Annotated in this window: 49 protein-coding genes and 1 pseudogene; 42 read left to right on the forward strand and 8 right to left on the reverse strand. The window is 73.6% G+C overall.

All coding sequences use genetic code 11. The features are described 5' to 3' along the window. Positions 1-249: pseudogene (locus MLV88_RS19260) on the reverse strand (lytic transglycosylase domain-containing protein); the annotation flags it as partial. 184 nt (positions 250-433) lie between these two features. On the opposite strand from MLV88_RS19260, the gene MLV88_RS19265 reads away from it, so the two are divergent. Beyond that, positions 434-658 carry a hypothetical protein gene (locus MLV88_RS19265; RefSeq protein WP_242339112.1) on the forward strand — a complete coding sequence of 75 codons (225 nt, stop codon included), beginning with the start codon at positions 434-436 and terminating at the stop codon, positions 656-658. Positions 659-725: 67 nt separating this feature from the next. Here MLV88_RS19265 and MLV88_RS19270 read toward each other — a convergent pair whose 3' ends face one another. Both MLV88_RS19270 and MLV88_RS24705 read right to left on the reverse strand, forming a co-directional pair. Continuing rightward, positions 726-2330: a CAP domain-containing protein gene (locus tag MLV88_RS19270; protein ID WP_242339110.1), complete on the reverse strand. Its 1605-nt coding sequence runs from the start codon at positions 2328-2330 to the stop codon at positions 726-728. After that, complete coding sequence (locus tag MLV88_RS24705; RefSeq protein ID WP_242339108.1) at positions 2330-2626, reverse strand: DciA family protein; 297 nt, start codon at positions 2624-2626, stop codon at positions 2330-2332. Before MLV88_RS24705 ends, MLV88_RS19270 begins: the two co-directional genes overlap by 1 nt. Before the next feature lie 131 nt (positions 2627-2757). On the opposite strand from MLV88_RS24705, the gene MLV88_RS19280 reads away from it, so the two are divergent. The 3 genes from MLV88_RS19280 to MLV88_RS19290 all read left to right on the forward strand — a co-directional run bounded on the left by MLV88_RS19280 (position 2758) and on the right by MLV88_RS19290 (position 5275). Further along, complete coding sequence (locus MLV88_RS19280) at positions 2758-4134, forward strand: ATP-binding protein (protein ID WP_242339106.1); 1377 nt, start codon at positions 2758-2760, stop codon at positions 4132-4134. Continuing rightward, positions 4131-4682, forward strand: coding sequence for a response regulator transcription factor (locus MLV88_RS19285; protein WP_242339104.1), 552 nt, complete (start codon positions 4131-4133; stop codon positions 4680-4682). Before MLV88_RS19280 ends, MLV88_RS19285 begins: the two co-directional genes overlap by 4 nt. Before the next feature lie 197 nt (positions 4683-4879). Then, positions 4880-5275 carry a thioredoxin family protein gene (locus MLV88_RS19290; RefSeq protein WP_242339102.1) on the forward strand — a complete coding sequence of 132 codons (396 nt, stop codon included), beginning with the start codon at positions 4880-4882 and terminating at the stop codon, positions 5273-5275. Between the two features lie 202 nt (positions 5276-5477). On the opposite strand, the gene MLV88_RS19295 is transcribed toward MLV88_RS19290, so the two are convergent. Beyond that, on the reverse strand, positions 5478-5927 hold the full coding sequence (locus MLV88_RS19295; protein WP_242339099.1) for a hypothetical protein: 450 nt from the start codon (positions 5925-5927) through the stop codon (positions 5478-5480). Here MLV88_RS19295 and MLV88_RS19300 point away from each other — a divergent pair. From MLV88_RS19300 to MLV88_RS19315, 4 genes are all read left to right on the forward strand, one after another. Further along, complete coding sequence (locus MLV88_RS19300) at positions 5908-6072, forward strand: hypothetical protein (RefSeq protein WP_242339098.1); 165 nt, start codon at positions 5908-5910, stop codon at positions 6070-6072. The genes MLV88_RS19295 and MLV88_RS19300 overlap by 20 nt on opposite strands. Positions 6073-6388: 316 nt before the next feature. Continuing rightward, complete coding sequence (locus MLV88_RS19305; protein ID WP_242339094.1) at positions 6389-7126, forward strand: DNA recombination/repair protein RecA; 738 nt, start codon at positions 6389-6391, stop codon at positions 7124-7126. Beyond that, positions 7116-8687: a Y-family DNA polymerase gene (locus MLV88_RS19310; RefSeq protein ID WP_242339090.1), complete on the forward strand. Its 1572-nt coding sequence runs from the start codon at positions 7116-7118 to the stop codon at positions 8685-8687. The genes MLV88_RS19305 and MLV88_RS19310 overlap by 11 nt, the downstream gene beginning before the upstream one ends. A 22-nt stretch (positions 8688-8709) precedes the next feature. Next, positions 8710-12138 carry an error-prone DNA polymerase gene (locus tag MLV88_RS19315; protein ID WP_374110808.1) on the forward strand — a complete coding sequence of 1143 codons (3429 nt, stop codon included), beginning with the start codon at positions 8710-8712 and terminating at the stop codon, positions 12136-12138. A gap of 39 nt (positions 12139-12177) precedes the next feature. On the opposite strand, the gene MLV88_RS19320 is transcribed toward MLV88_RS19315, so the two are convergent. Then, positions 12178-12609, reverse strand: a complete 432-nt coding sequence (locus MLV88_RS19320) for a hypothetical protein (protein WP_242339085.1) — start codon at positions 12607-12609, stop codon at positions 12178-12180. A gap of 392 nt (positions 12610-13001) precedes the next feature. Next, the gene (locus MLV88_RS19325) at positions 13002-15785 is read right to left on the reverse strand and encodes a vitamin B12-dependent ribonucleotide reductase (RefSeq protein ID WP_242339082.1); all 2784 of its coding nucleotides are present in this window, start codon (positions 15783-15785) and stop codon (positions 13002-13004) included. A gap of 591 nt (positions 15786-16376) precedes the next feature. Here MLV88_RS19325 and lepA point away from each other — a divergent pair. From lepA to MLV88_RS19365, 8 genes are read left to right on the forward strand one after another with little or no spacing between them, the layout of a single operon-like run. Further along, entirely contained in the window at positions 16377-18182 is a 1806-nt protein-coding gene (gene lepA, locus MLV88_RS19330) for a translation elongation factor 4 (RefSeq protein ID WP_242339079.1), read from the forward strand. 7 nt (positions 18183-18189) lie between these two features. After that, a complete protein-coding gene (lepB, locus tag MLV88_RS19335) occupies positions 18190-19212 on the forward strand; it encodes a signal peptidase I (RefSeq protein WP_242339076.1) in 1023 nt (340 codons plus the stop codon). A 20-nt stretch (positions 19213-19232) separates the two neighbouring features. Continuing rightward, positions 19233-19751: a hypothetical protein gene (locus MLV88_RS19340; RefSeq protein WP_242339073.1), complete on the forward strand. Its 519-nt coding sequence runs from the start codon at positions 19233-19235 to the stop codon at positions 19749-19751. A gap of 11 nt (positions 19752-19762) precedes the next feature. Further along, positions 19763-20299: a bifunctional pyr operon transcriptional regulator/uracil phosphoribosyltransferase PyrR gene (gene pyrR, locus MLV88_RS19345; RefSeq protein ID WP_242339069.1), complete on the forward strand. Its 537-nt coding sequence runs from the start codon at positions 19763-19765 to the stop codon at positions 20297-20299. Beyond that, on the forward strand, positions 20296-21246 hold the full coding sequence (locus tag MLV88_RS19350) for an aspartate carbamoyltransferase catalytic subunit (protein WP_242339067.1): 951 nt from the start codon (positions 20296-20298) through the stop codon (positions 21244-21246). Before pyrR ends, MLV88_RS19350 begins: the two co-directional genes overlap by 4 nt. A gap of 36 nt (positions 21247-21282) precedes the next feature. After that, the gene (locus MLV88_RS19355; protein WP_242339064.1) at positions 21283-22584 is read left to right on the forward strand and encodes a dihydroorotase; all 1302 of its coding nucleotides are present in this window, start codon (positions 21283-21285) and stop codon (positions 22582-22584) included. After that, positions 22581-23699 (forward strand): glutamine-hydrolyzing carbamoyl-phosphate synthase small subunit, encoded by a 1119-nt coding sequence (gene carA, locus MLV88_RS19360; RefSeq protein ID WP_242339062.1) that lies wholly within the window; start codon positions 22581-22583, stop codon positions 23697-23699. Before MLV88_RS19355 ends, carA begins: the two co-directional genes overlap by 4 nt. Continuing rightward, positions 23696-24385 (forward strand): hypothetical protein, encoded by a 690-nt coding sequence (locus tag MLV88_RS19365; RefSeq protein ID WP_242339059.1) that lies wholly within the window; start codon positions 23696-23698, stop codon positions 24383-24385. The genes carA and MLV88_RS19365 overlap by 4 nt, the downstream gene beginning before the upstream one ends. Before the next feature lie 54 nt (positions 24386-24439). Here MLV88_RS19365 and MLV88_RS19370 read toward each other — a convergent pair whose 3' ends face one another. Then, a complete protein-coding gene (locus MLV88_RS19370; protein ID WP_242339057.1) occupies positions 24440-24988 on the reverse strand; it encodes a bifunctional nuclease family protein in 549 nt (182 codons plus the stop codon). A gap of 163 nt (positions 24989-25151) precedes the next feature. Between MLV88_RS19370 and MLV88_RS19375 the strand changes: the two genes are divergently transcribed. The 11 genes from MLV88_RS19375 (at position 25152) to MLV88_RS19425 (ending at position 37241) form a co-directional block, all read left to right on the forward strand. Then, a complete protein-coding gene (locus MLV88_RS19375) occupies positions 25152-26288 on the forward strand; it encodes a PAS domain-containing sensor histidine kinase (protein ID WP_242339054.1) in 1137 nt (378 codons plus the stop codon). 380 nt (positions 26289-26668) lie between these two features. Beyond that, on the forward strand, positions 26669-27376 hold the full coding sequence (locus MLV88_RS19380; RefSeq protein WP_242339052.1) for a carbohydrate deacetylase: 708 nt from the start codon (positions 26669-26671) through the stop codon (positions 27374-27376). Positions 27377-27488: 112 nt separating this feature from the next. Beyond that, entirely contained in the window at positions 27489-28802 is a 1314-nt protein-coding gene (gene icd / locus MLV88_RS19385; RefSeq protein WP_242339049.1) for an NADP-dependent isocitrate dehydrogenase, read from the forward strand. A 36-nt stretch (positions 28803-28838) separates the two neighbouring features. Beyond that, positions 28839-29777, forward strand: a complete 939-nt coding sequence (mdh, locus tag MLV88_RS19390; protein WP_242339047.1) for a malate dehydrogenase — start codon at positions 28839-28841, stop codon at positions 29775-29777. Positions 29778-30099: 322 nt separating this feature from the next. Further along, a complete protein-coding gene (sucC, locus tag MLV88_RS19395; protein WP_242339046.1) occupies positions 30100-31263 on the forward strand; it encodes an ADP-forming succinate--CoA ligase subunit beta in 1164 nt (387 codons plus the stop codon). 42 nt (positions 31264-31305) lie between these two features. After that, positions 31306-32325: a succinate--CoA ligase subunit alpha gene (gene sucD, locus MLV88_RS19400; protein ID WP_242339045.1), complete on the forward strand. Its 1020-nt coding sequence runs from the start codon at positions 31306-31308 to the stop codon at positions 32323-32325. Positions 32326-32369: 44 nt separating this feature from the next. Beyond that, positions 32370-32810: a nucleoside-diphosphate kinase gene (gene ndk / locus MLV88_RS19405; RefSeq protein WP_242339044.1), complete on the forward strand. Its 441-nt coding sequence runs from the start codon at positions 32370-32372 to the stop codon at positions 32808-32810. Positions 32811-32960: 150 nt separating this feature from the next. Next, positions 32961-34325 carry a hemolysin family protein gene (locus tag MLV88_RS19410; protein ID WP_242339043.1) on the forward strand — a complete coding sequence of 455 codons (1365 nt, stop codon included), beginning with the start codon at positions 32961-32963 and terminating at the stop codon, positions 34323-34325. Between the two features lie 12 nt (positions 34326-34337). Beyond that, positions 34338-35465 (forward strand): 23S rRNA (adenine(2503)-C(2))-methyltransferase RlmN, encoded by a 1128-nt coding sequence (gene rlmN / locus MLV88_RS19415; RefSeq protein WP_242339042.1) that lies wholly within the window; start codon positions 34338-34340, stop codon positions 35463-35465. A gap of 43 nt (positions 35466-35508) precedes the next feature. After that, the gene (locus MLV88_RS19420; protein ID WP_242339041.1) at positions 35509-36450 is read left to right on the forward strand and encodes a PfkB family carbohydrate kinase; all 942 of its coding nucleotides are present in this window, start codon (positions 35509-35511) and stop codon (positions 36448-36450) included. Positions 36451-36506: 56 nt separating this feature from the next. After that, positions 36507-37241, forward strand: a complete 735-nt coding sequence (locus MLV88_RS19425; RefSeq protein WP_242339039.1) for a metallophosphoesterase family protein — start codon at positions 36507-36509, stop codon at positions 37239-37241. 45 nt (positions 37242-37286) lie between these two features. Here MLV88_RS19425 and MLV88_RS19430 read toward each other — a convergent pair whose 3' ends face one another. Then, positions 37287-39539 (reverse strand): outer membrane protein assembly factor BamB family protein, encoded by a 2253-nt coding sequence (locus MLV88_RS19430; protein WP_243338407.1) that lies wholly within the window; start codon positions 39537-39539, stop codon positions 37287-37289. A gap of 136 nt (positions 39540-39675) precedes the next feature. Here MLV88_RS19430 and MLV88_RS19435 point away from each other — a divergent pair, with 136 nt between their 5' ends. From MLV88_RS19435 to rnc, 15 genes are all read left to right on the forward strand, one after another. After that, positions 39676-41508 (forward strand): HTH domain-containing protein, encoded by a 1833-nt coding sequence (locus tag MLV88_RS19435; RefSeq protein ID WP_242340751.1) that lies wholly within the window; start codon positions 39676-39678, stop codon positions 41506-41508. A 32-nt stretch (positions 41509-41540) separates the two neighbouring features. Beyond that, a complete protein-coding gene (locus tag MLV88_RS19440) occupies positions 41541-42425 on the forward strand; it encodes a HEAT repeat domain-containing protein (protein ID WP_242340750.1) in 885 nt (294 codons plus the stop codon). Beyond that, positions 42422-43012 carry a hypothetical protein gene (locus MLV88_RS19445; protein WP_242340749.1) on the forward strand — a complete coding sequence of 197 codons (591 nt, stop codon included), beginning with the start codon at positions 42422-42424 and terminating at the stop codon, positions 43010-43012. The genes MLV88_RS19440 and MLV88_RS19445 overlap by 4 nt, the downstream gene beginning before the upstream one ends. Then, the gene (locus MLV88_RS19450) at positions 43012-44337 is read left to right on the forward strand and encodes a homoserine dehydrogenase (protein WP_242340748.1); all 1326 of its coding nucleotides are present in this window, start codon (positions 43012-43014) and stop codon (positions 44335-44337) included. Before MLV88_RS19445 ends, MLV88_RS19450 begins: the two co-directional genes overlap by 1 nt. Before the next feature lie 92 nt (positions 44338-44429). Then, entirely contained in the window at positions 44430-44843 is a 414-nt protein-coding gene (locus tag MLV88_RS19455; RefSeq protein WP_242340747.1) for an acyl-CoA thioesterase, read from the forward strand. Between the two features lie 14 nt (positions 44844-44857). Continuing rightward, on the forward strand, positions 44858-45823 hold the full coding sequence (gene glpX, locus MLV88_RS19460) for a class II fructose-bisphosphatase (RefSeq protein WP_242340746.1): 966 nt from the start codon (positions 44858-44860) through the stop codon (positions 45821-45823). A gap of 74 nt (positions 45824-45897) precedes the next feature. Then, positions 45898-46338, forward strand: coding sequence for a type II toxin-antitoxin system RatA family toxin (locus tag MLV88_RS19465; protein ID WP_242340745.1), 441 nt, complete (start codon positions 45898-45900; stop codon positions 46336-46338). Positions 46339-46626: 288 nt separating this feature from the next. Continuing rightward, positions 46627-46806 (forward strand): hypothetical protein, encoded by a 180-nt coding sequence (locus MLV88_RS19470; RefSeq protein ID WP_242340744.1) that lies wholly within the window; start codon positions 46627-46629, stop codon positions 46804-46806. 217 nt (positions 46807-47023) lie between these two features. Beyond that, a complete protein-coding gene (gene eno / locus MLV88_RS19475) occupies positions 47024-48313 on the forward strand; it encodes a phosphopyruvate hydratase (RefSeq protein ID WP_242340743.1) in 1290 nt (429 codons plus the stop codon). 250 nt (positions 48314-48563) lie between these two features. Further along, positions 48564-49970, forward strand: coding sequence for a phosphomethylpyrimidine synthase ThiC (gene thiC / locus MLV88_RS19480; RefSeq protein WP_242340742.1), 1407 nt, complete (start codon positions 48564-48566; stop codon positions 49968-49970). A 155-nt stretch (positions 49971-50125) separates the two neighbouring features. Continuing rightward, the gene (locus MLV88_RS19485; protein WP_242340741.1) at positions 50126-51058 is read left to right on the forward strand and encodes a hydroxymethylglutaryl-CoA lyase; all 933 of its coding nucleotides are present in this window, start codon (positions 50126-50128) and stop codon (positions 51056-51058) included. 44 nt (positions 51059-51102) lie between these two features. Continuing rightward, the gene (locus tag MLV88_RS19490; protein ID WP_242340740.1) at positions 51103-51882 is read left to right on the forward strand and encodes an enoyl-CoA hydratase-related protein; all 780 of its coding nucleotides are present in this window, start codon (positions 51103-51105) and stop codon (positions 51880-51882) included. Positions 51883-51968: 86 nt separating this feature from the next. Continuing rightward, on the forward strand, positions 51969-53282 hold the full coding sequence (locus tag MLV88_RS19495) for a hypothetical protein (protein WP_242340739.1): 1314 nt from the start codon (positions 51969-51971) through the stop codon (positions 53280-53282). After that, complete coding sequence (gene meaB, locus MLV88_RS19500; RefSeq protein ID WP_242340738.1) at positions 53282-54304, forward strand: methylmalonyl Co-A mutase-associated GTPase MeaB; 1023 nt, start codon at positions 53282-53284, stop codon at positions 54302-54304. The genes MLV88_RS19495 and meaB overlap by 1 nt, the downstream gene beginning before the upstream one ends. 8 nt (positions 54305-54312) lie before the next feature. After that, positions 54313-55165 (forward strand): ribonuclease III (rnc, locus tag MLV88_RS19505; RefSeq protein WP_243338410.1); only part of this gene is annotated, 853 nt, incomplete at its 3' end.

The following is a 55165-nucleotide window of genomic DNA, read 5'->3' on the forward strand; positions in this document are numbered from 1 at the left end:
GGCGAGGGCGCGCCGGGCGGCGATCTCGGCGGCCGCTCCATCGCCGTCCGCCTGCGCCTGCGCGGCCTCCGAGATGCCGGAGAGCCAGTCGCACAGCGGCTCCCGCGCGGCGGCCCGGGCCGACCCAACCCAAAGTAAAGCAAGCAACGCAAAACCCACGCGGACGTAAGCCCCGGCGCGTGCAAATCTTTCCTGATCGCGCTCAGGAATGGGTTCACTCGGCGTCCGGTGGGGCTTGACTCGCTGCATCGAGCGGCGCCATATAGCGCGCGCGCCCGGCCCCTGTCGATGAGGGGCTCGCGCGAGCCACGGCGCTTGCACCGGCGCCGGGTCGTACGCCGGTTCTCGAGGGGGGACCGGGACGATCGGACGGGGGAGAGCTGCGCCTTCGCGCGGCTTGGAGGGATGGCCCGGCCATCCAGAGGAGTCCATCGTGCTCGACAAGCCTTGCCCCACCGAGCTCACCGCTCCGATCAACCCCGACCGTGGTGTCGAGGGTCACCGCAACCTCTTCTGCAACTACTACGACGCCTGTCTCGACGAGGCCGTGAAGCAGGGCTGGAACAGCTGGACCTGCACCCGCTGCCCCCTCCACGCCCTGCAGCCCGAGGTCGAGGGGGGACTCGAGAGCTACGCCACCCAGCGGAGGCTCGTCTAGCCCCGCCGGACGCACACGGCAGCCCCGGCCGACCCGGGCGCGCGCGACGGGCGCCGCATCGAGCGCTTCAGTCCGTGTAGATCACCGCGATCCAGAGCCGCCGCGCGCCGTAGCGCCGGCTGTCCCCCGTCGCCACGCCGACCCCCACGCGATGGAAGCGCGGGTCGGGCAGGTTGCGCGAGCGGATCGTCTCCGCCGGGGCGCTCGCCACGAACACGTCCACCGCCGAGAGGGCCCGGCCGGCGAGCGCCCGCGCGCCGAGGTCGCCTGCCTCGGGCGAGTCCGCGCGCCGCATCGTCTCGGCGGCCTCGCGCGCCAGGGCGTCGAGCGCGGGATCCCCGAGGAGCGGCGGGCGCCCGAGCCGGGCGCGCTCGCGCCAGAGCGCCTCGCGGACGCGCGCGTCGGGGAGGAGCGCGCTCTCCCCGCCGTCGTCGGGCGGCTGCACGAGGATTTCGGTGACGTAGACGGCGGGCGCGCCGGAGCGGAGCGTGCCGTGCGCGAGGCCCACGCCCACGAGCGTCGCCGGCGCGAGGAGGTTCGCGAGGTGCGCCGGGCTCTCCTCGATCTTGGCGTGCGCCAGGAGCGCGCGCGGCGCCTGGGCGACGTTCTCGTACGCGAAGCGGTACGCCACCCCGGCGTGCCGGAGCCGATCGCCGACCTCGCCCGAGCCCGGGAGGACGTGCGCCACCGTCGCCGCGTCGCGCATCGCGGCGCTGTGCCGGCGAGCCACCGCGGCGAGCTCCGCCGAGGCCGCGACCGGCGGCAGGCCGCGACGGCGGCGCGTCGCGTTGATCGCGCGGACGATCGCCGCCTCCGCGGCGGCAGGGTCCCCGGGATCGGCGGCCGCGCGCGCGGGGCCTTCCGGCGCCTCGACCGTGGCGCCGCCCGCCGCGACGGTCAGGATCGCGGCGACCTCGGGCCCGCGCGGGCCCTCGCCGACGACCTCCACCGTGTACCGCCCGCGCTCAGGGAAGGAGAGCCGCGCTCGAAAGCCGCTCCCGCGCGCCTCGGTGTCCACCTCGCGCACGTCGCCCGCCGGGAGCGTGACGAACACGCGGGCGGCGCGCAGGCCGCGCGCGAGCCTGCCGGAGAGCACCGCCGAGGTGCCCGCGGACACCTCGCGCGGGAACGGCTCGAGCCCGACCTTGCGCTGGGCCGCGAGCACGAACGCGTGGAGCACGCCGTCGCGCTCGACGGCCCCGGCCCCGACGTGGCTCGCCGTCGAGCCGGGCAGGAGGCGCGCCAGCGCGTCGGCGGCGTCCTCGGGGCGGGCGCGCAGCGCGTACACGGAAGGTGACGGGTCGAAGGAGAGAGCGCGCGCGAGCGCCGCGCGCGAGGCCGGCCCGGAGCGCGCCTCCGGATCGCCCGCCGCGGCTCGGGCCGCGAGCTCTCGCGCCGCGAGCGAGAGCGCCCCGGAGGACTGCGCGCCGCCCAGGCGCGCGCGCGCGACCTCGAGGAGCCGCTGCTCGACGGGGGCGAGCGCCGTCTCCGGCTCGGGGCCGTAGCTCCCCTGCGCGGGCGCCGCCGTGCGCGGCGGCGCAGCTTCGGACGAACGTGGGGCGGGAGCGGAGGCGCCAGGAGAACGCGGCGAGGCGCACCCCTGGAGGAGAGCCGCGACCGAGCACGCGAGCGCGGCGAGCGTCCGGGCGCGCGTCGGCGCTCCCGTGCGCATCAGGGCTCCGGGGCCACGCGCACCTCGAGCCCGCGCGCGACGGCGCGACCGAGGCGAGCGTTCACGCGCTCGCACAGCGGCCTCTCGAGGGCGACGAGCTGAGCCGCCCACTCCTCCGAGCGAACGAGCACGAGGAGGCGGCCGTCGCGCAGCAGGCCTCGCATCGAGACCTCGCGCGCGAGGCGCGGTCCGCAGGCATCGGCGAAGGCGGTGATGAGCGCTGCCCCTTCCGCGGCGGGCCAGTGCGCGAACGCATCGGCGAGCACGGCAGCGACGGTTCGGCGGCGGCCTCTCACGGGGGTGGCAACCTACGGTCAGCGCGCGACATGCGTCAAGCAGCCGCGCCGTGGCGCACGTCTGCGGCAACGGGTCGCGGCCGGCGCCGCACGCGTTCGGGTGTGGTAGTTTCGCCTGGAGGTATCGGCTGATGCGCGTGCCGCAGTCCCAGATGGCGACCGTGGAAGCACCCGCGACCCCCCCCGTCCTACAGCACGCGACGCCGCACGGCGAGACGCGCGTCGGGCGCGCGCGGCTGAACCTCTCCTGGATCGTCCAGCTCCACTGGTGGGCGATCCTCGGCCAGGTCGTGATCGTGGTCGGCGCCTCGTCGTGGACGCACATCGGCGTCCCCCTCGTGCCGCTCGTCGCGATGCTCGTGCTCGAGGTCGGCGGCAACCTCGCGCTCCGCGCGTGGGCGCAGCACGCCAGCCCGAACGCCACGAGCGCGAGCGTCGCGGCCGTCATGTTCCTCGACGCCGCGGTGCTCACCGTCCTCCTGGATCTCACCGGCGGCGCCTCGAACCCGTTCTCGACGCTCTACCTCGTGAACGTCGCGCTCGGGGCGGTCCTCCTGCCGCCGCGCTGGTCCTGGACGCTGATGGTGGCGAGCCTCGCGGGGTTCGCGTCGCTCTATTTTCACGAAGAGGCGACCTCGCCGGCGCACCACATCCGCACGCACATGGACCCGGCGCAGATGATGGACTCGCACCTGCGCGGCATGTGGGTCGCGTTCGCGATCGCGTCGGTGTTCATCGTGTTCTTCGTCCAGCGCGTCTCGCGTGCGCTCGCCGCGCGCGAGCGGGAGCTGCAGCAGGCGCGGGCGCTCGTGGATCGGCGCGAGAAGCTGGCCTCGCTCGCGACGCTCGCCGCGGGCGCGGCGCACGAGCTCTCCACGCCGCTCTCCACGATCGCGGTCGTGGCGAAGGAGCTGCAGCGCTCGCTGCCCGAGGACGTGCCCGCCGAGGTGCGCGGCGACCTCCAGCTCGTCCGCGAGCAGGTGGGGCGCTGCCGCGACATCCTCGATCGCATGTCCGCCAACGCGGGCGAGCACGCCGGAGAGCCGCTCGCGCCGATGAGCGTGCGCGTCTGGGTGGAGACCGCGCTCGACGGGCTTCCGGCGCGAGAGCGCGTCGAGCTCGCGCCCGAGGAGGGCTCGCTCGACGCGTGCCTCGTCGGGCCGCCGCGCGCGCTCGGCGACGCGCTCCGGGGCCTGCTCAAGAACGGTATCCAGGCCTCGCCTCCGGACGAGCGCGTGACGCTGCGGCTCGCGGCGACGGAGGGCTGGGTTCGCGCGCGGGTGGTGGACCGCGGGCGCGGCATGACGACCGACGTGCTCCGGCGCGTCGGCGAGCCGTTCTTCACCACCAAGAGTCCGGGGGAGGGCATGGGGCTCGGGCTGTTCCTCACCCGGGCCCTCGTCGAGCAGCTGGGGGGAAGCTTTCAAATCACCTCGCGCCCCGGAGTCGGGACCGAGGCCTGCATCGATCTGCCGGCGGCGGAGGCCGCCGAGAGGAGCGGCACATGAACATCGAAGGGACGACGCACGAGACGCTGCCGAGCATCCTGCTCGTGGACGACGACGAGGTCCTGCGCGAACGCCTGGCGACGGCCATCCGCGCCCGCGGCTACGAGGTCCGCACCGCCGGGAGCGCCGACGAGGCGCTGCGCGAGGCGGCGAAGGAGTCGCCGGAGATGGCCGTCCTCGACCTGCGCATGCCGGGCGGAGGCGGGCTCGATCTGCTGAAGGAGCTGCGCCGGCACGATCCCGCGACCCGCGTGCTCATGCTCACCGGCTACGGCAGCATCTCCACGGCGGTGGAGGCGGTCCGCGAGGGAGCCGTCGGGTATCTCCCGAAGCCGGCCGACGCCGACGAGATCCTTGCCGCGCTGAACGGCACGAACACCGCGAAGCAGTCCGGCGTCGAGACGCCCTCGCTCGCGCGCGCCGAGTGGGAGCACATCCAGCGCGTGCTCACCGACTGCGGCGGCAACATCTCCGAGGCCGCACGGCGGCTCGGGATCCACCGGCGCTCGCTGCAGCGGAAGCTGCACAAGTATCCGCCCTCGCGCTGATCCGAGCGCTCGCACGGGCGGCGTGCTGGACGGGGTACCGCCGGCACGTCGCTCGCCGCTCCGCCGGCCCTGGAGGGGCGTCCCTGGGCGCCGCGCCGCCCGTGGACGCCCTGAATCCTTTCGCAGACCGGCGGGTCCAATCTTTCGTGTGGCGCCGAGGGCCGATGGACGGCGGGGGGCGCTGAAAGGGATTGGAGATGGGGAACACGACGGTCGAGATCACCGGCAAGAACTTCAAGGAGACGGTCGAGAAGGACGGCATCGTCCTCATCGACTGGTGGGCGCCCTGGTGCGGGCCGTGCCGGGTGTTCGGACCGACGTACGAGAAGGTCGCGGGGAAGCACCCGGACATCACCTTCGGCAAGGTGAACACCGAGGTCGAGCAGGAGCTGGCCGGTGCGTTCGACATCCGCTCCATCCCCACGCTCATGATCCTGCGGGACAAGGTGCTCCTGTTCTCCCAGCCGGGCGCGCTGCCGGAGGCCGCCCTCGAGGATCTCATCCGCCAGGTCCGGACGCTCGACATGGAGAAGGTCCGCGCCGAGATCGCCGCGCAGGAGCGCGACGGCGCCGCGAAGCGCGCGTCCATCTAACGGGGGGCTGCGCCCCCCGCCCCGCCGAGCGAAGCTCGTCGGGGCCCCGCCCCCGCTCGCCGGGTCCCGTGCGCCGCCGCGAGCGGCTTCGCCGCTTCCGCGGCGTCGCCCCGGCGGCTCGCTTCGCGCGCGCAGGTGCGACACAGCAAAAGGGCGGGCGCCCCTGCGGCCGCCCGCCCTTCGTTCATCCTGCCGGGATTAGCTAGTAGCCCTTGCTCGGGGGCGGAGTGGTGCCGCTCGAGCCGGAGCCCGTCGTGCCCGAGTCCGACGGAGGCCGCGTCGTGCCCGTTCCCGTGTCCGAGGGCGGCGTGGTCGTCGTGCCCGTGCCGGTGCCCGTGCCCGTGCTGGTGTCCGAGGGCGGCGTGGTCGTCGTCGTGCCCGTGCCAGTACCCGTGCCCATGCCGGTGCCGGTGCCCATCGACCCGGCGGTCATCACGTCGATGCGGTTCACCTGCAGCGTGTCGCCCGAGCCGGAGAAGCTGGCGCGGACCTGGTCGCCTTCCTTGATGTCGCTGAGGGAGGCGCGCTGCCCGTCCTTCATCACGCGCGTGCTGTCGCTCACCTTCAGCTTCTTGTCGCTGTTCGCGAGCGTGAGCTCCTTCGTGTCACGGTCGAACTTCTCGACCTTGCCCGTGAGCTCGTTCTTGCTCATGGACGTGTCGCTGGCAGAGGCGCTGGAGCCGGTGCCCATGTCGGTCGCCGTGCTGCTGGACCCCGTGCCCGTGCCCATGGTCGAGCCGCTCTGTGACGAGCCGCTCTGTGACGAGCCACTCTGGGACGACGTGGTGCCGCTCTGAGACGACGTCGAGCCGCCCATCCTGTCGTCGCTCGACTGGCCGCTGGTCGTGGAGCCGGCCGTCGAGCCCGACTGCGCGTGCGCGGGGATGCCCGCGACGAGAAGGCCTGCGACGCCGATACCGGCCACGGTTCCCCATCCAAGACGCTTCATTCCAATACCCTCCCTGCTCCGAATGACGGAGCCCGGCCGAACTGCCGTGGCTCTCTGGTGTGCGCATAGGGTGAGCATCACGTCCCCGCGTGTCAGAGCGAGTTGCTACGCCTTGCGACCTGAACGCGTGAGCAGTTATGTTCCTGGGCGGAGGCAGCGGCGGCATGTCGGCGGGTGCGGAGCGTCATCAGCTGGTAGAGCGGCTCCGCGACGAGATCCGTCGTATCGAGCGGCGCCCCGCTCGGCGGGCGGGTGCGCTCGCGTGCGGTCGCCCCGAGATCGACGCGCTCCTGCCCGAGGGCGGCTTTCGCCGCGGAGCGCTCACGGAGCTGGCGGGCGGGCGGGCGAGCGGGAAGACCGCGATCGCGCTGGCGCTCTTCGCGGCGCTGGGACCGGGAGACCTCGCCGCCTACGTCGATGGCCGAGGCGAGCTGTATCCGCCGGCGGCCGCGGCGCTCGGGGTCGACCTCGCGCGCCTGCTCGTCGTGCGGCCCCCGCCGCGCACGTCCGCCGAGGGGCCGGCGCGCGACCCCGCGCTCGTCGCGCTGTGGGCCGCGGAGGCGCTCCTCGCCTCGGGCGCGTTCGCGGCCGTGGCGGTCGACGTGCCCGTCGCGCGCGCGGTGCGCGGGGCGGACGCGGCCGCGCGCCGCCTCCAGGCGGCCGCCGAGAAAGGCGGGGCGGTGGGGCTGTGGCTCGCTGCGGTCGGCGGGACGGCGCTCCGCGTGCCGGTGGCCGTGCGGCTCGAGCTGACCGCCGAGGACGGACGGATCGTGGGGCGCCAGCGGCACGCGGCGGACGAGGCAGCGTGGGCGGGCGGCGCGTCGCTCCTCTCGCGCGCCGCCGGGGTGCGCGGATCGTGGCGCCCTCGGGTGGCGGACCCGGAGGATGGCGATGCGGCGTGAGGCGAGCGGGCTGCGCGTCATCGCGCTGTGCCTCCCCGAGCTGCCGCTCCAGCGGGCGCGGCGCCAGCGCGCCGACGGCTGCGACGGGCCGCTGGCGGTCGTCTCCGAGGGTCGGATCGTGCACTGCGATGGCGCGGCGGCCGCCGACGGCGTCCGCCCGGGAGCCACGCTGTCGGAGGCGCTCGCCGCGTGCGGCCGGCTGCGCACGGTCCCGCTCGATCCCGCGGCCGATCGCGCTGCGCTGCGCGCGGTCGCCGAGGCGGTGCTCCTGCTCGCGCCCGCGGTCGAGCCGTGCGCGCCGGACGTGGTGCTCCTCGACGCGAGCGCCGCCGGGCTCCTCGCCGGAGGCGCGGGGCGGAACGCCTCGCCAGACGCCGGAGAGCGGGTCCTCGCGGAGCGCGCGATCGCCGCGGCGGCGGAGATGGGGTACGCGGCGCGCGCGGCGGTCGCGGACGGTCGCGCGGCGGCGCGTGCGCTCGTGCGGCACGGCGCGTTCTCCGCCCGCACCGGGGAGCTCCTCCACGTCGCGCCCGGGGCGACCGCGGGGGCGATCGCCGCGCTCCCGCTCGAGGCGCTCGGGCTAACGCCGGCGGTGACGGCGCGGCTCCGCGGGCTCGGGATCGCCGACGCGGGCGCGCTCGCGCGGCTCCCGGCGGGCACCCTCGCGCACCGGTTCGGGCCGGACGGCGTTGCGGCGGCCCGCCTCGCCCGCGGAGAGGACGACACCCCGCTCTCTCCCTACTTGCCGGAGACGCTGCCGGTCGAGGCGCTCGAGCTCGAGGCGCCCGCGGAGAGCGCCGAGCCGCTCCTCTTCGCGCTGAAGCGGCTCGCCGACCGGGTCGCCGCGCGCCTCGCCGGGCGCGGCCTCGGTGCGACGCGGCTCAAGGTGGTCCTGAAGCTCGATCCGCGCGGCGAGGAGCGGGTCATCGTACCGCTCGCGCAGCCGACCGCCTCCGCCGCGCGCTGGCTCGTGCCGGCGAAGGAGCACGTGTTCTCGCTGCGGCTCCCCGGGGCGGTGACCGCCGTCGAGCTCGCCGCGATCGAGGTCGCGCCGATCGCGGTGGAGCAGCTCGCGATCGACGATCGCCCCGAGGCGCTCGCCGCGCTCGAGACCGTCCTCGCGCGGCTCGGGGTCCGGCTCGGCGAGGGCGCGATCTTCGCGGCCGAGCCGGTCGAGCGGTACCGCCCCGAGGCCGCGTACCGCGCCGTTCCGTTCCGCCCCGCCGTCGCGCGCGCCTCCGCCCTGCGGAGCCTCGGCGGCTCGCCTGGCGCCGGCGCGCTCGCGCCGTCCGCGGCCGAGCCACGGCCGACGCGGCTCGTGGATCCCCCCACGCCGATCCAGGCGGAAGGCGAGGGGGGACGCGTGACGGCGCTCCGGGTGGAGGGACGCGCGCGCGCGGTGCTCGCGATGGAGGGGCCGGAGCGGCTGCGGGGGGAGTGGTGGGTGCCCGCGCCGTTCGATCGCGACTACTACCGCGTCCGGCTCGACGGCCTGGGGGACTGCTGGGTGTACCGCGACGCCGCCGACGGGCGGCTCTACCTGCACGGATACTTCGACTGACGTGAACCACGAGCGACGCAGGATCGACACGGGCGAGGTCGGCGCTCCCGGAGCGCGGCGGGAGCCGCGGCCTGCGGGGCCGCCGTATGCGGAGCTCCGCTGCCACTCCTGCTTCTCCTTCCTCGAGGGCGCGAGCCATCCCGAGGAGCTCGTCGCTCGCGCCGCGGAGCTCGGGCTCTCGGCGCTCGCGCTCACCGACGTGAGCGGGCTGTACGGGATCGTCCGTGCGCACACCGAGGCCAAGCGGCGCGGGTTCCCGCTCGTCGTCGGCGCGGAGCTCGTCGTGACGGGGCTCACGCCGGGCCGCCCGGCGCGGCTCGTGCTGCTCGCTCAGGACCGTGAGGGGTACGCGGGCCTGTGCCGGCTGGCGACGCGCGCCCACGGGGCGGAGGATCCGGCGCGGGCGGCGCCGCGGCGCCCGCGCGAGGAGGTCGTCCTCGCGCTCGACGCGGTGGCGGGGCGCGCGCGGGGGCTCTTCGCGCTCTATCCCGGCGCCGACGGCGACGCGGCCGCGCGGCTGAAGGAGATCTTCGGCGCGCGCCTCGCGCTCGCGGTCGCGCGCCACCGGGTGGCGGGCGAGGAGGCGCGCGTGCTCGCGGCGCGCGCCATCGGCCGGCGGCTCGGGATCCGCGTCGCGGTCACGAACGACGTCCACACGCACGACCGGCGCCGGCAGGTGTTGCAGGACGTGCTCACCTGCGTCCGCCACGGGACCACCGTCGATCGCGCGGGCCGCCGCCTCTTCCCGAACGCGGAGCGGACGTTGAAGGGCCCCGAGGAGATGGCGCGGCTGTGGAGCGACTTCCCCGAGGGGCTCGAGGCCGCGGGGGAGATCGCGGAGACGTGCCGGTTCCGGATGGAGGAGATCCGGGGCGAGCACCCGCTGCCGCCCGTCGTCGTCGATCGCACCGCCCTCGCCGGCGGCGCGGCGGTCGCCATGTCGAGCCCGCCCCAGGACGAGCGCGCCGTCGCGCCGGTGCCGAACCGCTCGTTGCGAACGACCTCGACCCCGACCCCGACCCCGACCCCGACCTCGACCTCGACCTCGACCTCGACCTCGACCTCGGACGACTCAGTCGAACCCGTCACCGGCATGGCGCTCCTCCGCGAGCTCGTGCGCGAAGGGGCGCGCTGGCGCTACGGCGGGGCGCCTCCGGAGGAGGTCGCCCGGCAGCTCGCGAGGGAGCTCGAGCTCGTCGAGCAGCTCGGGTACGCGAGCTACTTCCTCACGGTCTGGGACATCGTTCGCTTCGCGAGATCGCGCGGGATCCTGTGCCAGGGGCGCGGCAGCGCTGCGAACTCCGCGGTCTGCTTCGTGCTCGGCATCACCGCGATCGACCCCGTCCGCATGGGGCTCCTGTTCGAGCGGTTCATCTCGGCGGAGCGCGGGGAGCCGCCGGACATCGACGTCGACTTCGAGCACGAGCGGCGCGAGGAGGTGATCCAGTACGTCTACGAGCGGTACGGGCGCGATCGCGCCGGCATGGTCTGCGAGGTCATCTCCTACCGGGGCAAGTCCGCGCTCCGGGACGTGGGCAAGGCGCTCGGCCTGTCGCTCGCGCAGGTCGATCGGCTCGCGAAGCTCGTCGGGATGTACGAGGACCTCTCGCAGGTCGGGCCGGAGCTCCTCGCGCAGGCGGGGCTCGACGTCGAGGCCTCGGAGCGGGTGCGGATGACGCTCGACCTTGCGCGCGAGCTGCAAGGGTTCCCGCGCCACCTCTCGATCCACGTCGGCGGGTTCGTGATCACGCGCCGGCCGCTCTGCGAGACGGTGCCCATCGAGCCCGCCGCCATGCCCGGGCGGACCATCGTCCAGTGGGACAAGGACGATCTCGCCGATCTCGATCTGCTGAAGGTCGATCTCCTCGGGCTCGGCATGCTCACCGCGCTCTCTCGCGCGCTCGCGCTCCTCGCCGCCCATCGGCCGGCGCCGGCGCTCGGTCCCCCTGACCGTCGCGAGGCGGGCGCCGCGGCAGGCCAGTGGCCACACCCGGACTCGCTCGCGACCATCCCCTCCGAGGACCCGGCCGTCTACGACATGCTCTGCAAGGCGGACTCGATCGGCGTGTTCCAGATCGAGTCCCGCGCGCAGATGTCGCTCGCCCCGCGGCTCAAGCCCCGGAACTTCTACGACCTCGTCATCTCGGTCGGGATCGTGCGCCCCGGCCCGATCCAGGGCGGGATGATCCACCCGTACCTGCGCCGGCGCGACGGCAAGGAGCAGGTCCGCTATCCGTACCCGCCGCTCGAGCCCGTCCTCGCGAAGACCCTCGGCGTGCCGCTCTTCCAGGAGCAGATCATGCGCCTCGCCGTGGTCGCGGCGGGGTTCACGCCCGGCGAGGCCGACGAGCTGCGCCGCCTCATGACGCACCGGCGCTCGCACGAGAAGCTCGCCGCGATGCGGGCACGCCTCCTCGCGGGCATGGAGCAGCGCGGCATCTCCGCGGCGGACGCGGAGCTCATCTTCCACCAGCTGCTCGGGTTCGCCGGGTACGGCTTCCCGGAGTCGCACTCCGCGTCGTTCGCGCTGCTCGTCTACGCGTCCGCCTGGATCCGCCGCTACCACCCCGCCGCCTTCGCCTGCGCCCTCCTGAACAGCCAGCCGATGGGCTTCTACGCGCCGCACACGCTCATCGAGGACGCGAAGCGGCACGGGGTCGAGGTGCGGGGGATCGACGTCTGCGCCAGCGGCTGGGAGAGCGCGCTCGAGGGCGCGAGGTGCGCGCCTGCGGCTCCCGGCGACACGCCTGCGCTCCGGCTCGGGCTCCACCTCGTGCGCGGGCTGCCGCGCGACGTGGGCGACGCGATCGTCGCGGCCCGGCGCGCGCGGCCGTTCGCGGACCTCGGAGACCTCGTGCGCCGCGCGGGCGTCTCGCGCGCCTGGCTCGTGCGGCTCGCGGAGGCGGACGTCCTGGGACCGCTCGCGCCGGATCGGCGCAGCGCGGTGTGGCGGAGCCTCGCGATGGAGGCGGACGGGGGCGACCTGTTCGCGGGCGTGACCCCGGCGGAGCCGGACACGGCGCTGCCGCAGGCGAGCGCCGAGGAGGAGGTCTCCGCCGACTTCACGACCACCGGCGTCTCGGTGCGCGGCCACCCGATGGCGGTCCTCCGCGCCGCGCTCCCGAGCGCGACCGTGCGCACCGCGCGCGAGCTCGCTCGCCTCCCGGACCGTGCCCCGGTGGAGGTCGCCGGGCTCGTCATCGTCCGGCAGCGACCCCAGACCGCCGCGGGGATCGTGTTCTTGAGCCTCGAGGACGAGACGGGGATCGCGAACCTCGTCGTGATGCCCGACGTCTACGAACGCTTCCGGCCGGTGGTGCGCGGCGCGCCGTTCCTCGTCGCGCGCGGCCGGGTGGAGCGGAGCGGGGAGGTCGTGAACGTGCGCGTGAGCTCGGTCGCGCCGCTCGCGCTCGCCCCGCAGGTGGGGAACCGCGCGCGCGAGTTTCGCTGATCGCGCCGGCTCCTGCCCCGCGCGCCGCAGCCCGGAGCCCTACGGGCAGACCCGGTACGGCACCCGTCCCGGGGCGGCGCCGAACGCGCCGATGAACACGCGGAGCGGACGCGGATCTTCGTCGATGTAGAGCGCCACGTTCACGCAGCCTCCCCCGAAGTCGAACCCGGCCTCGTCTCCCGCCAGGAACGAGAAGCGGACGCGGCCGCCGCCCGCGCTCACCGCGTCCGGCGCCACGCCTTGCGGGGTCACCCGGCCGGCGCCCGCGATCTCGCCGTGGAATCGCCGGGGCAGGTCGGACCGCGCCCGCAGATGCCAGCCGGCGCCGTCGTGCCACAGCCTGTACGCCTCCGACCCGGGATCCTCCAGCGGCGGCCCGGGCTCGACCCGGCGCGCGAGCACCGCGCCCCGCGAGAAGCCGCAGCCCCCCGCGAGGAGGAGCAGGAGGGCGGTGGCGGCACGCGCGGTCATGGGGGACCTCCGCCACGAACGTTCGGCGTCCCGATCGTCCAGGCAACGCATCGCGGAGGGTGAAACCGGGGCAGGGGAGGAGGGACCCGGCGCTGGCTGGTGGAGGGGACGCTCGGCGGTCCGTTGCTCGACCCTCGACCTCGACCCGCGACCCGCGACCTCGACCTCGATCCGACCCCGACCCCGACCCCGACCCCGACCCCGACCCCGACCCCGACCCCGACCCCGACCCCGACCCCGACCCCGAGGAACCCCGAGCAAGAACGCGACCTCTGCCCGCACCGGAAACCCCGACGTGGGCGGGCCGAGAACGGCGCGCGCCGGAGCGGAAGGTCCGCCCCGGCGCGCGTGATGTCAGGCCGCCGCGATCCGCGGCGGAGGTCGGGCGGAGGCTAGCTGCAGCCGGTGGTGGACCCGCAGTTCACGCACTTGTAGCAGGCGCCGTTCCGGACCGTGATCGAGCCGCAGGTCGGGCAGGGCGGTGCGTCGCTCTCGCGCTTGTACGCGGTCTGGATGCCGTTCGTGCCGTTTGCCTGCGTCGCCGCCGGGAGCGGCTTCGCGTCGACGGTCTGCTGCGCCGCGCGAGCGGAGGGCGCGGCCGGAGCGGCGCCCGGCGGCAGCGCGTTCGCGGCGGTCTCGGTGGAGGCGGTCTCCTCGCTCGGGAGGAACTTCAGCGCGAGCCAGCGGAACAGGTAGTCGGAGATCGACTTCGCGATCGGGATGTCCGGGTTGCCGGTGAAGCCCGACGGCTCGAACCGCATGTGGCTGAACTTGTCACAGAGCACCCGCAGCGGGACGCCGTACTGGAGGGCCATGGAGATGGAGGTCGCGAAGGAGTCCATGAGGCCGGAGACCACCGACCCCTCCTTCGCCATCGTGATGAAGACCTCGCCCGGCGCGCCGTCGTCGTACATGCCGACGGTCATGTACCCCTCGTGCCCGCCGATCGAGAACTTGTGCGTGATCGAGCGGCGCTCGTCGGGGAGGCGCCGCCGCGCGAGCCGCTCGCCCGTGGGCTCGCGCTTCTCCTCCTTGGCCTTGCCGGTGTTGAGCGGCTGGCTCCGCTTGCAGCCGTCGCGGTAGACCGCGATGGCCTTGAGCCCGAGCTTCCAGGCCTCGACGTACGCCGTCTCGATGTCCTCCGGCGTCGCGTTCGTGGGCATGTTGACGGTCTTCGAGATGGCCCCCGAGAGGAACGGCTGGACCGCGCCCATCATGCGGATGTGGCCCATGTAGTGGATCGAGCGGGTGCCGTTCTGCGGCTTGAACGCGCAGTCGAACACCGGCAGGTGCACGTCGCGGAGCTCGGGCGCGCCCTCGATCGTCTCGACCTCGTCGATGAACTGGAGGACCGAGGCGATGGACTCGGCCGAGTACCCGAGCCGCTGGAGCGCGAGCGGGACGGTGTTGTTGACGATCTTGAGCACGCCGCCGCCGACGAGCTTCTTGTACTTCACGAGCGCGATGTCCGGCTCGATGCCCGTGGTGTCGCAGTCCATCATGAACCCGATGGTGCCGGTAGGCGCGAGGACGGTGACCTGCGCGTTCCGGTAGCCGCTCTGGGTCCCGATCCGGAGCGCGTCGCTCCAGGCGTCCCGCGCCGCGTCGAGCAGCGGGCGCTCGACGAAGGTCGGGTCGATGCGGTCCACGTGGTTCGAGTGCTTGCGGACGACCCCGAGGAACGGCTCGCGGTTCTTCTCGTACCCGGCGAACGGCCCCATGCGCTCCGCGATGCGGGCGCTCATCGCGTACGCCTCGCCCGTCATGAGCGCGGTGATCGCCGCCGCGCAGGCGCGGCCGCCGTCGGAGTCGTACGGCAGGCCGCTCGCCATGAGCAGCGCGCCGAGGTTCGCGTACCCGAGCCCGAGGGGCCGGTAGGCCTCGCTGTTCTGCCCGATCCGCTCGGTCGGGTACTTCGCGTTGGAGACCAGGATCTCCTGCGCGAGGATGGTGAGGTCCACCGCGCGCTTGAAGGACTCGACGTCGAACGCGCCGTCGATCCCGCGGAAGTGCATGAGGTTCAGCGACGCGAGGTTGCAGGCCGAGTCGTCGAGGAACATGTACTCGGAGCACGGGTTCGACGCGTTGATGCGGTCCGTGCCCGGGCACGTGTGCCAGGCGTTGATGGTGGTGTCGAACTGCATGCCCGGATCACCGCAGAGCCAGGCCGCCTCGGTCACCTGCTTCATGAGGTCCCGCGCGCGGACGGTCTCGAGGGCCTTGCCGTCCGTGCGGGCCGTGAGCTCCCAGGGCCGGTCCTCGTGGACGGCGCGCATGAACGCGTCGGTGACGCGGATCGAGTGGTTCGCGTTCTGGAAGAACACCGAGTCGTAGGCGCCGCCCTTCACGTTGAAGCCGCCGTCGTAGCCGGCGTCGATGAGGGCCCAGGCCTTCTTCTCCTCGTCCGACTTGCAGGCGATGAACTCGCCGATGTCCGGGTGATCGGCGTCGAGGATCACCATCTTCGCGGCGCGCCGCGTCTTGCCGCCCGACTTGATGACGCCGGCGAAGGCGTCGAAGCCGCGCATGAACGAGACCGGTCCGGAGGCCTCGCCGCCGCCCGAGAGGAGCTCCTTCGAGGAGCGGATCTTCGACAGGTTCGAGCCGGCGCCGGAGCCGTACTTGAAGAGCATCCCCTCGGTGTGGGCGAGCCGGAGGATGGAGTCCATCGAGTCGCCGACGGAGTTGATGAAGCAGGCGGAGCACTGCGGGTGCTCCTCCACGCCGACGTTGAACCAGACCGGCGAGTTGAAGCTCATCTTCTGCCGGTACACGAGGTGGGCGAGCTCGGCCTCGAACGCGGCCGCGTCCTCCTCCGTGGCGAAGTAGCCGTCCTTGCGGCCCCAGGCGGCGATCGTCGAGACGACCCGGCCGACGAGCTGCCTCACGGACCGCTCCCGGGCAGGGGAGCCGATGGAACCCCGGAAGTACTTCGACGCGACGACGTTCGTCGCCAGCATCGACCAGCTCTTCGGGACCTCGACGTCCCGCTGCTCGAAGATGATGGCGCCGCCCTCGCCGTTGATCTGGGCCGTGCGCGTCTCCCAGACCAGCTCCTCCGCCGGATCCACTCCCTTCGTCGTGAAGGTGCGCGGGATCGCGAGCCCCTTCCGCGCGCTCTTCTTCGCCGACCGCGTGCCCCTCGGCCTCTGCCCCGTGACTTCGCGCTCCATCATGTCCCTCGTCCTCCGCCCCGCGCGCTCCCGGTGAGCGCGGGCAAACGCCTGCCCCTACGGCGCACACGCGTTCACGCGTGCGGCCGGCCGATCGAACGTGCCTGCGGCATCCCTCAGTGGTGTGCCGAAGGTCTACCAGCCGCCTCTGTCAGAGGCAGCGATGTCTTGGATTTCCCCTCGCGTAGCGCCGCATTTCCGCCCTTCGCCCTTGCGACGCCGCCGTACTCCCGACCGCTAACTCTACCAGCCGACCGCCTGATGTCAACGCGTGACTACAATATATGGTGCCATACACGTATATCAACACAACCCACGGGTATTGCAGGGGCTCCTCTTAAGGGTGAGCCAGGGTGGGGTGCAAGCGACCGGGTTCATCGGGACGCGGCGCGGGTCGCGCGCGCCAGGGCTCCTCGGCTCGCCTCCGCGAGGCGCGTGATGCCGAGCGCGGCGGACCGATATCACGTCGGCCTGCCATCCGAGCGTGCCGCGTTGCCGCGGGGCTCGGCCGCTCGAAGCGGCCGCCGGAGCGAGGCAGGTCGTGGAGGGCGGCGTGGCCCCTGGGGAACGCGCGTGTTACAAGCCCCGCGTTCCATGCCCCAGTCGAACGCGCACATCCGCAACTTCTCGATCATCGCCCACATCGATCACGGCAAGTCCACGCTCGCGGATCGCCTCCTCGAGCACACCGGGACCGTGAGTGAGCGGCACGCGCAGGCGCAGTTCCTCGACAACATGGAGCTCGAGCGCGAGCGCGGGATCACCATCAAGGCCCAGACCGTCCGCATGCGCTACCGCGCCCGCGACGGGAAGGACTACGAGCTGAACCTCATCGACACCCCCGGTCACGTGGACTTCGCCTACGAGGTGTCGCGCTCGCTCGCCGCGTGCGAGGGCGCGATCCTCGTCGTCGACGCCACCCAGGGCGTCGAGGCGCAGACGCTCGCGAACGTCTACCAGGCGCTCGACCACGACCTCGAGATCATCCCGGTCATCAACAAGGTCGACCTGCCGAGCGCGGACGTCCCCGGCGTGCGCGCCGAGATCGAGGAGGTCATCGGCCTCGACGCCTCGGAGGCGGTGCCGGCCTCGGCCAAGGAGGGCATCGGCATCGGGGAGATCCTCGAGGAGATCGTCCGCAAGGTGCCGCCGCCGAAGGGCGATCCCGAGGCGCCGCTCAAGGCGATCATCTTCGACTCCTGGTACGACTCGTACCGCGGCGTCGTCATGCTGGTCCGCGTGTTCGAGGGGACGCTCGCGCCGAAGCAGAAGATCCAGCTCGTCTCGAACAAGAAGCGGTTCGAGATCCAGGAGCTCGGCATCTTCGCGCCGTTCGCGATGCCGGTGCAGCAGCTCACGGCGGGCGAGGTGGGGATCGTCGTCGCCAACGTGAAGGACGTCCAGGACGCCAAGGTCGGCGACACCGTCACCGAGGCGGACCGGCCCACCGAGGACCCGTTCCCCGGCTTCAAGGTCGTGAAGCCGATGGTCTTCTCCGGCGTCTTCCCCATCGAGGCGAAGGACTACGAGCAGCTCCGCGACGCGCTCGAGAAGCTGCGCCTCAACGACTCCGCCTTCACCTTCGAGCCCGAGACCTCGACCGCGCTCGGGTTCGGCTTCCGCTGCGGCTACCTGGGGCTCCTGCACATGGAGATCGTCCAGGAGCGGCTCGAGCGCGAGTACAACCTCGCCCTCATCACCACCGCGCCCTCGGTCGTCTACCGCGTGACCGACACGCTGGGCGAGGTGCTGGAGATCGACAACCCCGCGAAGCTCCCGCCGGTCCAGCGGATCGCGAAGCTCGAGGAGCCGCACCTCACCTGCCACATCCACGCCCGCACCGACGACGTGGGCGCGATCCTGCAGCTCTGCCAGGACCGGCGCGGGGTGCAGCGCGACCTCAAGTACGTCGGCACGAAGCGCGTCCAGATCACCTACGACATCCCGCTCGCCGAGGTGGTCTTCGACTTCTTCGACAAGCTGAAGAGCGTGTCGCGCGGGTACGCGAGCCTCGACTACGAGCTGAAGGGCTACGAGGAGGCCGACCTCGTGAAGCTCGACATCCTCATCAACGGCGAGCCGGTCGACGCCCTCAGCGTCATCGTCCACCGGGAGCGCGCCTACCACCGCGGCCGCGAGCTCTGCCAGCGGCTCCGCGAGGTCATCCCGAAGCAGATGTACGAGGTCGCCATCCAGGCGGCGATCGGGGCGAAGATCATCGCCCGCGAGACGGTGAAGGCCTTCCGCAAGGACGTCATCGCGAAGTGCTACGGTGGCGACATCAGCCGCAAGCGCAAGCTCCTCGAGCGCCAGAAGGAGGGCAAGAAGCGCATGAAGCAGGTCGGCTCGGTGGAGATCCCGCAGGAGGCCTTCCTCGCCGTGCTGAAGGTCGAGGAGTAGCGCCGGCGTGGATCGCGACGCCCGCCGGCTCGCCCGGGCTCGCAAGGACGCGCGCCGCTTCGCGCGCGACGCCCGCCGGCTCGCGGCCCGCGACGCCCGAAGGCTCGGGGCGGCCCGCGCGGAGATCCTCGCCGCCGCCGACGAGGTGGACGCGGCCGCGGCGGAGGGCGAGCCCGCGCGGCTCTCGGCCGCCCTGCGCGCGCTCGACGCGCTGTGGGAGGTGCACCTCGCCCGGCGCGCGCGGCCGCTCTGGCGGGAGTACGCCGAGTCGATGCTCGTGGCGGTGGTCGTCGCGCTCTTCCTGCGCGGCTTCGTGGTCGAGGCCTTCAGGATCCCCTCGGGCTCGATGGTCCCGACGCTCCTCGTCGGGGACCACATCTTCGTCTCGAAGCTCGCCTACGCGATCCGGGTCCCCTTCACGCACCTGCGACTCCTGGAGCTCGGCGTGCCCAGGCGCGGGGACGTCATCGTGTTCGAGAACCCCCGCGAGCCGGCGAAGGACTACGTGAAGCGCGTGGCGGGCGTTCCGGGCGACGTGATCGAGCTCCGGGAGCAGGTCCTCTACGTGAACGGCGTGCCGCAGCCGCGCTCCCCCGATGGAGAGCTCCCCTACGAGGAGCGGAGCGACGCCACCGGGGCGCTCTTCTCGGACACCTGCCGCCGCTACCGCGAGGCGCTCGCGCGCGGCGAGCTGGCGCGGCCGGACGCCGCGGACGCCGCCGGTGCGGAGGCGAGCTGGCAGACGGGCGCGGCCGCGGGCGTCGCGACCTACGACGTGCTCCAGTGCCGGCGCGCGCGCCTCGCCGCGCGGGAAGGGCCGTTCGAGATCGTCCGGCCCGGCCACGTGTTCGTGCTGGGGGACAACCGAGATCGCTCGGCCGACAGCCGGGGCGAGGGCGGCTGGCAGGTGCCGTTCGATCACATCGCCGGGCGGGCGACGGTCGTGTTCTGGAGCTGGGGGGACGGGGGAGGGCTCCGGGGCGACGGCCGCGGGCCCCGGCTCGATCGCCTTTTCAAACGCATCGAGTAGCTGGTAGAAGATCCACCTCGATGCACGTCCCTCCCGTCGACCCCGCGCGCGCCCACGGCGCGCCGCGTCCTCGGGACGCGCGTTCGGGCCCCCGCCGCGCCGAGCGCGGCGCCGTCTCCTGGGTGACCCTGGTCCTCCTCGCCGGCCTCGGCGGCGGCGCCTACTGGCTCTGGGTGTGGGGACCGGTCTACGTGGTCCACTACGAGGTGAAGCAGGTCGTCCACGAGTACATCAACCAGGCGGTGCGGAACCCGCGGGACGCCGAGCTGGTGCGGAACATGGTCCACAAGCTCGAGACGCTCGCGAAGGTGGACGGGGTGGACGCCTACGGCGGCCCGGCCCGAGTCCCGGCGGTGGTGGTCGATCCCGCCGACGTGACCTGGGAGCGCGACGCGAACGCGGCGCCGCCCACGCTGCACGTCGCCTTCCAGTACGAGCGGTCCGTCACGTACCCGTTCCTCGATCGGACGGGGACGCGGGTGTTCACGGTCGACGTCGACGGCGACCTCTCCCGGCCGAACTGGGGACCGGAGCGCTGATGGAGGTGGAGATGAACGCACAGGAGCTTCAGCGCGCCGTGAAGCGGCTCGCCGAGGAGATCGCCGAGCGCGCGAGGGCCGCCGGCGCGGCGCCGCGCGACGTGGCCATCGTCGGGATCCGCCGCGGGGGCGTCCACCTCGCGGAGCGGATTCGCGCCGAGCTCGCCCGGAGCCTCCGCGCGGAGCCGCCGCTCGGGACGCTCGACATCGCGCTCTACCGCGACGACCTCTCGGAGCGAGGGGCGGCCCCCATCATCGGACCGACCGACATCCGGTTCCCGGTCGCCGGCAAGCTCATCGTGCTCGTGGACGACGTGCTCTACACCGGGCGGACCGTCCGCGCCGCGCTGGACGAGCTCGTGGACTTCGGCCGCCCGCGCCGGGTGTGGCTCGCGGTGCTCGTCGACCGCGGCGGGCGCGAGCTGCCCATCGCCGCCGACTTCGTCGGCGTCCGCCTCCAGGTCGCGGACGAGGACGTCGTCGAGGTCCGGCTCACCGAAGGCGGCGCCCCCGAGGACGCCGTCGTCGTGAAGAGGAGGGGGACGTGATCGGTCGCCACAAGCATTGCATCGCGCTCGCCGACTACTCGCGCGCGGAGATCCTCGAGGTCCTCGACCTCGCCGTCTCCATGAAGGAGGTCCTGCAGCGGCCCATCAAGAAGGTGCCGAGCCTGCGGGGCAAGTCGGTCGTGAACCTCTTCTTCGAGGCCTCGACCCGCACGCGCAGCTCCTTCGAGATCGCCGCGAAGGTCCTGTCCGCCGACGCGCTCAACTGGACCTCCTCGTCCTCCTCCGTGACGAAGGGCGAGACGCTCATCGACACCGCCCGGAACCTCGAGGCGATGCGCCCGGACGTGCTCGTCATCCGCCACTCGGCGGGCGGCGCGCCCCAGCTCGTCGCCGAGCACGTGGGCTGCGCGGTCGTCTCCGCGGGGGACGGCGCGCACGAGCACCCGAGCCAGGGGCTCCTCGACTGCTTCACGCTGCGGGAGAAGCTCGGGACGCTGGAGGGGAAGACCGTCGCCATCGTGGGCGACATCAGCCACTCGCGGGTCGCGCGCTCCGACATCCACGCCATGACGAAGCTCGGCGCGCGGGTGCGGCTCTGCGGGCCGCCCACCATGATCCCCGCCGGCGTCGAGGCCCTCGGCGCGACGGTGCACTACGGGCTCCGCGAGGCGATCGAGGGGGCGGACGCGGTGGTGATGCTCCGCATCCAGCACGAGCGCATCGGCGACCCGCTCATCCCGGGCACGCGCGAGTACTCGAAGCTCTGGGGGCTCAACGCGAAGAAGGCGGCCGAGTGGCTGCGTCCGGAGTGCGTGATCCTCCACCCCGGCCCGATCAACCGCGGCGTCGAGCTGTCGCCCGAGGTCGCGGACGGGCCGCAGAGCGTCATCCTCGATCAGGTGCAGAACGGGGTGGCGGTGCGGATGGCGATCCTGTACCTGCTCGCCGGCGGCAACCCCGCCGAGTCGGGCGAGGCGAAGGCGTGACGCGCGCGGCCGGACCGGCGCGTGAGCGGGGACGACATGGCTGAGGTGCTCTTCATCGAGGGTGGTCGGGTCATCGACCCGGCGAGCGGCACGGACGGCGTCCGCACCGTGGTCGTCCGCGACGGGAAGATCGCGGAGGTCGCGGAGCGCCTGGAGCGTCCGCGCGACGCCCGGGTGTTCGACGCCCGCGGCAAGTGGGTCACCCCGGGCTTCATCGACCTGCACGTGCACCTGCGCGAGCCGGGGCAGGAGTACAAGGAGACCGTCGCGACCGGGGCGCGCGCCGCCGTCGCGGGCGGCTTCACCGCCGTCTGCGCGATGCCGAACACGAAGCCCGTGAACGACAACGCGTCGGTGACGGAGCTCGTGCTCGCCCGCGCCGCCGCGGCGGGGCTCGCCCGCGTCTATCCCGTCGGCGCCATCTCGAAGGGCTCGAACGGCGAGGAGCTCGCCGAGTTCGGGGAGCTCCTCGCGGCCGGCTGCGTCGCGCTCTCCGACGACGGCCGCCCGGTCCTCTCCTCGGCGCTCATGCGCCGCGCGCTCGAGTACGCCAAGGCCTTCGGGTTGCCGCTCACGGTCCACGAGGAGGATCTGCAGCTCGTGGGCAAGGGCGTGATGCACGAGGGGGCCGCCTCCACCCGGCTCGGGCTGAAGGGCATCCCGGGCGCCGCGGAGGACGTGATGGTCCTGCGGGACATCGCCCTGGCGGAGCTGACCGGCGGCCGGTTGCACATCGCGCACGTGTCGAGCCAGGGCGCGGTTCGCGCCGTCCGCGCCGCCAAGGCGCGCGGGCTCGCCGTGACCGCGGAGGTGACGCCGCACCACCTCGCCCTCACGGACGAGGACGTCGCTGCGTCCGGCTACTCGACCGACTACAAGATGAACCCGCCGCTCCGCTCGGCCGAGGACGTGCGGGCGTGCCGGGAGGGCCTCGCGGACGGGACGATCGACGCCATCGCCACCGACCACGCGCCGCACTCGGCGGTGGAGAAGGACGTCGAGTTCGACGCGGCCTTGAACGGGATCACCGGGCTCGAGACGGCCTTCCCCGTCTGCCTGTCCCTCGTCCGGGCGGGCGCGCTGCCGGAGCGGCGCCTCGTGGAGGCGCTGACCATCGGCCCCGCGCGCGCGTTCGGCCTCGCGGGCGGGGCGCTCGCCGGCGGGGCGCCGGCGGACGTCGCGGTCCTCGACCCCGTAGCGGAGTGGACGGTCGACCCCGCGCGGATGTACTCGAAGAGCCGGAACACCCCGTGGAAGGGAAGCCGCCTCACCGGGCGTTGTGTGATGACGATCGTGGGCGGCCGGATCGTCCACGAGGAGGGCAGGACGGAAAGATGAAGCGGGCCATCCTCGCGCTAGCGGACGGCACGACGTTCGAAGGTCGCTCGTTCGGCGCGGCCGGGGAGGCGACCGGCGAGGTCGTCTTCAACACGTCGATGACCGGGTACCAGGAGATCCTGACCGACCCTTCGTACGTCGGGCAGATGATCTGCATGACGTACCCGGAGCAGGGGAACTACGGCGTCAACGGGCCCGACGACGAGTCGGTCCACCCGCACGCGACCGGGTTCATCGTGAAGAACTACGCCGAGGAGCCCTCGAGCTTCCGCGCGGAGCGGAGCCTCGAGGCCTACCTGGCCCGGTACGGCATCGTCGGGATCGCGGGGATCGACACCCGCCGGCTCACGCGGCACCTGCGCACCGCCGGCGCGCAGATGGGCGTCATCGCGACGGACGGGAGCGCGAAGGCGCTGGTCGAGCGCGCCCGGGCGCTGCCCGGGATGGAAGGGCAGGACCTCGCGACGCGCATCTCGACCGATCGCCCCTACTCCTGGAGCGAGACCGGCGCCGACGCGTGGTCGGACTCGGAGCGGCCGCAGGCGGAGCCGCGCTTCCACGTGGTCGCGTACGACTGGGGCCTGAAGCGCGCGATGCTGCGGCTCCTCGCCGAGCAGGGCTGCCGCGTCACCGTCGTGCCGGCGCGCACGACCGCCGCGGAGGCGCTCGCGCTGAAGCCGGACGGCGTGTTCCTCACGAACGGGCCCGGCGATCCCGCCGCGGTCGTGGGCGCGCAGGAGACCGTCGCGGGGCTGCTCGGGAAGACGCCGATCTTCGGGATCTGCCTCGGCCACCAGATCCTGGCCCTCTCCGTCGGCGCGAAGACCTACAAGCTCAAGTTCGGCCACCGCGGCGCGAACCAGCCCGTGAAGGATCTCGCCACCGGCAAGGTGGACATCACGGTCCAGAACCACGGGTTCGCGGTCGACGACAAGACGCTCGGCAAGCGCGCCCGGGTCACGCACCTGAACCTCAACGACGGCACGGTCGAGGGCATCGAGATCCTCGACGCGCCGGCGTTCAGCGTGCAGTACCACCCCGAGGCCTCCCCCGGCCCCCACGACGCGCGGCAGCTCTTCGGCCGCTTCGCAGCGCTCATGGAGCGCTCGCGATGAGGCTCGGGGAGCTCCAGGAGCGGCTCCTCGCGTGGGCGACGGCGGAGGAGCGGAAGGAAGAGCTGCTCGCCGCGCGCCGCGTGCACTTCGAGGCCTACGGCGAGCCGCACGACGAGGACCGCACCTACGAGGTCCGGCTGAACGGGATGCTGGACTTCTACCTCTACGACTTCCGCCCGTCCGGCGGCACGGGCACGACGCTCGAGCGGTTCCTGGAGTCGGAGGGGGCGGCGCTCTCGGCGGAGGACGCGAACGCCTACCACGAGCTCTCGAAGACGCTCCACGGGCTGTTCGAGGTCCGCAAGCTCTCGGAGGGCAAGGTCCGGGTGCGCGACGTGTTCACGGGTGGTGACTACGACGTGACCGAGCGGCGCACCACCGCCGGGCTCGAGAAGGGCGACCTCCTCGAGGCGCGGCTCCTGCCCTACGACGGGACCCTGCTCTTCTCCGGCGCGTTCCTCTACCACCCGCGCGAGGCGCGCAAGCCCATCCTGGCCGAGGTGAAGCGGCTCAAGAAGGCGGCCGGGAAGGGCAACTCGGCGGACGTGCCCGCCTTCCTCGCGCGCCTGGCGCGGATGGCGATGAAGCTCGAGCGGTACCGGAACGTGCGGCTCGAGTCGATCTACGACTTCTCGCCGGAGCAGCAGCACGCGGCGACGCCGCGCCCGCCGGCGAAGACCGGCTGAGCGCCGTCACCGGCCCCGCGGCACGCCGAGGCTCCGCGCAAGCGGCGGGCGCCATCAGAGCCGCAGCGGGTCGTCGCCCGCCTTCGCGGTCAGCGCCGCGTGAGACTCCCGGAGCTCCTCGGGCGTGAGCCCGGCCTTGGCGAGCAGCCGCCGGCTCGTGAAGATCGGCACCCGCGAGGCGAGCGCGAGGGCGAGCGACTCCGAGGGGCGGGCGGTGACCTCCACCTCGCGCCCCCCCTGCTCGAGCCGGACCCGCGCGCCGGTCGAGGTCTCCTCGGCGGCGTCGATCTCCACCGCGCGGACGCGCGCGCCGAGCGCGTCGAGCGCGCGACCCAGCAGGCTCTCCTGCGCCCGCCCCAGACGCGCCCCCACCCCCAGCGCCTCGCCGTCCGGGACGAGCAGCGGGAGCACCGTCCCGCTCGCTCGGTCGCGCAGCACGACGAGCGCCGCGGGTCCCTCCGGCATCGGCAACGCCGCGGCGAGCTCGAGCTCGACCCGCCCGTCGGGCGCGGACGCGGGCTTGGGCGCGGCGGTGGTGAGCAGCGCCAGCGCCGCCGCCGCGGAGATCGCGATGGGCAACGAGATCGACCCGGCGGCAGGCATCGGACGGTCGCTCCTCCCGGCGCGCGCCGGCGCGCCTCGCTCGAATGTGGGGTCCGCTCCTCTTCGCGCGCCACCGCGCCCCTGGGCGTCCGGCCCCGCGGGCGCCCGCACGGCGGGCGGGCGGGACTTCTTTCCGGCGGCCCGGGGCAACACCCTCAATGCGGTGGACTTCTCGCTGCTCGACTCCGTGCCGGACGCGATGGTCATCGCCGACGAGGGCGGCGAGATCGTGCACGTGAACGCGGAGGCCGAGCGGCTGTTCGGCTGGCCGCGCGCGGAGCTCTCGGGCCAGCCGATCGAGGTCCTCCTGCCTGGGAGGTTCCGGGCCATGCACCGCGCCCACCGCGGCGGGTATCACGCGGCGCCGCGGCGGAGGCCGATGGGGCTGGGCCTCGACCTGTCCGGCCTCCGGCGGGACGGGGCGGAGTTCGCCGCCGAGATCAGCCTCTCGCCCATCGAGGTGGACGGGCGGCGCTGCGTCGTCGCGGCCGTGCGGGACGTCAGCGAGCGCAAGCTGCTCGAGGAGCGGGCGCGGCAGTGGAGCCGCGCGCAGGAGAAGGCGCAGGAGGAGGTCCGCGAGCGGGACGAGTTCCTCTCCGTCGCGTCGCACGAGCTGCGCACGCCGGTCACGGCGCTCCAGCTCCAGCTCCAGCTCCTCCACCGGCTCACCGCGCGCGCGGGGACCGACATCCCCCGCATGCTCGAGCCGCGCGTCGAGGCGCTCGAGCGTCAGACGCGGCGCATCGCCATCCTCGTGAACGAGATCCTCGACGTCTCGCGTATGCGCCTCGGGCGGCTCCAGCTGCGCTACGAGCCGCTCGATCTCGCCGACGTCGCGCGCGAGGTGGCGGAGCACCTCCGCGAGGAGGTGGCGCGATCGGGATCGACGCTGCGCCTCGAGCTCGGCGCCGTCGTCGGACGGTGGGACCGGACGCGGCTCGAGCAGGTGGTCACGCACCTGCTCGTGAACGCGGCCAAGTTCGGGGAGGGGAAGCCCATCACGCTCACCGTCGAGGCCAGCGGGGCCCACGCGCGCATGCGCGTGAGCGACCAGGGCATGGGGATCGCGCCCGAGCACCACGCGCGCGTGTTCGAGCGGTTCGAGCGCGCCGTCCCCATCGCAAACTTCGGGGGGCTCGGCCTCGGTCTCTACGTCGCGCGCCAGATCGTCGAGGCGCACGGCGGGGAGATCCGCGTCGAGAGCGTGCCCGGCTCGGGGGCGACGTTCGTCGTGGACCTGCCGCGCGAGCCGCCCTCGGCGCGCGCGCCAGTGACCGTCGACGGGGCGGCGCTGCATTGATTTTGCGGGGACTGCGTCCCCGCCCCGCCGACGGCTGGCCGCCGTCGTCGGGGCCCCACCCCTGCTCGGCGGGGCCCGTGAACGGTCGCGCCCGCTTCGCGGGTTCGCGCAGGGGTGATCGCACGGGGACTGCGTCCCCGCCCCGCCGACGGCTGACCGCCGTCGTCGGGGCCCCACCCCTGCTCGGCGGGGCCCGTGGTCGCGCCCGCTTCGCGGGTTCGCGACCGTTCCCCGCCGGAGGGGCTTCGCCCCTCCCGCGCTTCGCGCGGGGCCCTCCCGCGAATGGGACCGCGCTCGCGCTCGCCCCGTCGCGGCGAGCGGGTTCCGACACGCTCTTGCGTGCTTGACCGGCGCGCCCGCGGGGGCGACGCTTCCGGAGCTTGAAGCTCCTCGTCGTCAACGCCGACGACCTCGGGTACGACCCCGAGATCGACCGGGGCATCTTCGAGGCGCACGCGCGCGGCCTCGTCACGAGCGCCACGGCCATGGTGGACACGCCGTTCGCGCGCGCGGCGCTCGCGGCGGCCCCGGCCACCCTGGGGGTGGGCCTCCACGCCGTCCTGGATCCGGGCATGTCGCGCGGCGCCGCGGAGGAGGCGCTCCGCGCGCAGCTCGCGCGGTTCGTGGAGCTCCGCGGGGCCGAGCCGACGCACCTCGACAGCCACAAGCACGCGCACGCGGCGCCCGCGGTCCTCGACGCATTCGCCGACCTGGCGCGGGAGCGCGGCCTGCCGGTGCGGGCCATCGACGAACGGATGCGCGACGCCCTGCGCGCCCGCGGCGTCGTCACTCCCGATCGATTCCTCGGGGACGCCGCGCTCCGGCCCGCCTGGACGGAGGAGGCGCTCGTCGCCGCGCTCGCGAGCCTCGGCGAGGGCACGACGGAGCTCATGGCCCACCCGGGTTACGCCCCGCTCCACGCGCGGACCTCGTTCGGGCGGGAGCGCGAGATCGAGCTCGCCGCGCTCTGCAGCGCCCGCGCGTGGACCGCCCTGGAGGCCTCCTGCGCGACGCGCAGTAATTTCGCGGGAGTGGCCGCGCGGGCCCGTTCGGGACCCCTCCAGGGCGCACGGATCGTCGACTCCTGAAGTCTGTAAGCCACCGATTTTCCGGGGCGTTTGCCGATGGCGCGCCTTTACTCCCCCTGGGCTGGGTGATAAGACCCGGCTCCACGTTTTCCCCACACGCGAGGTCCACCGTATGCCCGACGCTAAGCCCGTTGTGCCGAGGGATGGAGCCAAGATCACGCTGGTGAACGGGAAGCTGAACGTCCCCGACCGGCCGATCATCCCGTTCATCGAGGGCGACGGCACGGGCCGTGACATCTGGCGCGCCAGCCAGCGCGTGCTCGACGCGGCGGTCGAGAAGGCATACGGCGGCAAGCGCAAGATCGCCTGGACCGAGGTCTACGCCGGCGAGAAGGCGTTCACGAAGTTCAACAACTGGCTGCCCGACGAGACCATCGAGGCGTTCCGCGAGTACCTCATCGGCATCAAGGGACCGCTCACCACGCCGATCGGCGGCGGCATCCGCTCGCTCAACGTCGCGCTCCGCCAGCTCCTCGACCTCTACGTCTGCCTCCGGCCCGTCCGCTGGTTCAAGGGCGTGCCCTCGCCGGTGAAGCGCCCGGACAAGGTCGACATGGTGATCTTCCGCGAGAACACGGAGGACATCTACGCCGGGATCGAGTGGGAGGCCGGCTCGGAGCAGGCGAAGAAGCTCCTCGCCTTCCTCGAGAAGGAGTTCCCGAAGGAGTTCAAGAAGATCCGCTTCCCCGGCAGCACCGGCCTCGGGATCAAGCCCGTCTCGAAGGAGGGAACGGAGCGGCTCGTCCGCGCCGCGATCGAGTACGCGCTCCGCCTGAAGCGCAGGAGCGTCACCTTCGTGCACAAGGGCAACATCATGAAGTTCACGGAGGGCGCGTTCCGGAACTACGGCTACGCGCTCGCCGAGCGCGAGTTCGCCGACAAGGTCTACACCTGGGAGCAGTGGGAGCGGACCAAGGCCTCGAAGGGAGAGGAGGCCGCGAACGCCGAGCAGAAGGCGGCGCTCCAGGGCGGCAAGCTCCTCGTGAAGGACGCCATCGCGGACATCACGCTGCAGCAGGTGCTCACGCGCCCGGACGAGTTCGACGTCGTCGCGACCCTCAACCTGAACGGCGACTACCTGTCGGACGCGCTCGCGGCGCAGGTCGGCGGCATCGGCATCGCCCCCGGCGGCAACGTGAACTACATGACCGGCCACGCCATCTTCGAGGCGACCCACGGCACCGCGCCGAAGTACGCCGACCTCGACAAGGTGAACCCGGGCTCGGTGATCCTCTCCGGCGAGATGATGTTCCGTCACCTCGGGTGGAACGAGGCCGCGGAGCTCATCATCAAGGGCATGGACGGGGCCATCGCGGCGCACCGCGTGACCTACGACTTCGCGCGCCTCATGAAGGCCGAGGGCGTGGCGGACACGGTCGAGGTGAAGTGCTCGGAGTTCGGCGACGAGATCATCAAGCACATGTAGCTTCCTCGTACCTCTTCGCAGGAAGGGAGAAGATTCATGGCGGCTCGTAAGAAGATCGCTCTCATCGGAGCCGGTCAGATCGGCGGCACGATGGCGCTGCTCTGCGGCCAGCGGAACCTCGGCGACGTCGTCCTCGTCGACATCATGGAGGGCGTCGCGAAGGGCAAGGCGCTCGACCTCCAGCAGACCCGGGGCGTCCTCAAGTTCGACGTCGACGTCACGGGCGGCGGCACGAGCGACTACTCGATCATCCAGGGCGCCGACGTCTGCATCGTGACGGCCGGCGTGCCGCGCAAGCCCGGCATGAGCCGGGACGATCTGCTCAAGGTGAACCTCGACGCGATCACGAAGGTCGCGCAGGGCATCAAGCAGAACGCGCCGAACGCGTTCGTCATCGTCGTGACGAACCCGCTCGACTCGATGGTGTACGCGATGCAGAAGGTCACCGGCTTCGACAAGAAGAAGGTGGTCGGCATGGCGGGCGTGCTCGACACGGCGCGCTTCCAGTACTTCGTGGGCGAGGCGGCGGGCGTGGCGCCGCAGGACGTGACGGGCGTGGTGCTCGGCGGCCACGGCGACGACATGGTCCCGCTCGTGCGCTACTGCTCCGTGAACGGCACCCCGCTCACGAAGATCCTCGACAAGGCCAAGCTCGACGCGATCGTAGAGCGCACGCGCAAGGGCGGCGGCGAGATCGTCGCGCTGCTCGGCACCGGCTCCGCGTTCTACGCGCCGGCGGCGAGCGCGGTCACGATGGCGGAGGCGTATCTGCGCGACCAGAAGCGCGTGCTCCCGTGCTCCGCCTACCTCGAGGGCCAGTACGGCGTGAAGGACCTGTTCCTCGGCGTGCCGGTCGTCATCGGCGCGAAGGGCGTCGAGCGGGTCGTCGAGCTCGACCTCTCCGACGAGGAGAAGGGGATGCTCGCGAAGTCCGTCGAGAGCGTGAAGAAGTCGGTCGCCGAGACCAAGCTGTAGCGTCGGGTGGGCGTCCCGAGGGGCCGGCGCTGCCCGCGCCGCCCCCACCTCCCAAGTCCCCGCGCCGCGCGCCACGCGCGGGTGCGGTCTCGACCCGTGGCCGCCGGCGAGCGCGCGCCGCGCGGTGGCTCGCCGCAGGCGCGGGAGCGTCCTCAGGCCCTGATGGGCCCGGGGTGGAATCCAGCACTGCGGGAAGCGCCGGATCTGTGTAGAGGAGTGCCCCAAATCGATCCCGCTCACGCCCTCCGGCGCCGGGACGTGCCGAGCGCGCACGCCGGGCGAACGAGGGCGGACGCGCGCGGAGGCGAGGGAGTAACCCGCCGTGAAGATCCACGAATACCAGGCGAAGGACATCCTGAGGAAGTTCGGGGTCGCGGTCCCCCGAGGCTACCTCGCGGTCACGCCGCTCGAGGCCGAGGGCGCCGCACGGCAGCTCGGCGGCGGCATCTGCGCCGTGAAGGCGCAGATCCACGCCGGAGGCCGGGGCAAGGGCGGCGGCGTCCGCCTGGCGCGCTCTCCGGAGGAGTCGCGGCAGCACGCCGAGGCGATGCTCGGCATGATGCTGAAGACCCCGCAGACCGGTCCGGAGGGGCAGGAGGTCCGCAAGGTCTACATCGAGGAGGGCTGCCGGATCGCGCGGGAGCTCTACCTCGGGATGACCCTCGATCGCGAGGTGGGCCGGCTCGCGGTGATGGCCTCCACCGAGGGCGGGGTGGACATCGAGGAGGTGGCGGCGAAGCACCCGGAGAAGATCCTCCGAGAGTGGGTGGACCCGCTGACCGGGCTCATGGCGTTCCAGGCCCGCCGGCTCGCCTTCGGGCTCGGCCTGACGGGCGACTCGGTCGGCCAGTTCGTGCGCTTCGCGACGGGGCTCTACAACGCCTACGTCGCGACGGACGCGTCGCTCGCCGAGATCAACCCGCTCGTCGTCACCGTCGGGGGCGAGGTGCTCGCGCTCGACGCCAAGATGAACTTCGACGACAACGCGCTCTACCGGCACGCCGACATCGCCGCGATGCGCGATCCCGACGAGGAGGATCCCAAGGAGACGCAGGCGAAGGAGTACGACCTGCAGTACATCGCGCTCGACGGCGACATCGGCTGCATGGTGAACGGCGCCGGCCTCGCGATGGCCACCATGGACGTCATCAAGCTCTCCGGCGGACGGCCCGCGAACTTCCTCGACGTCGGCGGCGGCGCCGACGAGGACAAGGTCACCGCCGCGTTCAAGATCATCCTGTCGGATCCGCAGGTGAAGGCGGTGCTCGTCAACATCTTCGGCGGCATCATGAAGTGCGACGTCATCGCGAACGGCATCCTGGCCGCGGCGAAGCAGGTGGGCATCTCGATCCCGCTCGTCGTGCGGCTCGAGGGCACGAACGTGGCGCTGGGCAAGGAGATCCTCGCCCAGAGCGAGCTCGACATCATCCCCGCCGACGATCTCGGCGACGCCGCGCGCAAGGTCGTCCAGGCGGCGGCGGCGTAGCGGGGCGAGTCGAACGATACGGGTCGAAGGCGCGGAGGGCGCGTGAGCATCTACGTCGATCGAGACACCCGGGTGCTGGTGCAGGGCATCACCGGCTCGGCCGGGAGCTTCCACACCGAGCAGATGCTCGACTACGGGACGCGGGTCGTGGCCGGCGTGACGCCGAACCGCGGCGGCACCAAGTTCCAGGGGACGGTCCCCATCTTCCACACCGTCGACGAGGCCGTGCAGGAGACCGGCGCCAACGCGGCGGTCATCTTCGTGCCGCCGCCGTTCGCGGCCGACGCGGTCATCGAGTCGTCGGAGGCGGGCATCCCGCTCGTCATCGCGATCACCGAGGGCATCCCGGTCCTGGACATGATCCGGGTGCGGCGGTACCTCGCGGATCGCCCGCAGACGCGCCTCGTCGGGCCGAACTGCCCGGGCCTCATCACGCCGGGCCAGTGCAAGATCGGCATCATGCCCGGACACATCCACCGGCCCGGGCGGATCGGGGTGGTCTCGCGCTCCGGCACGCTCACCTACGAGGCGGTGAAGCAGCTCACCGACCTCGGTCTCGGCCAGTCCTCGGCGGTCGGCATCGGCGGCGACCCGGTGCACGGCACCGACTTCGTCGACGTGCTGCGCGAGTTCGAGGCGGACGGGGAGACCGAGGCGGTGATCATGATCGGCGAGATCGGCGGCACGGAGGAGGAGCGCGGGGCCGCGTTCGTGCGCGATCACATGACCAAGCCAGTCGTCGGCTTCATCGCCGGCCGCACCGCCCCCCCCGGCAAGCGCATGGGCCACGCCGGCGCCGTCGTCTCCGGCGGGAGCGGCACCGCCGAGGCGAAGATCGCGGCGATGCGCGAGGCGGGGATCAACGTGGTAGAAGGACCGCACCTGCTCGGCCGCGCGATGAAGGAGGCCCTCGAGCGTCGGAGCCGGCACCGGCCCGCCGCCGCGGGCAAGCGCGCGTCCTCCCAGGCGCCGGCGCGCAAGGGGGCGGCGTCCCGCAACGCGGCCCCCTCCCAGCGCGGCGGCAAGTCCGCCCGGAAGGCGGCGAAGCGGGTGCGCGACTAGGGCGCGCCCGCGATCACCCATCGAAGCACGAGGAGCAACGCAACATGGCGATCGAGCGCACCCTCTCCATCATCAAGCCCGACGGCGTCGAGAAGGGCGTCATCGGCCAGGTCATCGCCCGGTTCGAGAAGTCCGGCCTGAAGCCCGTGGCGATGAAGCTGGCGCACCTCTCCCGCAGCGAGGCGGAGGGGTTCTACGCGGTCCACAAGGCGCGTCCCTTCTTCAACGATCTCGTGAAGTTCATGACGAGCGGCCCCGTCGTCCTCATGGTCCTCGAGGGCGAGGGCGCGGTCGCGAAGAACCGCGAGATCATGGGCGCGACGGATCCGGCGAAGGCGGCGGCGGGCACGATCCGCAAGGACTTCGCCACGGACATCGAGAAGAACACCGTCCACGGGTCGGACAGCCCGGAGAACGCGAAGGTCGAGGTGAGCTACTTCTTCCCCGAGATCGCGATCCATTCGTACGCGTGGAAGAAGGTCTAACGTTCGGATGTTGTTAGGTTTAGTCGGGCCGGTACCCGATCGGGTGCCGGCCCGATTGCCGTTTCCGGTTACAATCAGTTCAACCCGTCCCCCCCGGACGGGTCTCGTCTCTGTCTCTCAGGGCAAAAGGAGCACGCGGGCTTGGATGCGGTGCCGACATGGAAGTGGCTGCTCGGGATCTTCTTCCTCGTCGCGTCCGCGTTCTGCTCCGGCACCGAGACGGCGCTGACGGCGCTCGGTGACGCGCGCGCGCGGCAGCTCCGCGACGCGGGTGGTCGGCGCGCCCGGATGCTCGGCGTCTGGATCGCGCACCCCGAGCGCATCCTCTCGACGCTCCTCATCGGCAACACCCTCGTGAACATCGGCGCGGGCGCGCTCGCCGCCGCCATCGGCGCGACGCTCGCCGCGCGCGCCGGCTGGAACGACGCCACGGGCGTCACCGGGGCGACGGCCGTGGCCACGATCGTCATCCTGTTCTTCGGCGAGATCATCCCGAAGACCCTCGCGAAGCGGCACCCGATCAAGGTGTCGCTCGCCCTCATCCCGTTCGTGAAGGCGCTCGCGTGGCTCATGTGGCCCCTCTCGTCGGCCGTCACGCGGGCGACGAGCGGGCTGTTCCGCCTGTTCGGCGGAGCGCAGGGAGCCACCGGCCCGGGCGTCACGAGCGAGGAGATCGAGTACCTCATCGAAATGGGCACGCGGGAGGGCGTCCTCGACGAGGTGAAGGAGGAGCTCCTCAACAGCGTGCTCGAGTTCGCCGACCGCGTCGCCCGGGAGATCATGGTGCCGCGCACCCGGATGGTGGCGGTCGACCGGGACGCGCCCCAGGACGAGCTCTTCCGGATCGTCACCGAGAACCCGTACAGCCGCATGCCCGTCTACGAGGGCTCGATCGACAACGTCGTCGGCGTGCTCCTCGTCCGCGAGATCATCCAGGACCTCCGCCAGGCGCGCGCCATCTCGCTCGAGCGGTGCGTGAAGCCGGCCTTCTTCGTGCCGGAGGGCATGAAGATCTCGCGGCTCCTCAAGGAGATGCAGCGCCGGCGCACGCACCTCGCGATCGTGGTGGACGAGTTCGGCGGGACGAGCGGCCTCGTCACCCTCGAGGACGTCATCGAGGAGATCGTGGGGGAGATCCAGGACGAGGGCGACGTGGAGGCCGCGCCGGTGAAGGCGATCGCGCCCGGCGTCTGGCTCGCCGAGGCGGGGATCCCGCTGCACGATCTCGAGGCCTACCTGAACGAGCGGCTCGAGGAGGCCGCCACCGCCGCGGGGGAGGAGCGCCCGCCGGAGGTGCGCTTCCCGGAGGAGGGGGACTACGAGACGCTGGGCGGGTTCGTGACCGCCACGGCCGGGCGCGTCCCCGCGGTGGGCGCGATCGTCGCCTGGGACGGGCTCACCTTCACGGTCCGGGCGGGCGACGAGCGGCGCGTGACGCGCGTCGAGATCGCCCGGCGCGCGGCGGCTCCCGAGGCGCCGACGGAGCCCGCGGCGCACGCGGCCAGCGGCGCTTAGAAGAGAGGCCCGATGACCGCGTTGCTCGACCCCGAACGGCCGGAGGCCCGGCCCGACCTCCGATCGTTGCCCCTCGACCACCTGACCGCCCTCGTGGCGTCGCTCGGGGAGCGTCCGTTCCGGGCGCGCCAGCTCTTCCGCTGGCTGCAGCAGAAGGGCGCGGCCTCGCTCGACGAGCTCTCGGACGTGCCGCGCGCGCTCCGCGCGGCGCTCTCCGAGCGCACGACGCTCACGACGCTCGAGCGGGCGACCGAGCAGCGCTCGGTCGACGGGACCATCAAGTGGACCTGGCGCACCCACGACGGGAAGCTCATCGAGTCCGTGTACCTGCCGGAGCCGGATCGCCGGACGCTCTGCGTCTCCTCGCAGGCGGGCTGCGCGGTCGGCTGCACCTTCTGCCTCACCGGCACGATGGGCCTCGCGCGGAACCTCACGCCCGGCGAGATCGTGGACCAGGTCCATCGGGCGAACCGGCGCATCGTCGAGCTCGGGGAGGGGGAGGGCCCGCGGCCCCTCACGAACCTCGTGTTCATGGGGATGGGCGAGCCGCTCGCGAACTACCGCAGCCTCAAGATCGCCCTCGACCTCCTCCTCGCCGAGGACGGCCCGAACTTCTCGCACCGCCACGTGACGGTCTCGACGAGCGGCCTCGTGCCGGTGATGCGGAGGCTCGGCGAGGAGACGCCGGTGAAGCTCGCCGTCTCCCTCAACGCGACGACCGACGCGCAGCGCGACGCGATCATGCCGATCAACCGGCGCTACCCGCTCGCCCAGCTGCTCGACGCGTGCCGCAGCTTCCCGGTCCGGAACGGGCGCCGGATCACGTTCGAGTACGTGCTCCTCGGCGGGGTGAACGACTCGCTCGAGGACGCGGCGCGGCTCGTCGGCCTCGTGCGCGGGATCCCGACGAAGGTGAACCTCATCCCCTACAACGCGAACCCCGGGCTGCCGTTCCACGCCCCCGCGCCCGAGCGCGTCGTCGCGTTCCAGGAGGCGCTCGCCGCGCGGAACCTGACCGCCGTCGTGCGCAAGAACCGCGGCCGCGACATCTCCGCCGCCTGCGGACAGCTCGCCGCGGAGGGCGGGCCCGGCGATCCGCGCCGCGCGCAGGCGTTGACCCGCCTGCCCGTGGCGGGCTAATCAGGCGGCCGGCCGGCTCAGCCGGCGGAAAGGTCGCGTGGACATGGCGCTGCTCGCCGTCGGCTCGGTCGCCCTCGACTCCCTGGAGACGCCGTTCGGCGCCCGCGAGGAGGTGCTCGGAGGCTCGGCCTCGTACTTCGCGACGTGCGCGAGCTTCTTCGGCCCGACGCGGGTGGTCGCGGTCGTCGGGGAGGACTTCCCGGACGAGCACGTCCGGTTCCTCGCCTCCCGCGGGATCGACCTCGGCGGGCTCGTGCGCCGGCCGGGGCGGACCTTCCGCTGGAAGGGACGGTACGAGTTCGACCTCAACACGGCGCACACGCTCGACACCCAGCTGAACGTGTTCGCCGAGTTCCGGCCCGAGCTGCCGGAGCACTACCGCGACTCGGAGTTCGTGTTCCTCGGGAACATCGACCCCGATCTGCAGCGCGCGGTCCTCGACCAGGTCCGGGGCCCGCGGTTCGTGGCGTGCGACACGATGAACTTCTGGATCTCCTCGAAGCGCCAGAGCCTGCTCGAGACGCTCCGCCGGGTCGACCTGCTGTTCGTGAACGACGCGGAGGCGCGCCAGCTCGCCGAGGAGCACAACGTCGTGAAGGCGGCGCGGCGGATCCTCTCGTTCGGGCCGAAGGCCGTCGTCGTGAAGCGCGGCGAGTACGGGGCGCTCTTCTTCTCGGGCGAGGAGGTCTTCGCGGCCTGCGCGGTCCCGCTCGCCTCCGTGTTCGATCCGACCGGCGCGGGCGACAGCTTCGCGGGCGGGTTCATGGGCTACCTCGCCCGGAACGGCGGCCTGGATCACGCCGCGATGCGGCGGGCGATCGTGCTCGGGAGCGTGCTCGCGAGCTTCACGGTCGAGCGGTTCTCGCTCGACCGGCTGCGCTCCCTCGAGCCGGCGGAGATCCTGTCCCGCTACGCGGAGGCGCGCCGCCTCGCTCACTTCGACGACCTCGAGCTGGACCTGTTCGGCGGCGCGTCCCTGGGTTGACGCCGCTTCGCCGCGGCGGCTACCATCCCGACGCGTCCGGGGGGGCGCGCCCGCGCATGCGCATCGGCATCCTGTCCGACATCCACTCGAACCTCGAGGCGCTCACCGAGACGCTCGGGGCACTCGAGAGGCTCCGGCCGGACACGATCATCTGCCTCGGGGACGTCGTCGGCTACGGGGCGAGCGTCAACGAGTGCTGCGCGCTCGTCCGGAAGCGCGCGGCGGTGACCCTGCTCGGCAACCACGACGCCGCGGTCGCCGGACGGATGGACTACAGCTTCTACTACGACGCGGCGCGACACGCGCTCGACTGGACCGCGTCGCGGATCGACCCCGATCACCTCGAGTGGCTGCGCGGCCTGCCGTACGCGCATCGGATCGAGAGCGCCCAGTTCACGCACGCGAGCCCGGTGGATCCCGAGGCGTACGAGTACGTCTTCGCGATCGAGCAGGCGCGGGAGCTCTTGCCTCACCTCGACGCGCTGGCGGACGTGAACTTCCTCGGGCACTCGCACCTCTGCAAGGCGTTCGCGCTCAACGCGGCGGGCGACGTGACCGAGGTCGTGGCGCCGCGCTTCGGGCTCCGCCGCGGCTACAAGTACGTGATCAGCGTCGGCTCGGTCGGGCAGCCGCGCGACTGCGACAACCGCGCGTCGTTCGTGCTGTACGACTCGGACGAGCGGGTGGTCGAGTTCCACCGCGTCCCGTACGACGTCGAGTCGGCGGCCCAGAAGATCTTCGACGCCGATCTCGCGCTCAACTTCGGCAAGCGGCTGTTCATCGGTGTGTAGCGGGGGGCTGCGCCCCCGCCCCGGGCCAGCGGCCCCGCCGCAGCGTCACGCCACCAGGCTGAGATGCGTCGCGACGCGGTAGCCGGTCGCGAGGCCGTCCGCGTCCATCAGCGCGAGCCCGAGCGTGGCGTCCACCGCCAGGCGCGCGGGCGCGACGCCCGGGATGGCGCCGACGATCTCGCCCGTGCGCGCGTCGAGCGCGGTGACGCCGTCCGCCGCGACGAGGACGGTGCCCCGGGCGATCGCGGGCGGCACGGCGCCCGAGGGCGCCGGCGCCCCGGCCGGCGGGGGACGGCTCCAGCGCACGGTGCCTTCGCGCCCGAGGGCGACGACCCCTCCCGCGGGATCGCGCGCGACGAGGAGCGCGCCCGCGGCCGCGATGGTGGGAGGGCCGGCGAGCGGCGCCACCACCGTCCAGGCCGGGGCCCCGCCCTCGTCCAGCGTCGCGACGATGGGATCGCCCGCGAGCGCGCCCGCGATCGCGAGCCGTCGCCCCCACGCGATGGGCGGGCCGGAGGGGACGAGCTCGAGGCGCGCCTCCCAGCGTCGGGCGCCTCCCGCGGGATCGAGCGCGAGGGCGACGGCGCCGACGCCCGAGTCGGCGGCGCACAGGACGAGCGCGAGCCCCGCGAGCGCCGCGGGGGGCCGCACCACCGGGCCGGGGCCCCGCACGCGCCACACGACGCGTCCGGTCCCGTCCACGCCGTAGACGAACCCGGTGTCCGCTCCCACCGCGACGATGCCGCCGAACGCCGCCGCGAAGAGCCGTCCGGCGCCCGGCGGCAGGAGCCGCCACAGGATCCGTCCGGTGGCGGGGTCGAGCGCGGTGAGCGCTCCACCTCCGACCACGAGGAACGGCCCGTGCGCGAAGGAGAGCGCGGTGAACGCGGAGGGACCGGGCAGGGGCTCCGTCCAGAGCGGGCGGCCGGTGCGGAGCGCGAGCGCCTCGAGCGCGCCGCCGCGCGAGACGAGCAGCGTCCCGGGCAGCGCCGCGGCGTGGGCGGCGCCCGGGGCGCGCCAGAGGACGCGGCCGGTGCTCCGCTCGACCGCGGCGACCGCCGCCGCGCCCGCCGCGATCGCCACGCCACCGCGCACGTACAGGCCGGGGCCGGCGGGGGCGCCGGCGTCGAGCTGGAAGACGCGCCGGAACGCGAGGCGGCGCAGCTGGCCCGGCCCGAGCGGCCGCTGCGACGTCGCGCGCGCGCTCGGCGCGCGGACCCGGTCCGCGCCGGGGCTCGCCTCGGCCGGGCGATCGCCCTCGACCAGCTCCTCGATGTGAGCGAGCCGCTCCGCGGCTGCGCTCTCCAGATCCGCGAGGTGCGCGTTCTCCGCCTGCCGCGGGTTTCGGGCGCGCGCGAGGTGCCCGAGCTCCACGGCGGCCTCGGCGAGCGCCCGGGCGAGCTCGAGCGGCGGGCAAGGTGCGGGACCCTCCGGGCGCAGGAGCTGGCCCTCCCGGAGATCCAGCACGAGCGTCGTCACGCCGCCGCGGCCCGGCCGCGCGAGGGCGATCTCGCACCGGGGCTCGCCGCGGCGGAACGCGGCGAGGAGGCGATCCACGCCCGCCCCGAGGTCGCGCAGCGCGAGGAACGGGATCCCGGGGACGAGGGCGAGCGGCGTCCCGTCGGCGCCGCGCAGCGTGAGGCGGCCCGGGACGAGCAGCGATCCCAGATCCGGCCGCCCCCCCTCGTAGGCGAGGAGGTGTCCCTCCTCGTCGGAGAGCTCGAGCTCGCAGGTGACCCTCCCGCCGGGCGCGGCGGAGCGGGACGCGCGCGCCCGGCCACCGCCGCGGGGGCGGGGCGCGGGCGCCTCGGCGCGCCGGATCGCCCGCGCCGCGGCGCGAAGCCGCCGGCCCTCGCGTGCGGCCTCCTCCGGCAGGATCTCGCCGAGCTCGCGGCAGAAGGCCGCGGCGGCGTCCAGCGCGGCGGCGGCGAGCGCCTCCACCTCCACCTCGACGTCCCGGGCGAGGACCCGCGACGGGCGGGCGAGCGTCACCACGGTCAGCAGCGCGCTCGGGCCGCGCCTGCGGATGACGAGCTCGAGCTCGCCGTCGCGGAACGGGACGGTGGCGTGGGCCTCCCCGCTGACCACGCGGGAGATGGCCCGCAGGAGCGCCTCGAGCGAAGGAAGGAGCGCCCCCTCCGCCCGCCCGGAGGTGATGTCGATCCCGTCGACCTCGATGGCGAGCGCGTCCACGACGGCGCGCGCCGCGGCGACCCGCGCCGGCCCCTCCGCGCGGCTCAGAGAGGCGGTGAGCCCGGGGTCGTGCTTCCAGCTTGCGCCCGTTCGGATCCGGATCATGGGATCCCAAGAATCACCGCGGAATCAGGTACTTTCAACGTTGACAGGGCAGGGGCCCCGCACGAAGATGTCCACTCCGGTGCGGGCCCCCGACGCGTGGGCCGCCCCTCCTTCTTTCCCTCTACCAAGGACGTACATGACCTTCACGGAAGCAGCGATCGAGGTGCTGCGGCGCGAAGGAAAGCCCCTCCACTTCAGGAAGCTCACGGAGATCGCCATCCGCGAGAGCCTGCTCGACCACGTCGGGAAGATTCCCGAGGAGACGATGGCCGATCAGCTCGCCGCGCACTGCCGCCTTCCGCACGAGGACCGGCGGGTGATCCCGGTGCAGCAGGGCACCTTCGCGCTGACCGAATGGGGACTCGACGAGGACCCCGCTGGGCTGGAGGCGCTCGTCGAGCCGCCTCCCGACGGGGAGCCCGCTTATCGGGGGCGCGAGCGCCACCCGATCCCCTCCCGCGAGCTCGCCCGCAGCACCGGGCGTGGCGAGGCGGGCAAGCCGCGTCGCAGGGAGGAGGAGGAGCGGCGCGGGCGCCGCTTCCCGCCGCCCGCGGAGGTCGCCTACGAGATCCTGGCCGGCGCCGGCCGCGCGCTCTCGCTCGCCGACATCGCCGCGCAGGGCGCGGAGCGGCTGCTCATGCCGGACGCGTTCGTCCGCGACGGCGGCTCGCTGCGGGCCGCGCTCGTCGAGGACAACCGCCGGCGCGAGTCGGCCGGGCGCAAGGCGCTGTTCCTCGTCGACGGGGACTCCGTGACGCTCGTCGCGCAGCCCGAGCCGGGCGAGCGTGTCGCCGCTCCGGCTGCCGCGCGTGCCGCGCCGGTCCAGACCGCGACCGAGCTGCGCCGGGCGGCCCTCGCCGGGCTGCGCCGCCGCCTGCGCGAGTGCGACGCCGCCACGATCGAGCACGTCGCGTCCCGGCTGCTCGACAAGATGGGGTTCCGCGAGCTCAAGGTCGCGAAGCGCAGCCGCGAGCACGTGATCTACACGGCGCGGCTCAAGATGGGGCTCGGCGACCTGCGCCACGGGATCCGGATCGTGCGCAACGGCGCGGACGCGTCGCGGCGCGACGTGACCGAGCTCCGCCGCGACCTCGCCCACTACGGCGCCCAGATCGGCATCGTGGTCAGCGCCGGAGAGGTGGCGCGCGAGGCGCGCGCCGAGGCGACGGCGGCGGGGCAGCTGCCCATCGTGCTCCTCTGCGGCGAGGCGCTCGCCGAGGCGTTCGCGGACGCGGGGCTCGGCACCGTCCCGGTGGTGATCCCGGAGGTCGACGACGGCTTCTTCCGCGCCGCGGCCGAGGAGGCCGAGAAGGAGGAGGCGGCCCGGCGTGCCCGGCGCGAGGAGCGCGATCGCCGCGAGGGCAGGGAGCCTCGCGAGCGCGACCGGGAGCGGGACCGGGACCGGGACCGGGACCGGGAGCCGCGCGGGGCCCGCCGCGAGGAGCGGACCGTGTCCGTCGAGGCGGTTCAGGCGGCGTCGGAGGAGCCGAGCGGCGCACCGATCGCGGAGCCGGCTGCGGGCGAGGTCATCGCGAGCGCGGCGGCGGCTGCCGAGGCGGTCGCGCCGTCGCGTCCGCCGCAGCCCGTCGCGCCGCGGGGCGAGACGTCCATCGAGGTGCCCGCAGAGCTGGACGACGAGGGGCCGGAGGGCGAGGAGGACGAGGACGAGTCCGAGGCCTCGGCCGAGGGTGAGCCCGCCACCGCGTCCGAGGCGAGCGCCGGCGAGGCCGGAGCCGGCGCAGACCGTCGCCGTCGCCGCCGGCGCAGGCGCCGGCGTGGCGGTCGGGGTCGCTCGCGAGAGGGCGCTCCCCAGGGGCAGGCCGCGGCCGGCGCGGAGGGCGCTGCGGGCGAGGCACCGGCGCAGGGCGCTCGCGAGGGCGTCGCCGCTCCCGAGGCGCCTGTCGCCGCTCCGCAGTCCGCGCCACCTCCCCCGGCTGCGCGGCAGGACGACGGGGACACCGGCGGGTAACGATGCGGAGCGCGCGCCGAGGCGTCACCGGGGTGATCGTGGCCGTCGCGGCCCTGATCGCCGCGGTGCCGGCCTGCCGCCGCGGTGCCCAGCCGGCGTCGATCGCGAGCGTTCGCATCGCCGACGGTGCGCTGGCGGAGCCGCTGCGGGAGGCGGGCCTCGACGTCCCCAGCCTGGAGAGCGCCGCGCGCGCAGCGCTGGGGGAGGCGGGCTTCCGGCTCGCCGACGGCGAGCGCTCCTACCGCGCGCGCATCGACGTGCTCGGGGTGCGGCTCGCGCCCGACGGCTTCGCGGGGAGCGCGCCGCGGGTGGAGATCGCGATCGAGCTCCAGCTCGCCCCGGTGAACCCGGAGGCGGGCGAGATCGTGCGCGAGACGAGCACCGCCACCGCGACGCTCGCCGGCCGGACGCCCCGGGACGCCTGGCGCACCGCGTTCGGCGCCGCGGCGGCGGACGCGGCCAAGGGGCTCGCGCTCGGGTTCGCCGCCGAGGCGAAGCCCCTCGACGCGCTCCTCGCCGATCTCGGCTCGCGTGATGCCCGGGTTCGCGATCACGCCATCCGCGTGCTGGCCGACCGGCGCAGCCCGGAGGCGGTCCCCGCGCTGCTCGAGCGGCTGCGGGACGCCGATCCCGAGATCGTCCAGCGCGCGGTGGGCGCGCTCGCGCAGATCGGCGACCGCCGCGCGGTGGCCCCGCTCATCGAGGTGGCGCAGGGCGGTGACCCCGCGCTGACCGCGCGCGTCGCCCGGATCGTGGGCGAGCTCGGCGGCTCCGAGGCGGAGGGGTACCTGCTCACGCTCGAGGCCGGTCACCCCGATCCCGCCGTCCGCCGCGCCGCGCGAGAGGCGCTCGCGGAGCTCTCCGCGCGCGCGGAGGCCTCGGGCTCGGCGGTTTCCGCTAAGATGCGGGCCCCATGAGGCTCCGCTCCCTCGCCGCCGTCTCCCTGATCGCTCTCGCCTGCGCCCGCGCGCCCACCCCACGGGCCGCGGCCGCCGCCCCCGGCGCCGGGCCCGCCGACTACTTCCCGCTCGCCGTCGGGAACGAATGGATCTACCGCGACGAGTCGCCCGTCCTGCCGCCCGCTCAGCGCGGGAACGAGCGCACGGTCCGGATCGTCGAGCGCACGGCGGACGGCTACTTCAAGGACACGGAGCGCGGAGAGCTGCGCGCCGACGCCGGCTGCCTGCACGATCGGACGCGCCGCCTGCTGTGCGGCCCCATCGCGGCGGGCACGCGCTGGACCTCCATCGTCTCGGCGAGCTCGACGGAGCGGTACGAGATCGCGGGGGTGGGCGAGGCGGTGACCACCCCGGCAGGCGCGTTCCAGGGCTGCGTGCGCGTGCGGGCGCACAACCGCGCGGGGCCGGACGCGGACCACGTGCTCGAGATCACCTACGCGCCCGGGGTGGGGCCGGTGAAGCTCGAGACGTTCTCGGTCGTGGGCTCGGCGGTGACGCCGCAGGTGCGGGCGGTGCTGCGCGCGTACCGGATCGGAGGCAAGTGATGCGCGAGGTCGGCATCGGGATCGCCGGGTTCGGCACCGTCGGCGGCGGGGTGCTCTCCATCCTCCGCAGCCACGCGGACGACATCGAGGCGCGGCTCGGCGCGCGCATCGCCGTGCGCCGCGTGGCGGTGCGCGACGCGACCAAGGAGCGCGCCGTCGGGCTCGATCCCGCGCTCCTCACCACGCGCCCGGAGGACCTGCTGGAGGATCCGGAGATCGCGGTCGTGGTCGAGCTCATGGGCGGCGTCGACAGCGCGTTCGACCTCGTCCGCGGCGCGCTCGAGCGCGGCAAGCACGTCGTCACCGCGAACAAGGCGCTCCTCGCCGCGCGCGGCGAGGAGATCTTCCGGCTCGCCCGCCGGCAGGGCGTGGACGTCTACTACGAGGCGGCGGTCTGCGGCGGCGTGCCGATCATCCGCACGCTCCGCGAGGCCCTCGCCTCCGACCGGATCAACTCCCTCCACGGCATCGTCAACGGGACGACGAACTTCATCCTCACCGCGATGGACGAGCAGGGCGCGCGCTTCGAGGACGCGCTCCGCGAGGCGCAGCGGCTCGGCTACGCCGAGGCGGATCCCACCCTCGACGTGTCGGGCGGCGACGCGGCGCAGAAGCTCTGCGTGCTCGCGCAGCTCGCGTTCGGGGCGCGGCTCAAGCCCGAGGACGTCCTGACGGAGGGGATCACCGCGCTCAGCCCCGAGGACTTCCGCTGGGGGCGCCAGTTCGGCTACGCGCTCAAGCTGCTCGCCATCGCCCGGCGCACCGGGCCGGCGGAGGGGGCGGGCGCGGGCGCGCCCGACCAGATCGAGGCGCGCGTGCACCCTGCGTTCATCCCGGCGGGCTCGCTCCTCGCCGGCGTCCGCGGCGCCATGAACGCGGTCGTGCTCCGCTCCGAGGCGCTCGGGCCCTCCATGCTCTACGGGCAGGGGGCCGGCGCGATGCCCACCGGCAGCGCGGTGGTGTCGGACATCATCGACCTCACCCGCAACATCCTCGCCGGCAGCCCCGGGCGCGTCCCGCTCCCGCCGGACCGGCCGCTCGTCGAGCTGCGCCCGCACGACGAGGTCCGCTGCGCGTACTACCTGCGCTTCTCGGTGAAGGACGCGCCGGGCGTGCTCGCTCGCACCGCCTCCAAGCTGGCCGAGCACCGCATCTCCATCGCGGCGGTGCAGCAGCGCGAGCAGAACGACCAGGGGCAGCCCGTGCCGCTCGTCATCGTGACCCACCTCGCGCGCGAGGCGGACCTGCGCGGCGCGATCGGCGAGATCGATCGCTACTCGACGACGCTCGCGCCCACGCGGCTCATCCGTATCGAGACCGTCTGACCGGCGGGCGCGCGCGCCCGGCCTTGCCTGGTGCGCGCGCCTCCTGCTAAACCCGGCGCCCCCGCGCTCGGGGCTTCGGCGAGGCGTCGATCATGGTGAGCACCGAGCTCCGCGTCATCTACGGCGACACGGATCAGATGGGCGTCGTCTACTACGCGAACTACCTGCGCTACTTCGAGGCGGGGCGGAACGAGTTCATCCGCGCGAAGGGGCTCCGCTACCGGGACTTCGAGGAACGGCACCAGCTCCTGCTGCCGGTCGTCGAGGCGCAGGTGAGCTACCGCACCCCGGCGCGCTACGACGATCTCCTCACCGTGGAGACGGCCCTCGTGGAGGCGCGCCGCGCCTCGGCGAGGTTCGGATACCGCATCGTCCGGGACGGCGACGTCGTCGTCACCGGGTACACCGTGCACGCGTGCGTGGACCGGGAGGGCAAGGTCCAGCGCATGCCCCGCGAGCTGCTCGAGCGCCTGTCGGCGGGCGAGGGGCTCGCGGACCCGACTTGAAGGAGCAGGAAGGCATGGATCGAAACCTCGCGCTCGAGGTGGTGCGCGTCACGGAGGCGGCCGCGCTCGCGTCCGCCCGGCTCATGGGCCGCGGCGACCGGAACGGCGCCGATCGGGCCGCCGTGGACGCGATGCGCCGCGTCTTCGACCACGTGAGCGTCCGCGGCGAGGTCGTCATCGGGGAGGGCGAGCGCGACGAGGCGCCCATGCTCTTCATCGGCGAGAAGGTGGGCCGCCAGGGGGAGGGGGACGTCGAGGTGGAGATCGCCGTCGACCCGCTCGAGGGGACGAACCTCTGCGCGACCGGCGCGCCCAACGCGGTCAGCGTCATCGCGATCGGCGAGAAGGGTAAGCTCCTGCGCGCGCCCGACGCGTACATGGAGAAGATCGCGGTCGGCCCGGGGGCCCGGGGCGCCATCGACCTCCGCCTCTCGCCGACCGAGAACCTGCGGCGCGTCGCCGACGCGCTCGGGAAGTACCTCGAGGATCTCACCGTGGTGATCCTCGATCGTCCTCGCCACGAGCGCCTCGTCGCCGAGGTGCGCGCGGCCGGGGCGCGGATCAAGCTCATCGGCGATGGCGACGTGTCGGGCGCGCTCAACACCTGCTTCCCCGAGTCCGGCGTGGACGTGCTCATGGGCACCGGCGGCGCGCCCGAGGGCGTGATCGCCGCCGCGGCCCTCCGCTGCGTGGGCGGCGACATGCAGGGCCGGCTCCGCTTCGCCAGCGAGGAGGAGCGCGCCCGCGCGACGCGGATGGGCCGCTCCGACCCGGACAAGGTGCTCTCGCTCGAGGAGCTCGCCGGCGGGAACGTGATGTTCGCCGCGACGGGCGTCACGAACGGCGACTTCCTCCGAGGGGTGCACTTCACGGGGGACGGCGCCCGCACGCACTCCGTCGTGATGCGGTCGAAGAGCGGGACGATCCGTTACATCGAGACCATCCACAGGTTCGCCCGCGCCCCGGACTACGGGCACTAGGGCGCCGCCCCGCCGTCGCGCCGCGCGGCAGGCGGGAGAGCCGCCGCGGGGCGCGACGCCCCTGGAGGAGACGAATGGCCGCCATCTCGCGTGAGGTCGTCATCGACGCGCCCGTGGAGCGCTTCTTCGATCTGGTCGTGGACTACGGGCGCTACCCGGAGTTCGTGCCCGGAATCCATGCCTGCCGGGTGAAGGGCGGCGGCCCGGCGAGCCGCGAGGTCGAGTACGAGCTCGACGTCGGCGTTAAGAAGATCCGGTACGTCCTCCGTCACGTGGAGGAGCGACCGCGGCGCGTCGCCTGGTCGCTCGTCTCGGGAGACATGATGAAGGTCTCGAGCGGCTCCTGGGAGCTCGAGGACGCGGGCGGGAAGACGCGCGCCCGGTACACGGTGGACATCCAGATCGCGAAGCCGCCGCTCGTGCCGCAGGTCATCGTCGACCGCGTGGCCGACGAGCTCACCCGCGTGCAGCTGCCGCGGACGCTCGAGGCGTTCAAGCGCCGCGCGGAGCTCTAGCAAGTCGCTCGAAGCGTGCGCAGCTGGCACAGCCCCGTGTGGCTCGCCGACGCCTGCCGGCCCGCATGCCGATCGTCTCCGGCTAGCTCCGAAGAGAGCGCGGGCGCGCATCCTTGACCCCCCATCTCGGCGGGGTTTACGATGATTCTTGGCCCTGGTCGGGACATCTGAATGCGCCGCCGAGGCGCATCGTTAAGACAGGAGAGCGCGAACGGAGAGCCGTCCCAGAGGGAACGCAGCTTGCACATCCAGGGACCGGAGACGAGGACGAGGCCGAGGGGACGAGACATGCTGGACGCCTACGTCATCGAGGAGATCAAGCGGCGCGAGCGAGAGCAGCGCCGTGACGATCGTCCGGTCATCGAGCTGCCCATCCCCCAGCCTGCGCACCGGCCGGGCGGCGAGGAGCCTGCCGACCGCGACGACGGCCGGAAGGATCGCGGCGTCGTGATCATCGACCTCGGCTGACCAGATTCGTAGGAGGCGCTCGCCAGAGGCGAACGCCGACGAGAGGGCGCGGACCGCGAGGTCTCGCGCCCGATTTCTTCTCTGCGTCCTTCGGGCCGGGTCTCGGAATACCGATTGACCGTCGCGGATGCGGCGGGCACATTCCGGCACCCGAACGGCGGTGCGCTTCGCCCGCCGCGGCCAGCTGGCGCTCCGCGCCGCGAGGGAGGGACCTCCGATGACCGAGATCATCAACGTGACCGCGCGCGAGATCCTCGACTCGCGCGGCAACCCCACGATCGAGGTCGAGGTCGCGGTCGGGACGGGCGACGTCGGCCGCGCGGCCGTACCGTCGGGCGCCTCGACGGGCGAGCACGAGGCGCTCGAGCTCAGGGACGGCGACAAGCGCCGCTACCTGGGCAAGGGGGTCCGCAAGGCGATCGCGAACGTGCTCGACGAGCTCGCCCCGGCGGTGGTCGGGCTCGACGCCGCGGACCAGGCGGTGCTCGACCAGCGCATGATCGAGCTCGACGGCACCGCCACCAAGTCGAAGCTCGGCGCGAACGCCGTCCTCGGCGTCTCGCTCGCCGCGGCCAAGGCGGCCGCGCAGGCGCACGGGCTGCCGCTCTACCGCTACGTCGGCGGCGTCGGGGCGCGCACGCTCCCCGTGCCGCTCATGAACATCCTGAACGGCGGCGCGCACGCCGACTCGAACGTGGACATCCAGGAGTTCATGGTGGTCCCGCTCGGCGCCCCGACCTTCGCCGAGGCGCTGCGCTACGGCGCCGAGATCTTCCACGCGCTGAAGAGCGTGCTGAAGAAGAAGGGGGCCGGGACCGGCGTCGGCGACGAGGGCGGCTACGCCCCGAGCCTCGCCTCGAACGAGGAGGCCCTCGCGCTCATCATGCAGGCGATCGAGCAGGCGGGCCTGAAGCCGGGGGACGACGTCGCGCTCGCGCTCGACTGCGCGGCGAGCGAGTTCTTCGAGAAGAGCTCCGGCAAGTATGAGCTCGAGGGCGAGGGGAAGGCCTTCGACGGCAAGGGGCTCGTCGACTTCTACGCCGGGCTCGCCGCGAAGTACCCGATCGTCTCGATCGAGGACGGCTGCGCGGAGGACGACTGGGCCACCTGGAAGCTGCTCACCGAGCGGCTCGGGTCGAAGCTCCAGCTCGTCGGCGACGATCTCTTCGTGACGAACGTGACCCGCCTCTCGCGCGGCATCCAGGACGGCGTCGCGAACTCGATCCTCGTGAAGGTGAACCAGATCGGCTCGCTCACCGAGACGCTCGAGGCCGTCCGCATGGCCCACCGCGCGGGCTACACGAGCGTGATGAGCCACCGCTCCGGCGAAACCGAGGACACCACGATCGCGGACCTCTCGGTGGCGTGCGACTGCGGGCAGATCAAGACCGGCTCGGCGTCGCGCACCGACCGGGTCGCCAAGTACAACCAGCTCCTCCGCATCGAGGAGCAGCTCGGCAAGGCCGCCCGCTACGCGGGGCGCGACGCGTTCAAGGCGCTGCGCTGACCGCCGAGGCGGGCTGGACGTTCGACGCGCCGCGGGATCGATCCCTCGGCGCGTCTTCTTCTTCGGGACGAGCAGGGATCTCGACCACCCCGCTCCACGCTCCGCGCCGCCGCGCCCGTGCGCACTGCGAGCGGCGAGTCGAGCGATCGGGCTTTTCGCGGAAAAGTGGACGTTGACGGGGGTTCCGTTTGACCGCAACCCGTGCGTTTCGCTAGGTTCGCGCGCCACACCGACGGCGCGAGGAGAATGCATGCGGGCCCAGTGGATCGCGAAGCGTCACGGCCAGCCGAACCTGACGCAGATGCATCATGCGCGGCGCGGGATCGTGACCGAGGAGATGGCGTACGTCGCCGAGCGGGAGCGGCTCGCGCCGGAGGCCGTGCGCGAGGAGGTCGCCCGCGGGCGGCTGGTGATCCCGGCGAACGTGAACCACCCCGAGCTCGAGCCCATCGGGATCGGCGTCGCCGCGACCTGCAAGATCAACGCGAACATCGGGAACAGCGCCGTCACCTCCGACGTGGACGAGGAGCTGCGCAAGCTCGGCGTGTGCCTGCGCCACGGCGCGGACACGGTCATGGATCTCTCGACCGGCGGGGACATCCCGCTCATCCGGGAGAACATCCTCCGGCACAGCCCGATCCCGGTCGGCACCGTGCCCATCTACGAGTGCCTCGCCCACGTGAAGGACGTCGTCGACCTCACCCCGCGCATGCTCCTCGACATCATCGAGGCGCAGGCCGCGCAGGGCGTCGACTACATGACGATCCACGCGGGCGTCCTGCGCGACATCGTCCCCATGGCGGCCGGGCGCATCACCGGCATCGTCTCCCGCGGCGGCGCGCTCATCGCGCGCTGGATGGCCGCGCACGGCGAGGAGAACCCGCTCTACACGCACTTCGACGCCATCTGCGAGATCTTCAAGCGCTACGACGTCACGTTCTCGCTCGGCGACGGGCTCCGGCCGGGCTGCCTCGCGGACGCCTCCGATGCGGCCCAGTTCGCGGAGCTGAAGGTCCTCGGCGAGCTCACGCGCAAGGCGTGGCAGCACGACGTCCAGGTGATGGTCGAGGGGCCGGGACACGTCCCGCTCGACCAGATCCCGATGAACATGCAGAAGGAGCGGGAGCTCTGCGACGACGCCCCGTTCTACGTGCTCGGGCCCATCGTCACGGACATCGCCCCCGGCTACGACCACATCACGAGCGCCATCGGCGCGACGGTCGCCGCGCAGCACGGCGCCTCCATGCTCTGCTACGTCACGCCGGCCGAGCACCTCGGCCTGCCCGACCAGGAGGACGTCCGGCAGGGGATCATCGCGTACAAGATCGCCGCCCACGCCGCCGACGTCGCCCGCCACCGGCCGGGCGCGCGCGATCGCGACGACGCGCTCTCGCGGGCGCGCTACGCCTTCGACTGGAAGCGCCAGTTCGAGCTGTCGCTCGATCCCGACGCCGCGCGCACGAAGCACGACGCGACCCTGCCGCACGACACGTTCAAGTCCGCGGAGTTCTGCTCGATGTGCGGGCCCAAGTTCTGCTCGATGCGGATCCACTCGCACCTCGGCGACGCGGACGCCCCGGGCGCCGCGCCGCCCTGCGGGGCCGAGCCCGCGCCCGAGCCCACCGCGCGCGCCGGCGCGCTGCCCATCGCGAGATAGGCCGTAAACGGCCGCGAGCCCGCCGGGGCCCCTCCGCGATCGCGGCGTGGCCCGCTGCGGTCGCGCGTCGCGAGCGGCCGCCCAGCCCGGACCCGCCCCTCGGGGACGTGGGACGCGAAGTGTCGCCGAGCCCGCGCCGGGTTAGGATCCGCGCGATGGCACCCCCGGTCACGGTGTACGAGGTCGGCCCCCGGGACGGGCTCCAGAACGAGGCGCGCACCGTCCCCCCCGGCGACAAGCTCGCGCTCGTCCGCGCGCTCGCCGAGGCCGGGCTGCGCCGCATCGAGGCGACGAGCTTCGTCTCGCCGCGCTGGATCCCGCAGCTCGCGGACGCCGCCGAGGTCACCGCGGCGCTGCCGCGCGCCGAGGGCGTGTCCTACGTGGTCCTCGTCCCCAACGCGAAGGGGCTCGAGCGACTCGTCGAGGCGCTCGGCGGCGGGGGCCCCGGGCACGCTCCGGTCGACGCCGCGGTGTTCCTCTCGGCGTCCGAGAGCCACTCCCGCCGGAACATCAACAAGGGGGTCGCCGAGGCGCTCGAGGAGCTCGCGACGCTCGTGCCCGCGGCGCTCGCGCGCGGGCTCCGGGTGCGGGGCTACGTGTCGACGGTGTGGGGCTGTCCGTACGAGGGGAGGGTGGATCCGGCGCGCGCGGTGGAGATCGCGCACCGGCTCCTCGCCCTCGGCTGCCACCAGGTCTCGCTCGGCGACACCATCGGCGTCGGGACGCCCAACCAGACGCGCGACATCGTCCGGCGGGCGCTCGCGGGCGCGCCGCCCGAGGCGCTCGCGCTCCACATGCACGACACGCGCGGGACGGCCCTCGCGAACGTGCTCGTCGGGCTCGAGGAGGGGCTCACCACCTTCGATTCCTCGATCGGCGGGCTCGGCGGCTGCCCCTACGCGCCGGGCGCGTCGGGCAACCTCGCGACCGAGGATCTCGTCTACATGCTGCACGGGATGGGGATGGAGACGGGCGTCGACTGGGAGCGGCTCGTCGCGGCGGGCGCCCTGGCGCAGCGGCTCGTCGGCCGCCGGCTGCCGGGCAAGGCGCTCCAGGCGGAGCTCGCGCGCGCCGGGGCGGGCGCGTGACGCGGGCGCTGGATCGAGGCAGGGACGGACCCCGGGAGGCGCACGTGAGGCAGCTCCGGATCGATCGTCGCGACGGCGGCATCGAGGTGTGGACCATCGACGGCGAGGCGCGGCGAAACGCGATCTCGCGCGCGCTCCTGCGCGATCTCGAGGAGCACCTCGCCCGCGCGGCCGCGGATCGCGCGCTCCGCTGCGTGGTCGTGACCGGCGCGGGGGACAAGGCGTTCTGCGCCGGGGCGGACCTCAAGGAGCGCGCCGCGATGTCCGCGGAGGACGTCCACGCCTTCCACCACGGGCTGCGACGGGCGCTCCGCGGCATCGAGGAGGCGCCCCAGCCGTTCGTCGCGGCCCTGAACGGCGCGGCGCTGGGCGGCGGCCTCGAGCTCGCGCTCGCCTGCGATCTGCGCCTCGCGGCGGAGGGGGCGGAGCTGGGCCTGCCGGAGGTGGCGCTCGGGATCATCCCCGGCGGCGGAGGGACGCAGCGCCTCGCCCGGCTCGTGGGCGTGGCCCGCGCGAAAGATCTCGTCCTCACCGCGCGCCGCGTCTCCGCCGCCGAGGCGCTCGCGATGGGGCTCGTGACGGGCGTCGCCCCGGGCCACCGTCTCCTGGAGGACGCGGTGGCGCTCGCCGCGCGCATCGCGCGGAACGCGCCGGTCTCGCTGCGGCAGGCGAAGCGGGCGATCGACGGCGGCTTTCACCTGCCGCTCGAGGAGGCGCTGGAGCTCGAGAACCGGCTTTACCAGGACTGCCTCGGCACGAAGGACCGGGTGGAGGCGCTCCGCGCGTTCGCGGAGAAGCGGCCGCCCGTCTTCACGGGCGAGTGACCGTCCCCCGGACTCGGGACTCCCCGGCGCTCCCGCGACGGCGATTCTGAGGTAACCTCCGTCGCCGAAAGGGTCCGCGGCACCGAATGGGCGAGGGCGAGCACACCATCATCGGGAAGATCCCGCGGGAGCGCCTGAACCAGATCGCCTCCCGCAAGCTCTCCGCCCTCGGCATCCCGGTGCGGCTCGGCTCCGACCGCGAGACGCTCGAGGGTGAGCTCGCGCTCTCTCGCGCCGTCCACCCCGCGACCGGCCAGCCGATCCCGCGCGCCCGCTTCGTGGTCGCCGGCCACGACCACCTCCGCTTCGTGGACGCGCCCCTCGCCGCGCTCGGCCCCGTGCCGTTCCAGGCTCACGAGCGCGCCGCGCAGCTCGATCAGGCCGTCGCCGCGCTGCTCCAGGAGCGCGCCGCGGCCCTCTCGGACGTCGCCGCGAGGCTCCGCGCGCTCCGCCTCGAGGCCGGGCTCGAGGCCGACCGGCTCGCGGTGCGGGCGATCGTGAAGACGCCGCGGCACGCGTTCGAGCTCCTCGGCGGGCCCGAGGGCATCCGCGTCTCGCGGGTCGCGCCGGTCGGCGGGGCGCCGTTCGAGGTCTCCCCGGAGTTCCCGCCGCTCGAGCTCTCCGGGCTGCGCACGCCCGCGGAGCTCGAGCAGCACCTCGTCGGCGCGCTCTCGCGGATGACCCCGGTCCACGCGCGCGACGCCCGGACCCCCGCGCCCGTCGCCTCGCGGCTCGAGGTCACCCCGCCGCCGCGGAACGCGCTCACGCTCGCCACCCTCGCTGCCGTCTTCGGGGAGGACGCCATGCTCGCGCCGAACGCGATGGTGGAGCTCGTGCAGGAGTTCGAGCACGGCGGGACGCGCTACCGCTTCGTCGCGAGCCGCGAGATGGGGACGCGCTTCAAGGGGCGCCTCATCGGCCCGAGCGGCGACGTCTGGTCGGACCGCTTCGAGCTCGGCGCGTTCCCGGGCACGCGCGCGCTCGTCGCGCTCGCGCTCGGCCTCGCCCCGGGGCAACCCTCCGCGCCCGAGCCGGGCGGCGCCGCCGTCGCCTCCGCCGGCGCGGCCGGTCTCCCCGGGCACCTGCAGCCGAGCCCGGGCGAGGTGTGGGTCATGAACGTGGTCGTCGAGGACGCACGCGACGGCGACGTGCGGTACGTCGGCACGGACATCGACGGCCGCCCCTACGGCGCGGCGCGCGTCCTCCCCCGCGCCGACTTCGAGGCGGTGTTCTCGCAGGAGCGGGGCGGCTGGCGCCTCCTCGTCCTCGTGGACCAGGTGCAGGACGGCAGCGTGATCTATCGTCAGCTCGACGCGAGCCGGCAGCCCATCGGCGCCCCCCGCAAGATGGCGGCGGCCATCCTCGTCGCGAACTTCGTGCCGGAGGCGGCGGCCTACTGATGACGACCGGGAACCCCATCGCCGACCGCGTGCTCGCGGGTAACGTCCGCGCCGCGGCGAGGCTCATGCGCGATCTCGACGACCGCCAGCCCGGCGCGGAGGCGGCGCTCCGGGCGCTGTTCCCGCGCACGGGGCGCGCCTACGTGGTCGGCCTCACCGGCGCGCCGGGCGCGGGGAAGTCGTCCCTCACCGATCGGCTCATCGCGCACCACCGCGCCCACGGCCGGACCGTGGGCGTCGTGGCGGTGGACCCCACGAGCCCGTTCACCGGCGGCGCCATCCTGGGCGACCGGATCCGGATGCAGGACCACGCGCTCGACCCCGGCGTCTTCATCCGCTCGCTCGGCACGCGCGGCCACCTCGGCGGCCTCTCTCGCTCGACGTCGGACGTCGTGCAGGTGCTCGACGCCATGGGGAAGGACGTCGTGATCGTCGAGACGGTCGGCGTGGGGCAGGACGAGATCGAGGTGGCGAACCTCGCGCACACGGTGGTGGTGGTCGCGGTGCCCGGGCTCGGTGACGACGTCCAGGCCATCAAGGCCGGCGTCCTCGAGATCGCCGACGTGTTCGCGGTGAACAAGGCCGACCGGGAGGGCGCGGATCGCACCGTGCGCGACCTGCAGGGGATGCTCGAGCTGCGCCGCATGGTGGCGGCGCGGCCGGGAGACCACGACGCCGCGCATCGCTTCGGGGGAGCGTTGGGCCTCGCGGCGCCGGACGGCTCCTGGGAGCCTCCCATCGTGCGGACCGTGGCGCTGCGCGACGAGGGCATCGCGGAGCTGGCCGCGGCCGTGGACGCGCACCAGGCCCACCTCGAGACGTCCGGCGGCCGCCGGATCCGCGACGCGGCGCGCGCGAGGGCCGCGTTCGTCGCGGTGCTGCGAGAGCGCCTCGTGCAGGGCGCGCTCGAGCGGCTCGAGGCCGAGATGGGCGAGCTCGACGCGGTGGCGGCGCGCATCGCCGCGCGCGAGGCGGATCCCTACGCGCTCGCCGACGAGCTCGCCGCCCGCCTGCGCACATGAGGACCGGCATGAACGACGCGAACGACCCGGGCCGGAGCGCGACCTCCCCGGGCGAGGAGAGACCCGCCGATCCGGTCGCGGCGCTGGAGGCGCGGCTCGGGCTCGCCGTGGGGGACCGCGCCATCGCGCTCGCGGCGCTCACGCACAAGTCCTACGTGAACGAGCACCGGGACGAGGCGGGCCTCACCGACAACGAGCGGCTCGAGTTCCTGGGCGACGCGGTGATCGACCTCGCGGTGTCGCACCGGCTCATGGACCGCTTCCCGGGGGCGCGCGAGGGCGATCTCTCCAAGATGCGCGCCGCCGTGGTGGACGAGCAGGGGCTCTCGGAGATGGCGCGCGCGCTCGACCTGGGCTCGCTCCTGCGGCTCGGGCGCGGGGAGGAGCTGACCGGCGGGCGCCGGAAGTCCTCGCTCCTCGCCGACGCCATGGAGGCCGTGGTGGCGGCGCTCTACCTCGGCGACGGGCTCGCGCCGGTGCTCGTGCTCATCGATCGCTTCCTGGGCGAGGCGTTCGCGCGGGCCGCGGCCGGCACGCTCGACCGCGACTTCAAGACCCAGCTCCAGGAGCTCTCGCAGAGCAGGCTCCGCGCCACCCCCCGCTACCGCGTCGTGGGCGAGCACGGCCCGGATCACTCGAAGACCTTCGAGGTGGAGACGGACCTGCGCGGCGAGGTCGTCGGGAAGGGCGCCGGCCGCTCGAAGAAGGACGCGGAGCAGGCCGCCGCGAAGCTCGCCCTCGACCTGCTCGCGAGGAGGTTCGCGGAGGCGGGCGCGACCGAGGCGGCGGCGTCGCCGTCCGGGCCCGCCGCGCCCGCGGGCGCGCCGGCCGTCGCGGTCGTACCGCTGGCCGAGGCCCTCG

This window comes from Anaeromyxobacter soli (genome assembly GCF_022808855.1).
Taxonomy (GTDB): Bacteria; Myxococcota; Myxococcia; order Myxococcales; family Anaeromyxobacteraceae; genus Anaeromyxobacter; species Anaeromyxobacter soli.

Excerpts from the sequence above, each read along its gene's own strand:
- MLV88_RS19270 (WP_242339110.1), bottom strand. The coding sequence starts at position 2,330 with ATGCGCACGGGAGCGCCGACGCGCGCCCGGACGCTCGCCGCGCTCGCG.
- MLV88_RS19280 (WP_242339106.1), top strand. The coding sequence starts at position 2,758 with ATGCGCGTGCCGCAGTCCCAGATGGCGACCGTGGAAGCACCCGCGACC.
- MLV88_RS19285 (WP_242339104.1), top strand. The coding sequence starts at position 4,131 with ATGAACATCGAAGGGACGACGCACGAGACGCTGCCGAGCATCCTGCTC.
- MLV88_RS19290 (WP_242339102.1), top strand. The coding sequence starts at position 4,880 with ATGGGGAACACGACGGTCGAGATCACCGGCAAGAACTTCAAGGAGACG.
- MLV88_RS19295 (WP_242339099.1), bottom strand. The coding sequence starts at position 5,927 with ATGAGCAAGAACGAGCTCACGGGCAAGGTCGAGAAGTTCGACCGTGAC.
- MLV88_RS19305 (WP_242339094.1), top strand. The coding sequence starts at position 6,389 with ATGTCGGCGGGTGCGGAGCGTCATCAGCTGGTAGAGCGGCTCCGCGAC.
- MLV88_RS19310 (WP_242339090.1), top strand. The coding sequence starts at position 7,116 with ATGCGGCGTGAGGCGAGCGGGCTGCGCGTCATCGCGCTGTGCCTCCCC.
- MLV88_RS19320 (WP_242339085.1), bottom strand. The coding sequence starts at position 12,609 with ATGACCGCGCGTGCCGCCACCGCCCTCCTGCTCCTCCTCGCGGGGGGC.
- MLV88_RS19325 (WP_242339082.1), bottom strand. The coding sequence starts at position 15,785 with ATGATGGAGCGCGAAGTCACGGGGCAGAGGCCGAGGGGCACGCGGTCG.
- lepA (WP_242339079.1), top strand. The coding sequence starts at position 16,377 with ATGCCCCAGTCGAACGCGCACATCCGCAACTTCTCGATCATCGCCCAC.
- MLV88_RS19340 (WP_242339073.1), top strand. The coding sequence starts at position 19,233 with ATGCACGTCCCTCCCGTCGACCCCGCGCGCGCCCACGGCGCGCCGCGT.
- pyrR (WP_242339069.1), top strand. The coding sequence starts at position 19,763 with ATGAACGCACAGGAGCTTCAGCGCGCCGTGAAGCGGCTCGCCGAGGAG.
- MLV88_RS19355 (WP_242339064.1), top strand. The coding sequence starts at position 21,283 with ATGGCTGAGGTGCTCTTCATCGAGGGTGGTCGGGTCATCGACCCGGCG.
- carA (WP_242339062.1), top strand. The coding sequence starts at position 22,581 with ATGAAGCGGGCCATCCTCGCGCTAGCGGACGGCACGACGTTCGAAGGT.
- MLV88_RS19365 (WP_242339059.1), top strand. The coding sequence starts at position 23,696 with ATGAGGCTCGGGGAGCTCCAGGAGCGGCTCCTCGCGTGGGCGACGGCG.
- MLV88_RS19370 (WP_242339057.1), bottom strand. The coding sequence starts at position 24,988 with ATGCCTGCCGCCGGGTCGATCTCGTTGCCCATCGCGATCTCCGCGGCG.
- icd (WP_242339049.1), top strand. The coding sequence starts at position 27,489 with ATGCCCGACGCTAAGCCCGTTGTGCCGAGGGATGGAGCCAAGATCACG.
- mdh (WP_242339047.1), top strand. The coding sequence starts at position 28,839 with ATGGCGGCTCGTAAGAAGATCGCTCTCATCGGAGCCGGTCAGATCGGC.
- ndk (WP_242339044.1), top strand. The coding sequence starts at position 32,370 with ATGGCGATCGAGCGCACCCTCTCCATCATCAAGCCCGACGGCGTCGAG.
- rlmN (WP_242339042.1), top strand. The coding sequence starts at position 34,338 with ATGACCGCGTTGCTCGACCCCGAACGGCCGGAGGCCCGGCCCGACCTC.
- MLV88_RS19420 (WP_242339041.1), top strand. The coding sequence starts at position 35,509 with ATGGCGCTGCTCGCCGTCGGCTCGGTCGCCCTCGACTCCCTGGAGACG.
- MLV88_RS19425 (WP_242339039.1), top strand. The coding sequence starts at position 36,507 with ATGCGCATCGGCATCCTGTCCGACATCCACTCGAACCTCGAGGCGCTC.
- MLV88_RS19430 (WP_243338407.1), bottom strand. The coding sequence starts at position 39,539 with ATGATCCGGATCCGAACGGGCGCAAGCTGGAAGCACGACCCCGGGCTC.
- MLV88_RS19435 (WP_242340751.1), top strand. The coding sequence starts at position 39,676 with ATGACCTTCACGGAAGCAGCGATCGAGGTGCTGCGGCGCGAAGGAAAG.
- MLV88_RS19445 (WP_242340749.1), top strand. The coding sequence starts at position 42,422 with ATGAGGCTCCGCTCCCTCGCCGCCGTCTCCCTGATCGCTCTCGCCTGC.
- MLV88_RS19450 (WP_242340748.1), top strand. The coding sequence starts at position 43,012 with ATGCGCGAGGTCGGCATCGGGATCGCCGGGTTCGGCACCGTCGGCGGC.
- MLV88_RS19455 (WP_242340747.1), top strand. The coding sequence starts at position 44,430 with ATGGTGAGCACCGAGCTCCGCGTCATCTACGGCGACACGGATCAGATG.
- glpX (WP_242340746.1), top strand. The coding sequence starts at position 44,858 with ATGGATCGAAACCTCGCGCTCGAGGTGGTGCGCGTCACGGAGGCGGCC.
- MLV88_RS19465 (WP_242340745.1), top strand. The coding sequence starts at position 45,898 with ATGGCCGCCATCTCGCGTGAGGTCGTCATCGACGCGCCCGTGGAGCGC.
- MLV88_RS19470 (WP_242340744.1), top strand. The coding sequence starts at position 46,627 with ATGCTGGACGCCTACGTCATCGAGGAGATCAAGCGGCGCGAGCGAGAG.
- eno (WP_242340743.1), top strand. The coding sequence starts at position 47,024 with ATGACCGAGATCATCAACGTGACCGCGCGCGAGATCCTCGACTCGCGC.
- thiC (WP_242340742.1), top strand. The coding sequence starts at position 48,564 with ATGCGGGCCCAGTGGATCGCGAAGCGTCACGGCCAGCCGAACCTGACG.
- MLV88_RS19485 (WP_242340741.1), top strand. The coding sequence starts at position 50,126 with ATGGCACCCCCGGTCACGGTGTACGAGGTCGGCCCCCGGGACGGGCTC.
- MLV88_RS19495 (WP_242340739.1), top strand. The coding sequence starts at position 51,969 with ATGGGCGAGGGCGAGCACACCATCATCGGGAAGATCCCGCGGGAGCGC.
- meaB (WP_242340738.1), top strand. The coding sequence starts at position 53,282 with ATGACGACCGGGAACCCCATCGCCGACCGCGTGCTCGCGGGTAACGTC.